This window comes from Pedobacter steynii (assembly GCF_900103665.1).
Taxonomy (GTDB): Bacteria; Bacteroidota; Bacteroidia; order Sphingobacteriales; family Sphingobacteriaceae; genus Pedobacter; species Pedobacter steynii.
This window is the reverse complement of record NZ_FNGY01000001.1, coordinates 1-57,671: the sequence shown is the minus strand read 5'-3', so window position 1 is coordinate 57,671 and position 57,671 is coordinate 1. Positions and strand designations below refer to the sequence as shown.

Annotated in this window: 30 protein-coding genes; 13 read left to right on the top strand and 17 right to left on the bottom strand. The window is 44.7% G+C overall.

What is annotated here, in order from left to right; all coding sequences use genetic code 11:
• Nucleotides 1–57: 57 nt before the first annotated feature.
• Entirely contained in the window at nucleotides 58–645 is a 588-nt protein-coding gene (locus BLQ87_RS00150) for an RNA polymerase sigma factor (RefSeq protein ID WP_074603899.1), read from the bottom strand.
• Nucleotides 646–867: 222 nt separating this feature from the next.
• Here BLQ87_RS00150 and BLQ87_RS00140 point away from each other — a divergent pair, with 222 nt between their 5' ends.
• From BLQ87_RS00140 to BLQ87_RS00120, 5 genes are all read left to right on the top strand, one after another.
• Nucleotides 868–1,458, top strand: coding sequence for a porin family protein (locus tag BLQ87_RS00140; RefSeq protein WP_074603897.1), 591 nt, complete (start codon nucleotides 868–870; stop codon nucleotides 1,456–1,458).
• Between the two features lie 25 nt (nucleotides 1,459–1,483).
• Complete coding sequence (locus BLQ87_RS00135) at nucleotides 1,484–2,560, top strand: sensor histidine kinase (RefSeq protein WP_074603896.1); 1,077 nt, start codon at nucleotides 1,484–1,486, stop codon at nucleotides 2,558–2,560.
• A complete protein-coding gene (locus BLQ87_RS00130; protein WP_074603895.1) occupies nucleotides 2,547–3,290 on the top strand; it encodes a LytR/AlgR family response regulator transcription factor in 744 nt (247 codons plus the stop codon). Before BLQ87_RS00135 ends, BLQ87_RS00130 begins: the two co-directional genes overlap by 14 nt.
• 337 nt (nucleotides 3,291–3,627) lie before the next feature.
• On the top strand, nucleotides 3,628–4,038 hold the full coding sequence (locus BLQ87_RS00125) for a hypothetical protein (RefSeq protein WP_074603894.1): 411 nt from the start codon (nucleotides 3,628–3,630) through the stop codon (nucleotides 4,036–4,038).
• Nucleotides 4,039–4,225: 187 nt separating this feature from the next.
• Nucleotides 4,226–4,525 carry a JAB domain-containing protein gene (locus BLQ87_RS00120; protein WP_083361618.1) on the top strand — a complete coding sequence of 100 codons (300 nt, stop codon included), beginning with the start codon at nucleotides 4,226–4,228 and terminating at the stop codon, nucleotides 4,523–4,525.
• Between the two features lie 62 nt (nucleotides 4,526–4,587).
• Here the strand turns inward: BLQ87_RS00120 and BLQ87_RS00115 are convergent, their stop codons facing one another.
• A complete protein-coding gene (locus BLQ87_RS00115; protein WP_074603892.1) occupies nucleotides 4,588–5,502 on the bottom strand; it encodes a DUF6268 family outer membrane beta-barrel protein in 915 nt (304 codons plus the stop codon).
• A 230-nt stretch (nucleotides 5,503–5,732) separates the two neighbouring features.
• Here BLQ87_RS00115 and BLQ87_RS00110 point away from each other — a divergent pair, with 230 nt between their 5' ends.
• Together BLQ87_RS00110 and BLQ87_RS00105 are read left to right on the top strand one after the other, a co-directional pair.
• Nucleotides 5,733–6,533: a PAS domain S-box protein gene (locus BLQ87_RS00110; RefSeq protein ID WP_074603891.1), complete on the top strand. Its 801-nt coding sequence runs from the start codon at nucleotides 5,733–5,735 to the stop codon at nucleotides 6,531–6,533.
• Between the two features lie 46 nt (nucleotides 6,534–6,579).
• A complete protein-coding gene (locus BLQ87_RS00105; protein ID WP_074603890.1) occupies nucleotides 6,580–7,062 on the top strand; it encodes a GNAT family N-acetyltransferase in 483 nt (160 codons plus the stop codon).
• Here BLQ87_RS00105 and BLQ87_RS00100 read toward each other — a convergent pair.
• Nucleotides 7,041–7,385, bottom strand: a complete 345-nt coding sequence (locus BLQ87_RS00100) for a winged helix-turn-helix transcriptional regulator (protein WP_074603889.1) — start codon at nucleotides 7,383–7,385, stop codon at nucleotides 7,041–7,043. The genes BLQ87_RS00105 and BLQ87_RS00100 overlap by 22 nt on opposite strands.
• A 124-nt stretch (nucleotides 7,386–7,509) precedes the next feature.
• On the opposite strand from BLQ87_RS00100, the gene BLQ87_RS00095 reads away from it, so the two are divergent.
• The 5 genes from BLQ87_RS00095 to BLQ87_RS00080 all read left to right on the top strand — a co-directional run bounded on the left by BLQ87_RS00095 (nucleotide 7,510) and on the right by BLQ87_RS00080 (nucleotide 10,694).
• Nucleotides 7,510–8,505: a zinc-dependent alcohol dehydrogenase family protein gene (locus BLQ87_RS00095; RefSeq protein ID WP_074603888.1), complete on the top strand. Its 996-nt coding sequence runs from the start codon at nucleotides 7,510–7,512 to the stop codon at nucleotides 8,503–8,505.
• A gap of 166 nt (nucleotides 8,506–8,671) precedes the next feature.
• The gene (locus tag BLQ87_RS00090; RefSeq protein WP_083361617.1) at nucleotides 8,672–9,094 is read left to right on the top strand and encodes a MauE/DoxX family redox-associated membrane protein; all 423 of its coding nucleotides are present in this window, start codon (nucleotides 8,672–8,674) and stop codon (nucleotides 9,092–9,094) included.
• A gap of 11 nt (nucleotides 9,095–9,105) precedes the next feature.
• Nucleotides 9,106–9,399 (top strand): hypothetical protein, encoded by a 294-nt coding sequence (locus BLQ87_RS00085; protein WP_074603887.1) that lies wholly within the window; start codon nucleotides 9,106–9,108, stop codon nucleotides 9,397–9,399.
• Nucleotides 9,400–9,716: 317 nt separating this feature from the next.
• Nucleotides 9,717–9,929, top strand: a complete 213-nt coding sequence (locus tag BLQ87_RS33400) for a hypothetical protein (RefSeq protein ID WP_143010286.1) — start codon at nucleotides 9,717–9,719, stop codon at nucleotides 9,927–9,929.
• 81 nt (nucleotides 9,930–10,010) lie between these two features.
• A complete protein-coding gene (locus BLQ87_RS00080) occupies nucleotides 10,011–10,694 on the top strand; it encodes a Crp/Fnr family transcriptional regulator (protein WP_074603886.1) in 684 nt (227 codons plus the stop codon).
• A gap of 5 nt (nucleotides 10,695–10,699) precedes the next feature.
• On the opposite strand, the gene BLQ87_RS00075 is transcribed toward BLQ87_RS00080, so the two are convergent.
• The 3 genes from BLQ87_RS00075 to BLQ87_RS00065 all read right to left on the bottom strand — a co-directional run bounded on the left by BLQ87_RS00075 (nucleotide 10,700) and on the right by BLQ87_RS00065 (nucleotide 12,942).
• A complete protein-coding gene (locus BLQ87_RS00075) occupies nucleotides 10,700–11,347 on the bottom strand; it encodes a TetR/AcrR family transcriptional regulator (RefSeq protein ID WP_074603885.1) in 648 nt (215 codons plus the stop codon).
• A 467-nt stretch (nucleotides 11,348–11,814) separates the two neighbouring features.
• Complete coding sequence (locus tag BLQ87_RS00070; protein WP_074603884.1) at nucleotides 11,815–12,093, bottom strand: helix-turn-helix domain-containing protein; 279 nt, start codon at nucleotides 12,091–12,093, stop codon at nucleotides 11,815–11,817.
• Nucleotides 12,094–12,306: 213 nt separating this feature from the next.
• Complete coding sequence (locus BLQ87_RS00065) at nucleotides 12,307–12,942, bottom strand: rhomboid family intramembrane serine protease (protein WP_074603883.1); 636 nt, start codon at nucleotides 12,940–12,942, stop codon at nucleotides 12,307–12,309.
• A 107-nt stretch (nucleotides 12,943–13,049) separates the two neighbouring features.
• On the opposite strand from BLQ87_RS00065, the gene BLQ87_RS00060 reads away from it, so the two are divergent.
• A complete protein-coding gene (locus BLQ87_RS00060) occupies nucleotides 13,050–14,789 on the top strand; it encodes a peptidase domain-containing ABC transporter (protein WP_074603882.1) in 1,740 nt (579 codons plus the stop codon).
• A gap of 28 nt (nucleotides 14,790–14,817) precedes the next feature.
• Here the strand turns inward: BLQ87_RS00060 and BLQ87_RS00055 are convergent, their stop codons facing one another.
• The 11 genes from BLQ87_RS00055 to tssD form a co-directional block, all read right to left on the bottom strand.
• Nucleotides 14,818–28,860: a hypothetical protein gene (locus BLQ87_RS00055; protein ID WP_074603881.1), complete on the bottom strand. Its 14,043-nt coding sequence runs from the start codon at nucleotides 28,858–28,860 to the stop codon at nucleotides 14,818–14,820.
• Between the two features lie 40 nt (nucleotides 28,861–28,900).
• Nucleotides 28,901–29,806 carry a PorP/SprF family type IX secretion system membrane protein gene (locus tag BLQ87_RS00050; RefSeq protein WP_074603880.1) on the bottom strand — a complete coding sequence of 302 codons (906 nt, stop codon included), beginning with the start codon at nucleotides 29,804–29,806 and terminating at the stop codon, nucleotides 28,901–28,903.
• A 20-nt stretch (nucleotides 29,807–29,826) separates the two neighbouring features.
• Nucleotides 29,827–30,588 carry a T9SS type B sorting domain-containing protein gene (locus BLQ87_RS00045; protein ID WP_074603879.1) on the bottom strand — a complete coding sequence of 254 codons (762 nt, stop codon included), beginning with the start codon at nucleotides 30,586–30,588 and terminating at the stop codon, nucleotides 29,827–29,829.
• A 38-nt stretch (nucleotides 30,589–30,626) separates the two neighbouring features.
• A complete protein-coding gene (locus tag BLQ87_RS00040; RefSeq protein ID WP_143010285.1) occupies nucleotides 30,627–32,060 on the bottom strand; it encodes a redoxin domain-containing protein in 1,434 nt (477 codons plus the stop codon).
• A 62-nt stretch (nucleotides 32,061–32,122) separates the two neighbouring features.
• A complete protein-coding gene (locus BLQ87_RS00035) occupies nucleotides 32,123–40,534 on the bottom strand; it encodes a hypothetical protein (protein ID WP_074603878.1) in 8,412 nt (2,803 codons plus the stop codon).
• A gap of 56 nt (nucleotides 40,535–40,590) precedes the next feature.
• Nucleotides 40,591–44,193, bottom strand: a complete 3,603-nt coding sequence (locus BLQ87_RS00030) for a tail fiber domain-containing protein (RefSeq protein WP_083361616.1) — start codon at nucleotides 44,191–44,193, stop codon at nucleotides 40,591–40,593.
• Between the two features lie 4 nt (nucleotides 44,194–44,197).
• Nucleotides 44,198–49,495 carry a collagen-like protein gene (locus BLQ87_RS00025; RefSeq protein ID WP_074603876.1) on the bottom strand — a complete coding sequence of 1,766 codons (5,298 nt, stop codon included), beginning with the start codon at nucleotides 49,493–49,495 and terminating at the stop codon, nucleotides 44,198–44,200.
• An 889-nt stretch (nucleotides 49,496–50,384) separates the two neighbouring features.
• Complete coding sequence (locus tag BLQ87_RS00020) at nucleotides 50,385–52,031, bottom strand: RagB/SusD family nutrient uptake outer membrane protein (RefSeq protein WP_074604869.1); 1,647 nt, start codon at nucleotides 52,029–52,031, stop codon at nucleotides 50,385–50,387.
• A gap of 35 nt (nucleotides 52,032–52,066) precedes the next feature.
• The gene (locus BLQ87_RS00015) at nucleotides 52,067–55,168 is read right to left on the bottom strand and encodes a SusC/RagA family TonB-linked outer membrane protein (protein WP_083361615.1); all 3,102 of its coding nucleotides are present in this window, start codon (nucleotides 55,166–55,168) and stop codon (nucleotides 52,067–52,069) included.
• Nucleotides 55,169–55,457: 289 nt separating this feature from the next.
• Nucleotides 55,458–57,293: a beta-N-acetylhexosaminidase gene (locus tag BLQ87_RS00010; protein ID WP_074603875.1), complete on the bottom strand. Its 1,836-nt coding sequence runs from the start codon at nucleotides 57,291–57,293 to the stop codon at nucleotides 55,458–55,460.
• 235 nt (nucleotides 57,294–57,528) lie between these two features.
• The coding region (gene tssD / locus BLQ87_RS34125) for a type VI secretion system tube protein TssD (RefSeq protein ID WP_317048264.1) at nucleotides 57,529–57,671 on the bottom strand (143 nt) is incomplete at its 5' end.

The window sequence follows — 57,671 nt, the reverse complement described above, 5'->3', positions numbered from 1 at the left end:
TTTCTAAATAAAAAACACAATACACTGTAAATGAGAAAGAAAAACAATTCATTCGTTTTAAACAAACATCAAGGTCAGGAAGATATTCAGATCTTTAGGGTTAAAATTCTCTTTGTTTAGCGCTTCACGCATGCGTTTGATGCCTTCAAAAAGATTATTATAAACACTGCGGATGGTTAAAGAAGTCCGTTCGGCTATTTCTTCATTACTCAGCCCTTCATAATATTTCAGGAAAATTACAGTCTGGCAACGTCTGGGCAGATTTTCAAAAATCCTGGAGAGTTTATCTTTGAGTTCTTCCAGCGTCTGGCTATTGAGCATGGTCTCTTCTGTGGAAGGTTCTGACCAGGCATCGGTAAAGTCATCCAAAGGCTCCATTTTATACCTCTTTTCTAAGCGATGGGTATCGATCAGCTTTCTCCTGAAAGAAGTCAGGATATAGGATTTCACGTTAGAGATTTTTGTAAAATCCGTCTTTTTCTCTAAAAAGGACAGGAAAGTCTGATTGATTTGATCTTTAACACCAGCCAGGTCCATACCACTTTTAAGCCCCACAAAAACGAGATAGCTGTAATGCTGCTGATATAAGCTATATATATCATCAGGCATTGCCAACCCTGGTATGCTGCCATCTAGCTCAGACATGAATGTGATCCTCCTTAAAATAAAATCGCAATCTACCATTCTAATCCTTGATCAGGAAATATATTTCTTCACCGTCACCATCATTTTACCAGCTGTCAACGGCACCATGCCCTTCGTCAAATACTTTTCCCTTCCTATCCGATTATCTGTCCCTTTGCGGCAACAAATAAAAATTATTTAAACAAATGATGGTTCCCTGGAACCATCAGCAACATTAAAAAAATGAAAAAACAATTTCTTTTACCTCTGATCGCATTTACAATGATGGCAATTTCTGCAAACGCACAAAAAAGCCCCTTCCACATTGGTCTTAAAGGAGGTGCCAATTTCAGTAAACTGTCTATTTCTTCTTCCGGTATTTCTTCCAAATATGCAACAGGGTTTTCGGCAGGTGCTTTCACCAGAATAGACATCTCTAAAGTTTATGTTCAGGGAGAGCTTTTATTCACCAAAAAATCCAGTAAATATGAATCCAATCTTTTTGGCGGCGATAAAAAAGTAAACTGGTCAAGTGTCGACGTACCGGTATTGGTCGGCTACAAACTACTCAACGCGAATTTACTAAACGTAAGGATTTTTGGTGGTGGTGTTTATTCTTATACCATCAGCGACAAAGCTTCGCTATTCAAACAGGTAGATAATTCTTTCAGCAAATTCGACAAATCAAATATCGGCTACCAGGTGGGTGCAGGAATTGATGTAGGAAAGCTTACTTTTGACTTGAGATATGAAGGTGGACTATCCAGCGTTAGTAAACAATTTAAGTCCCGTCCTACTTCCTTTCAGGCAAGTGTAGGATTTATGATTTTCTAAAATTTGAATTTTTATTTCGTCATTAATGAAGAAAACCGCAATTGACAAACATTTTCTTTTTATAACCGGATTCTGGATACTGCTTACTTTCACGTTGATCGCACAAATCAGCAGGGATTATCCTACAGCTTATGTCATTTTCCCATGTCTGCTGATCATTGGATGCGCCATGTTGATTTCTTATGTTTTCAGCAATAAGATTCTTCCCAATGCTTTTACAAAAGGAAAAACGCCCTTATTTGCGATGCAGAGTTTCAGTGCCATTGTTTTGCTCACTTTTGTCATTGCTACAGTGAATTACATGACATTTCTAAAATACGGTGCGAATTACACACCCAGCGATCTGTCTCTAATAAAATCACAAAACTCGTTTTGGTTTTTGTTTTTCACAAGTTCACCCGCTGCCCTATTGATTTTAGGATCAGTTTGTGGTTTCAAATTCTACCAGCGCCACAACCAGATTGAGTTGCAGCATAATTTGTTAAAACAGGCACACGCGGAAGCACATGTACGGATTTTACAAGACCAGATCAATCCGCACCTCATGTTCAATGTCCTGAACCATATTCATATTCTAATGAAGAAAGATGTGGATCTGGCCTCGGTGTTGCTGGTCCGGTTTTCGGATATTCTCCGGTATCAGATCTATGAATGCAATATGGAAACCGTGAGTCTGGAAAAGGATGTAAAATACCTGAAGGACCTGGTTTCTGTAGAAAAGATCCGATGGGGAGAGGAACTGGAAGTCAAATGCGATTGGAATATAGCAAATGGAAAGAGGGATATTGTCCCTCTTTTGCTGGTTCCATTTGTAGAAAATGCCTTTAAACATGTGTCCCGTTTACCCGCTTCAAAGGGCTACGTTCATTTGCAACTGAACCAGGATGGGGAGCACCTTACATTAAAGATTGAAAATTCAAACTCTGTGCAGCCATCCCGAAAGAACAGCAGCAATAGTGGTCTTGGTCTGGAAAACGTACGTCAGCGTTTAAAAATCTTATACCCGGACCATCATGAGCTGGACATTCAAAATACCAGCACCCTTTTTAGCGTGGTATTAAACATTAATTTAGAAAAGAAAGCAAACTATGCAGGTAACTAAAAACAATACAGAACTACCACTGCAATGCCTGGTCATTGATGATGAACCCATAGCAAGAACAGGAATTATTGATTTTATTGATCAGGTAGATTTTCTTCAGGTAGCAGGGTCCAGCGCAACGGCGATGGAAGCATCAGATTTCATTCACAGCAATCCGGTCGACCTCTTATTTCTGGACATTAATATGCCTTATCTGACTGGCCTGGAGTTTCTGGAATCCATGGAAAACCCTCCCCTTACCATTCTTACTACCGCTTATTCGGAATATGCATTGGAAGGATATCGCCTGCACATTGTCGACTATCTCCTAAAACCCATCACCTTTCAGCGCTTCCATCAGGCTGCAACCAAAGCAAGACAATTACATTCTATGAACCGTCTGATCAAACAAACACCCACTGTGGACCCTTTTCTGTTTGTTCGTCAGAAAGATAGCTTTAAGAAAATTCTATGGGCCGACATTCTATATGTAGAAGGAATGCAGAACTATGCGAAACTAAAGTTCAAAGATCAGGAACTGATCATTCATCAGACCCTGGTTTCATTGGAAGAGATATTACCTGCTGATCACTTTTTCAGAATTCATAAATCTTACCTGGTCAATATCGCCCATATCGATGTCGTATCTGGTGGGCGGATATTTATTGATGATCACGAATTGCCTATCTCCAGGCACCGTAGAGAAGAATTATTGAAAGAAGTGGTTTACAGCAAACTCATTAGCCGTTAAAGAACTGTGCAAATAGTAAAGAGGGGTGTCTGAAGAGGCATCTCTCTTTTGTTTTTACCTAGGATAATGGCGATACTTATTTTATGTAAACTCAGGGTAGGACATTTGTCTGTTTTTTGTATAGACATTGATGTTGCTGAGGGGTTGGCAACCCCTAATAGGGAACAATCACTCCCGAAACGCAAACCGATTCGTCTACCAGCCTGAATGGAATTGTAGGTAAGTTGTCTTATCAGTAGAAATTTAGTTTAGCCAGACGACCTAAAAATAAAATACACTATTTCTAATAAAGAAATATTAATATAATATAAGTATATTCGAAGCATTGTAACTTAATATGGAAAAATTAGATAAAAGAGTAACAGCACTGGAAAATACGATTTCCACATTATTGCAACACATGCAGCAGGTTAATCATAACATTGCTACTGGATTCGAAAAAGTTGAAAAACACTTTGAATATGTAGACAAAAACTTCGCCATCGTTAACAGAAACATTGAGCTTATAAAAGGTGATATTGATCTGTTAAAAGAGGACGTTGATCTTATAAAAGGGAATATTGACCTTATCAAAGGAGACATTAACCTTGTAAAAGGGGATATTGATCTTATAAAAGGGAATTCTACTGCTAGCCTGGAAACTATTGAGAACAGCATCCTGAATTTAACAGCTGAAATTTCAAAAATCAATGACACCAGTGGTTATAGGGATTTGCATGCAAATATGAAAAAAGTGAGTAAATTATAATTCTTATTCATCCTATTACTGCGAAGCTCCATTTTGGGGCTTTTTTATAGTTGAAAATTACCGCAACAATTTCTCTTTCCTAAAGTATGTATTAAAGCCCTTTGAAGAACGAGTCAAGATTATTATTTTTTTTTAAGTTATCATCCTAAAGTTAAAGCTGCAGACCGGCCAAAAATAAAGGGAATTGATGATGTGTACCAATTGTTCCTTCAAAATTGGTACAAGGATAGAAGAATTTAAGATGATGGAATTTAGCGGAGTTCTTGCAGATCCGAAAGTGGTTTTTGCCATTGTCTTAAGGGGAGCTGCCAATGGAATCCTCCTTGCTCATAATCATCCCTCCGGATCACTTAAACCGGGTCAGGACGACCTTAGAATAACCGAAAGTTTAAAAAGATCGGCCTGGTTACTGGGTTTAAAAATTGTAGATCATCTGATCATCAGCCCGGAAGGTTATTACAGTTTTTCCGCGCACCAGCTTTTATAAAAAAGCCGATGTCCCCTATTGAGATCAGCAACTCAACAGAGGACATCGGTTTTAATCTCCCCCTATTTCTTTCCGAAATTCCATTTTATCCCCACTGCCCCATAAGGTGCCGGTTTAAAATAAGAGCTCTTCTCGTTGCTTTTATCTTTAAAAAAGTCGGATAACTTTCTGCTGGTAAAGGTCATCGAGCGGTACACAGAGTAACCTCCGGTCAGCTCAATACTCAGGGATTTGCCAATTTTAAATTCTGGCCTTAAACCAGTAACCACCTGCAGGTAAGACAACATAAATTTATCTTCGCGGTCCACATCAGCGGTCATGGAGCTGATCTCCCCAACTGCTTTCAGATTGATGGCCTCATTTACTTTCATGCCTACCTCAACCCGCTGAGGGAAATTCACGAGGACCTGGAATTTCCCCTCTGTCTTCCAGGTAAAATATATCGCAGGTAAGATCATAGGTACACCAAAACTATTCGACACCATTGGCCCGAATCCCAAAGCTGTTCTCGGATTGAACTGTTTAATAAAGATCACCCCTCCCATCGCTAAAACATCAGCGTAGTTGATTTTTTTCATATTCGTATATACCCCTGCTGAAGCCATGAACATAATGTTCCAGGTTTTACTCATTGGCCTCATGTGCATCAGGCCAATACTTGCATTTAACAGCTCATTCGGAAAAAGGCTCTTTTCAAAATCACGATTTTTGATGGAAGCATAAGACCCGTCAAGCGACACCGCCCAGATTTTCGGTCTGCCCAGAGAATCCAGCTTTACCGATAAAGGGATTCCGATTCCACCTTCGATTCTTCTCATATCACTTTTCCCGGTATTGGAATCGCCATTACCGTTTGGATTATAATTGGAGAAAGGAATATATTCGCCTTTCAGCCTTATTCCCGGTTCCATTTGTGCTTTGCTATCTAAGGTGAAAAATGCTGCCAGAACAATAAGGCAGTACGTTGAAATTTTCATAGTTTTTATAAATCAGTGGTTAAATATATTTTTCGGCGAATTACCGGATGTTCCGGCCCCTCCGGAAATATTATTGACCACTGGTCATCCTGTGTTGACAAAAAGCAGATTTACCGCTTGTCAGTAACCCGCTGTCAATAAGATTTATAGAAATTAAGCTGAATTTCATTTTTTTAATACATTTGCAGCTTAGCGGGATATCCCGATTTACTCGATGAAACAGCAAAAACTTGAAGGCAAGAGACTATAGAATTCCTATCATTTATATCGTATTAGGTGTTTTATGGATCACACTTAGCGATAGCTTCTTAAAAACCATGGAGTCTTATTTAACTCCTGAAATAGCAAGATATACCGCTTCCCTAAAAGGCATCTTTTATGTCTTTGCTACAGGCTTCTTATTGTACTTCCTTTTAAAAAGGGAGCAAAAAAAACTGGCAGAGGGCAATAACAAACGAATGACAGAAATCATCGATAAGATGAACAATCTGGTTATTGTTTCAGATATTAAAGGAAACATTACCTGGGTAAACCATGCATTTGTGAAGGTGACCGGTTATACCATGCAGGAGGCCTTGGGAAAAACACATGGTGCCTTATTATATGGCCCTAAAACAGACATGGAAGTCGTAAAAACACTGAGTAAAGCGATCAACAACAAAGAGTTCTTTAGCGGGGAACTGGTCAACTATGCAAAAGGCGGTAAAGAATACTGGTCGCAGTTTAATCTTTCTCCTATGTTTAATGCAAAAGGTGGACTGGAAGGTTACATGTCTATAGAAAACAACATCGACGACAGCAAACATAAAGAAGATCTTATTGTACAGCAACACCAGAAATTAAAGGCTGTTTCCTGGCTAAATTCACATGAAATCCGGAAACCTGTTGCCTCAATTATGGCGCTCACAGAATTGATTTTGGAGGAAACTGATCAGGAAGAACAAAAAGAACTGGTCAAATACTTACACCAAAGCACTATGGATCTGGATCTTATCATTCATCAGATCAATGAAGAGGCAGCAGTAAAATAAATTATGTACCTTTGAGCTCAACATCAAATAAAACAATTTCCTAAAAATGATCCGGCAGTTTACACCATCTGATCTTAACCCGATGAGGGAGATCTATAATCACTATGCGGAAAATACGCTACTAACTTTTGACGAAGCAGCGTTGACAGAGACCGAATTTTCGGATAAACTCAATCCGGTTCTTTCCAGATTCCCTTGCATGGTGTATGAAAAAGAAGGAAAAGTGCTGGGCTTTGCCTATGCCACGGAATGGAAAGAAAACCCTGCCTATCGTTTTACGGTGAGCAGCTCCATCTATCTGCATCCTGAAGCCCTAGATAAAGGAACAGGAACGGCTTTATACCGTAAGCTGATCGAAGAACTGAAGGAAATGAAAATGCATTCCATCGTAGCCGGAATTTTGATGCCAAATGAAAAAAGCACCAGGATGCATGAGCGTCTTGGATTCAGTAAAGTTGCACACCTGAGCCAGATTGGACACAAGTTCAACAAATGGATCGATGTCAGCTACTGGCAGTTGATCTTGTAATTCCCCATCCGCTTATCTCCCCATTCCCGCAAATGATCTATAAAAGGAATGAGTTCCTTTGCAGATTCGGTTAAGGTATATTCCACCTTTGGCGGAACTTCGTTGTATACCTTTCGGATCAACAGGCCGTCTTCTTCCAGCTCACGCAGGGTTTGAGTCAACATCTTTGGAGTAATGCCCACAATGCTCCTCTTAAGCTCTCCATAGCGAAGAACAGTATGGGTGTGGATGTACCAGATGATCCTGCCTTTGTACTTCCCTCCGATCCTTTGAAAGGCATAATCTACGGCACAAACCGGATCTGAATTGAGCTTTTTTGTCATTTTAGTTATTTTTACACCTGATAATCAGCATTAGTATGTTTTTAGTCTGTAGGATACCAAAAGGTGCATACTTGACACAAAGATATTACTATCCTAGCTTTGAAGAAATTAAAGATCAAAAAGGATGAAAACACTGATTGTAAATAAAAAATATGGAATCGATCACCTGAATATAACAGCAGGCCAGGTGCCGGAACCAGCAGCAAATGAAGTGCTGGTTAAAGTCTCCGCCATTTCCCTAAACTACCTGGACCTTATGGTGATCAAGGGAGATTTCGGCCATCAACTCCCTCATATTCCAGGCTCTGATGCCGCCGGTACGGTACTCCGCATCGGTTCCGCAGTAAGCAGTTTTCTTCCGGGAGATACCGTTTCTACCCATTTTACCCCTGGATGGCAATCCGGGAATTTAACGCCTGAAGGCCTCGAAAACCGGTTGGGAATTGGTACAGCAGGTGTATTCGCCACTTATATCTGCCTGCCAGAAGCAGCCCTCGTGAAAAGCCCTGTTCATTTAAGCGTTCAGGAAGCGGCAACGCTCCCTATCGCAGCCTTAACAGCATGGGAAGCCCTTCATCAGGCCGGCGGACTTCAATCAGGTGAAACCATACTCCTTCAGGGAACTGGCGGTGTCTCCGTATTTGCCTTGCAGTTTGCGAAACTGGCTGGCGCCAGGGTGATCATCACTTCCAGCTCGGATGAGAAACTGGAGCGGGCTAAAGCAATGGGTGCCGATCATGTTTTCAATTATAAAACACAGCCCGACTGGCTGGAAAAAGTGAAAGCACTCGGAGGGGTAGATCTTGCCCTGGAAGTGGTCGGAACCGGATTTAAAGAGTCCATACAAGCCTGCAGATTTGGCGGACGCATCATCATCATCGGTTTTTTAAATGGCGCAGAAACCAGCCTGAGCATCTTTGACTTTTTACAGAAAAAACTCTCTGTTAAAGGTGTTTTGGTAGGATCGAAAGACACTTTCAGGGAAATGAACCAGGCGATTGAAAAAGCGGATCTTCGTCCGGTAATCGATCAGGTATTTCCTTTTTCAGAAGCCAGACAAGCCTTTGAATACCTTGCAGCAGGAAAACATTTTGGGAAGATCGTCCTGGACCTGAATTAAGCACATCAAGCCCTAAATAGAGTGGCATGAGACCACTTTATTTAAGGCTTTACCTAGACAATTGTCCGTAAAAGATGTGACAATTGTCTGCAAAATATGTGACAATTGTCCAAATCAACGCCCCCCTTCGGCACGTAACTTAGTATTCATACGAAAATTGAATACGATGATGAACATTATCCCTTTTTTTATTCTTCTCATTACTACGATTCTGATTCTCTTATGGGCATATTCGGCTATTTCTAAATTCCGGGATCTACCCAGGTTCAGACGGGGGTTAAGAAGTCAGGCTTTTCCCAAATGGGTTGGAAAAATAGTATTCTGGACACTGCCTGTTACAGAGTTAGCGCTGATCGTATTTTTGTGGTTACCCGATACCCGGTTATTGGGCATGTATCTTTCGGCCCTGCTGATGCTAACCTTTACGATTTACATTGGCGGAGCAGTATATGGCTTCTACGATCGGTATCCTTGTCCCTGCGGGGGCATCTTCAGAGGAATGAAGTGGAACACCCACTTCAAAGTAAATTTCATCCTGACCTGTATTGCAGTCGCAGGTATACTCTTAATGGAATTTGGGACAAACTAAATCAAACGACTATGCTATCCTGGTACATCTTAAGCCTGGGCAATGACCCTACTACGAAATACAACTATGAAAAAGTTTATGCCCAGCCTACCTGCTGTGGAACAGAAGCCATTTGTGCCATCCGGGCCTTCGACGATGGCCATAACCATCCCCTGATTTCTGAGCAGCTAAAATTTGAAATGATTTCCGCACTATGGAACAACAGGGAAACGCCCAATGTTCGGTTACATTATTCAGGCCGTGAACAGGAATCGGTCAACATCGTATGTCATAACTACCTGTTTAACAAAACCATTACCGTTTAATCTCCGATATACTTTTCCCATTAGTTTTATAACGATTTGGACAATTGTCGGGAAAAATTGTGACAATTGTCCAAAAAAAAAGTGACAATTGTCCGGCAATAGGCTGCATTTCCTAATTAACTTGGTATTTATTAAGGGAGATGCCAGATACCCATAAAAGCAGGCAAAGGGACATACTGAAAACCCTGAAAAGAGTAAGTATAATTTTAATTTAAGAACCATACTCACTATTACAAACATTAAAACTTTGGGAACTGACACAGGAGGGGTCCTCCTGTGTTAACTATAGTGTATCGGCGATTAAAAAAACAGACATTATGCAATGGTATACATTTATAGGAACAGATTCCTTAAATCCAACTCATTATAAAGTCGGACATACTGATCCTGGTTGTTCAGGAAGCAGGACCATTTGTTCCATTTTCACATCGGGAGATCTTTATCCTTACATAGACTACGATGTGATCTGCTACATGGTATTAGCACTGAGCAGTCGACGAAGCAATGAGAAGGTAATCTTAAGAGATTAAAAAAATAATTCTTTATGTCACCACTTTCCACAAAATCGATATTTAAGTTTGAGTATGTAGACTTAAAGAATTGAAATTATTATGAAAGAACAGATACCCTACTTCGGCGACATGTTGTATACAAAGACAACATTTCCACATATTGATTTACAAATCGCAGAACAGTTATTGCATAAAACAAAAACCCCTATGATACATACTGCGCTGAGAAGAAAAATAGGATCGTTATGTCCCGTCACTGACGAAATCTTTCAGACGCTAAACAGAGACTTTAATCCTTTAAGTTTATCGGTGAATCAAATTCTGATTAGTGCAGAGCAGGTTCCTGACCGCATCTTCTTTATTCAGAAAGGCTTGTTAAGGGGATATTATATGGGAGAAAAAGAAACCATTACCACCTGGTTTGCAGGGCCGGATCAGTTTATCATTCCCCACAATTTCTTTTCGCAGGAATCCTGTAACGAATACATCCAGTCCCTGGACGATTGTTCGTTGTTATCCATTAGCCATCATTCCTGCTTAAAAATGTCGCTGGAATCGAATGACATTGCCAAGATCTTCTTCAAATTACTGGAAGAGAAACAACTCCAGTCTGATGCCAGAGAGCGGATGCTTCGAATTCCAAATGCGGAAAAACGATACCAGAGTATGGTCAAGCTCATGCCTGTTGTCCACCAGAATGTAAAGGACGACACACTCGCTTCCTATATGAATGTAACCCGACGGCACCTGGAGCGCATCAAGATTAAAACCTCCAGAAAATAACAAGGTTACCCATTTTTATCAGCGGCGTCAAATGCCCATCCGACAAGTTGCTTTAATGCTTTAACAACTTCCCTCCTGTCGGATTCCTTCCTGACATCCAGATCGCAGAAATTACTATCACTATTCTTTGAATGCAGTACCAGGTAATTGATTCCGGAAATCAACACCGCCTCTATCGCCCTGAAATTCACAGATGAACCCTCAAAATAAGGATCTGTCAACTCAAACAATTCAGATTTAATACTTTCCCGGAACCTGGCGATCTTACTCATCATCTGGCTTTTCCCATTGATCTCCCATAGAATGATGTTCTGTAATTCAGGACTGTCAGAAAAATATTCCAGGTTCTCGGCCAGCATATTTCCGGCAAGGTTTCTTCCAAAATCATGGCGGTTGGCCTCCAAAATTTCAGGAAGCCTTTTATAGGATTTTGTCCAGTAATCTTTCTCCAGGATATAAGACTCAATCAATTCCTGGGGGCCAACAAAATATCTATAAATCAATTTTTTGTGAACATCGGCGTACCTGGCGATGTTATTAGGGCCTAACCCACTGTAGCCCTCGGTTTTCAAAATATCTCCAACTGCATCATAAAGTTTACGTTTAGTCCTGCGACTATCTCTCAACTTTTCGGTTTCCTTATAATTACTCATTGAAACAACGTTTAGGTTTTCATTTAACGGACAATTTAATGGCTAACATTTCTATTTCTTTATTTAAGGATTTATACTTCCCTAACTTTTAAAGGAATAGCTAACTGGCTAAAACCTGAACTGTCATTAAAATCCTTGAAGACGGCGTTTTGTAGGTTATTTTTCATGGCAAGAGTGTTAATGACTGAGGGTTAATAAAATACTCTTCCACATTTCGTAACAACAACCAATCTTTAATACTGGCGTTAAGTTATAACTGGAATTCCCGTAAAATTAAATCGTAATTTATTAATCTATTAAAACTTTTGGTTTTAACTTATAGCCTAAACGTTTAATATAAATTATAAAGAGAAATATATTCAAACAATTAACCGGCCGGATGAGCAATTAAAAATTTTAACCTTTAAGCATAATAACCTGTTACCTTATAGATGAGGCAGGAAGAACAAATAGGCTTTTTCCAGGCATTAACCGAATAAACCGTTAAAGAACGTGCGGCTTTTTGTAACCAATCTCCCAAGGCCTGAAAGATTCACGACACTGCTGGAGCTCACATCAGGAAGTAATTGATAAACAGAAACTTCTAATATCTCTGCGATTTCATAAATCCTCCTTACGCTCAATTCCGTCTCCTCCCTTTCCAATTTAGAATAGGCATTTTGAGAAATATTGAGTCTCGAAGCCATATATTCCTGACTGTAACCTTTTATCACTCTCTGTATCCTTATGGCGTTACCAAACTGCATATTTTTATTTCAATCTTTACGAATATAACAAGAATTACGCTAAACATATCAGATCAAATATAAAAACTCTTGCCCAGTCTTAAATCTTAAATTTAGTTAAACAAAATAATTACAGTTAATTTTATAAAATGCAAAATAAATAATGAAGCAAATATATTCCAACTGGAAAATTATCGCCAAATGATACCCATAAACAGGGATCACCTTCTATCCTTAAAATATCCTGATGATTTTAAGGAGATCCGGATAAAACAAGAGGGTAATGATGATGCCGGAAAGAACTCCGAATAGATGAGCATACTGATCAATATGGTCTTTTTTCCCGAACTTAATCTCATACATTAAACCTAGAATGAAGACGATGATAAAATGAATATTCAGGACCTCTCCAAGGTAAGGAAGCTTAATGTAACTCTCGTTCGCATTTATGATACAGAAGCTCCCAAGAATGGCCAGTGCTCCTGTCGAAGCACCTGCACTACGGAAGAAAAAATCTTTCCGGTGAACCAGAACTGATCCAAGGTTACCGATAAGCGTACCAAAGAAATAGAGGGCTAAGAAGATGGTATGACCAAAGATACTCATACGGCTAAATTCCCGCTCCACCATCGCGCCCAGAATGTAAACAATGGCCAGGTTAAATGTCAAATGAAACCAGCTGGTATGAACCAGCGCAGCAGTAACCAAAGTATAAAATTTCCGGTTTCTGGCGATGCTGTAAGGATGGAGCAGGAAAGAAAAATAGACCCTTTGGTGATAGAAGGCATAGATACTTACTAATGCGGTAAACACGAGGATAAGGATGATTCCGGGTGCTGGACAGAGCGAAGCGCTAAAGTCTGATAACATAGGACAATAATGACAAAAAAATAACTTCTAATTTAAAACCTATAGCTCTAAATTAAAACAATGTGGTTTAGTGTTTTGATCGTGATTGATAGAATTTTGTAGGAATCATGAGCAGAAATCCGCCCTCAATCCCTGCCGGAATAGCTACCGGTTTTTTTTCCTCTCCCAGAAAAAACCTGGTTAAATGGATATGGCTCAGCAAATTAATAAAAGCTGAAATCGGCCTCATCATAGGCAATATGCTTCTTGGTTTAGGCATCACTATACTCGGATTCTCTATCGCCATCTTTTCACAAATATTAATTGACGACCTGCTGCCAACAGGAAACCACAGACAGCTCATTATTGGATTTATACTTTTATTTCTGAGCCTGACACTCCGTTCCGGCCTGGCATATTTCCGTAGAAAACTACTGTTTTCTCAAAACAAAAGAATCAGCAGTAAAGTATTACCCTCATTTCTCAGCCTGGTCTTACATTTGCCAAAATCATTTTTTGATACCCACAGCACCCCGGAATTACACGCTCGTCTCCTTGAACATAAAGGCCTTCAAAAAATCATTTCTTACCTGACAGATCTTCTTTTCATGGACCTGCTCTTCATTTTATCCACGACCATTCTTATCGCATGGTATTCCACCGCAGCTGCATCCATACTTTTCACAGGCCTTTCCTTCCTCTTGTTTATTGGTTTTAGTTTCAAAAAAGGAAAGCGGAAACAATCCGCGCTAAACCGAACCAATGAAGCTCAGCAAGCACAATACCTCAGTATGTTCCAGAGCATTGAAGCGATAAAAAACCACAATTCGGAAGATCATTTCCTGGCCAGAACCGAAGAGATCCAAAGCAACCTTCAGGACAAAAAAGAACGCCTATGGCAATCAAAAAATAAGTCCATGATGTTCACAGATTTATTGTCGGTCGCTTTTACCCTTCTCCTCACAGGACTCTCTTATTTACTCGTAATCAGACATGAACTAAAAACCGGCGGGATGGTTGCCATCATTATCATGAGCATTGCTCTGATCCCTGCGATCTGCCGCTCTTCACAAGTCGGAATCAAGCTCGCTCAACTTAACCTGATCGTAGAAAGCATTTACAATTTCTCCAGTCTGAAACCCGAATACCCACAAGAGGAGAAGGCCGAATTACAAAGCATCAACTTCCGGTCACTTCAGGTCAAAAACCTACATTTTTCCTTTCCAGGCTGCCCCCCGCTCCTACGGGACGTATCGTTCCGCCTGGGTCCTGGAGAAAGTATCGCCTTACTCGGTGAATGTGGCGCAGGAAAAAGCACCATATTCGCGATATTACAAAAGCTTTACACCCCACAATCCGGATTGATTACTTTAAATGAGCAATGTATCCAACACATCTCTACCCCCTCTTTAAGGAACATCATGGCTACGGTACCGCAGGAGGTGAAAATCTTTAACGGAACACTAATAGACAACATCGCACTCGGCAGTCCTCAGCAAAGCCCCTCCTCAATTATGGAATTCTGCACTCATACTGGTTTAGATCGTTTTTTTGCTTCCCTGCCCCAAGGTTACCTGACCCAGATCGGAGAAGGAAAACTGAAGCTTTCTGCCGGTCAGCGACAACTGGTTGGCGTTGCAAGAGCATTGTACCGGAGGCCACAATTGCTGTTACTCGATGAAGCAACTGCTTTTATGGATACCAATACTGAAACATTCACACTGGAACTCCTTACCCGTTTTAAAAGCAAGATGGCCATCATCCTCATCACCCACAAAACCGAAACCACCAGACTTGCAGACCGGATCTATGTGATCAAACAAGGACAGGTAGAAGATCCTTATAGGTTCATCGCTTTTAACTCCTGATTAAATGTCATTTCATTCTCCTTAAAAACTAATTTTTCAAACAACGTAAGGACATCCCATTCGCTTTGTAAGTATTGCCATAAGCTCCAATCAATACAGAACTCGTTGTACTCCCCATGACAAAGGTATTTGCAAAACTCAGGTTCGAAGTGTACTGGTTATTGCTCCAGTAAGCGCCGGATTTCCCACGCTCTGTCAGTAAGCCCGTTCCCTGTGCCAAAAACCCGGCATTGTGTAATTTCAATGCAGACTTATAAGCATCTGCATCTTTTAACCAGTATTGAGGAGCAGCATCTGCTGTAGTCCATTCCGTTGTGGTTGGAATCCGCCATCCGGCACCTAAAAGCAAGGCACATGGATCATTCGCTACTGTCCAATCTGAATTTTCAGTAATGTCTGCTCTCCATACGGTAGCTGGAGTCCGGATTGTACTAAACTCATAACCTTGCTGGCGATTGAACTGAAAGTACCAACCAGCTGCAGCCGGATTGATGTCTGTAACTGAAATGGCCTGCTCTTCCGCACCTAAGTTCTGGGTAATCCAGCAACGCGGAACACCGGAAACACTGCTACTCACTGTTTTATAGATCACCGTTTTATCTACAGGTGCTCCATTCTGCCCTGCCTTATGAACTACCGTAAATGGATTACAAATCTTGAAACTGCTCACCTCCGGACTGTAAACCGTTCCTGCTTTACTGATCGCATACGCGCGTACATAGTAAGTTGGACCTTCGGTTAAGTCAGCAAGAACTCCTGTAAATACGCCTGCTCCCTTGCCGTTGTCAATGATTTTATTAGCCGTTAATGTTGGGATTATTTCTGTGCTGCTCCAAACCAGGCCACGTTCTGTCACCACTGCCGTTCCTTCAAGCGCTACCGTAGCTGTTCCCGCGGCTGTAGCGGTAGTCATTCCGGAAACCGGAACCTCCACATTACTCACAGAAGGCAGCGTTTCGTTAATCTCATCACGGATACAACGAACGGCCAATGCAGTTGCTTTATCGATATCACCCAGCGTTACCGAGCCATTGTTATAAAGTCCACGGCCTACCGTTGCATTTGTAGACAATGTACTGCTCCAGTAATAACCCACGCTACCACGCCCCGTTAAAGGAGATGATGCCGCATTGGTAATATACCCGGCCCCATGTAATTTCAATGCCGAGTTATAGGTTTCGACCTGTGTATTCCAGTTCTGTGGAGGTGCATCTGCAGCTGTCCATTCCAGTCCCGTAGGCAACCTCCATCCCGAGCCCAGTAACAACATACAAGGATCTTTTGCAGGAAGCCAATGCAGGTTCTCACTGATGGTCCCAATCCATGGTGTCCAGGCATTGGATGGCGTACGCGTAGTTCCATCATGCTGATAACCCTGAATCCTGTTGAACTGCCAGTACCAGCCTGCAGCCGCCTCGCTCGCATCTGTGGCACTTGTAGCCTGACGGTCAGCACCCAAATTTTGTGCGATCCAGCAACGTGCAGCCCCCGAAATGTTACTGCTCACTGTTTGATAAGTGACCGTTTTATCTGCAGCTGCCCCATTCAGTCCGGCTTTATGAATCACCGTAAAGGGATTACAGATTTTAAAACTGGTAACCTCTCCGCTATAGCCCGTTCCGCTGGCATTGGTCGCATAGGCACGAACATAATAGGTTGGCCCTTCAACCAAATCAGCCATCGTAATTTTAAAGCTTCCGGTATCCAAGCCATGGGTCAGGACCTGATCATTAAGCGTTGGAATCGAATTACTGGTACTCCATACCAGACCTCTTGCCGTCACTGCCGATCCACCATTGGAGGCAACCGTTGCCAATGCTTCAGCAGTCGTTTCCTTCATCGCCGGAACGGGAACAGTGACATTGCTCAATACCGGTTTAGACAATACCACAGCATCCCGGATACAGCGCAATGGCATTCCATTCGCTTTATAGGTATTGGCATAAGTGCCAACTATTACCGAACTTGTTGCACTGCCCATGACAAAGGCATTTGCAAAACTCACGTTCGAAGCATACTGGTTATTGCTCCAGTAAGCACCTGATTTGCCCCGCTCTGTTAACACGCCGGTTCCCTGTGGCAAAAATCCTGCATTGTGTAATTTCAGTTCAGACTTATAAGCATCTGCATCTTTTAACCAGTATTGAGGAGCAGCATCTGCCGTAGTCCATTCCGTAGTCGTTGGAATCCGCCATCCCCCACCCAAAAGCAGGTTACATGGATCATTGGCCGGCAGCCAGTCTGAATTTTCGGTGATGTCTACTCTCCATGGTGTCCAGGCATTCGCAGCAGGAATCCTTGCATCGGTAAATTCATAGCCCTGTGAACGGTTGAACTGGAAGTACCAACCCGCAGCAGCCGGATTAATGTCTGTAACTGAGGCTGCTTCTTGTGCTGCGCCCAGATTCTGGGTAGTCCAGCAACGGGGGGCACCGGAAATACTGCTGCTTACTGTATTATAGGTAACCGTTTTATCTACAGGCGCTCCGTTCAACCCTGCTTTATGAATCATGGTAAACGGATTACAAATTTTGAAACTACTCACCTCCGCACTATAAACCGTTCCTAATCGGCTGATGGCATAAGCACGGACATAATAAGTCGGCCCTTCGGTTAAACCGGCAAGGACTCCTGTAAATACGCCTGCTCCTTTGCCATTGTCGATGATTTTATTGGCGGTTAATGTTGGAACTGTCTCTGTGCTGCTCCAAACCAAACCTCGTTCTGTTACCGGAGCAGTTCCTTCCGGGGAAACCGTAGCTGTTCCCGCGGCAGTAGTAGCAGCCATCCCGGAAACCGGAACGACTACATTACTCACAGAAGGCAGCGTTTCGGTAATCTCATCACGGATACAACGAACGGCCAATGCAGTTGCTTTATCGATATCACCCAGCGTTACCGAGCCATTGTTATAAAGTCCACGGCCTACCGTTGCATTTGTAGACATTGTGCTGCTCCAGTAATAACCTACGCTACCACGCCCCGTTAAAGGAGATGATGCCGCATTGGTAATATACCCGGCCCCATGTAATTTCAATGCCGAGTTATAGGTTTCTACCTGCGTATTCCAATTCTGTGGAGGTGCATCTGCAGCTGTCCATTCCAGTCCGGTAGGCAACCTCCATCCCGAGCCCAGTAACAACATACAAGGATCTTTTGCAGGAAGCCAATGCAGGTTCTCACTGATGGTACCAAGCCATGGTGTCCAGGCATTGGATGGCGTACGTATGGTTCCATCGTGCTGATAACCCTGAGCCCTGTTGAACTGCCAGTACCAGCCTGCAGCCGCCTCGCACGCATCTGTGGCACTTGTAGCCTGACGGTCAGCACCCAAATTTTGCGCGATCCAGCAGCGTGCAGCCCCCGAAATGTTACTGCTCACCGTTTGATAGGTGACCGTTTTATCTACAGCTGCCCCATTCAGTCCGGCTTTGTGAATCACTGTAAAGGGATTACAGATTTTAAAACTGGTAACCTCTCCGCTATAGCCCGTTCCGCTGGCATTTGTTGCATAAGCACGAACATAATAGGTTGGCCCTTCTGCCAAATCAGTCATTGTAATTTTAAAGCTTCCAGTATCTAAACCATTGGTCAGTACCTGATCGTTAATTGTGGGAATCAAATTACTGGTACTCCATACCAGACCTCTTGCTTTCACTGCCGATCCACCATTGGAGGCAACCGTTGCCAATGCTTCAGCAGTCGTTTCCTTCATCGCCGGAACGGGAACAGTGACATTGCTCAACACCGGTTTAGACAAGACTACTGCATCCCTGATACAGCGCAATGGCATTCCATTCGCTTTATAGGTATTGGCATAAGTACCGATCATTACCGAACTCGTTGCACTGCCCATGACAAAGGCATTTGCAAAACTCACGTTCGAAGCATACTGGTTATTGCTCCAGTAGGCACCTGATTTGCCCCGCTCGGTTAACATGCCAGTTCCCTGTGGCAAAAATCCTGCATTGTGTAATTTCAGTTCAGACTTATAAACATCTGCATCTTTTAACCAGTATTGAGGAGCAGCATCTGCCGTAGTCCATTCCGTAGTCGTTGGAATCCGCCATCCCCCACCCAAAAGCAGGTTACATGGATCATTGGCCGGCAGCCAGTCTGAATTTTCGGTGATGTCTACTCTCCATGGTGTCCAGGCATTCGCAGCAGGAATCCTTGCATCGGTAAATTCATAACCCTGTGAACGGTTGAACTGGAAGTACCAACCTGCCGCGGCCACAGTGGCATCGGCAACAGAACCGGCCTGTTTTTCTGCGCCCAGATTCTGGGTGATCCAGCAACGGGGGGCACCGGAAATACTGCTGCTTACTGTTTTATAAGTAACGGTTTTATCTACAGGTGCGCCATTCAGCCCTGCCTTATGAATCACGGTAAACGGATTACAAATTTTGAAACTGCTCACCTCAGCACTATAAACTGTTCCCAGTCGGCTGCTGGCATAAGCACGGACATAATAAGTTGGGCCTTCTGTCAGGCCCGTAAGGGTTCCCGTAAATTCGCCCATCCCTTTACCATTGTCAATCACTTTCTGATCCGCTAAGGTTGGGACTGTTTCTATGCTGCTCCATACCAAACCACGTTCTGTTACCGGAGCCGTTCCTTCTATCCCGACACTTGCTGTTCCCGCAGCAGTGGCGACAGTCATCCCGGAAACCGGAACGGTTACATTACTCACTGAAGGCATCGTTTCGGTAATCTCATCGCGGATACAACGAACGGCCAATGCAGTTGCCTTATCGATATCACCCAGTGTTACCGAGCCATTGTTATAAAGTCCACGGCCTACCGTTGCATTTGTAGACATTGTGCTGCTCCAGTAATAGCCCACACTACCACGGCCCGTTAAAGGAGATGATGCAGCATTGGTAATATACCCGGCCCCATGTAATTTCAATGCCGAGTTATAGGCTTCCACCTGCGTATTCCAGTTCTGTGGAGGCGCATCTGCGGCCGTCCATTCCAGTCCCGTAGGCAACCTCCATCCCGAACCGAGTAACAACACGCAAGGATCTTTTGCAGGAAGCCAATGCAGGTTCTCACTGATGGCACCAAGCCATGGTGTCCAGGCATTGGATGGCGTACGCGTAGTTCCATCATGCTGATATCCCTGAATCCTGTTGAACTGCCAGTACCAACCTGCAGCCTCCTCGCTCGCATCAGTAGCACTTGTGGCCTGACGGTCAGCACCAAGGTTTTGGGTGATCCAGCAACGTGCAGCCCCTGAAATATTACTGCTCACTGTCTGATAAGTAATCGTTTTATCTGCAGCTGCCCCGTTTAACCCGGCCCGGTGTACCACTGTAAACGGATTACAAATTTTGAAGCTGGCTACCTCTGCACTATAGCTCGTCCCTGCTTTATTCGTCGCATAAGCCCGTACGTAATAGGTTGGTCCTTCGGACAAACTGCCAAGTATACTTTTAAAGCTACCCACTCCTTGTCCTTCAACGGATACCTGATCAGCGATCGTTGGCAATACATTTGTGCTGCTCCATACCAATCCCCTCGCAGTTACCGCGGTTCCTCCATCAGACACAACCGTTGCCGATCCTTCTGCAGAACTCGCTGTCATCTCTGAAACGGGAATGCTTACATTACTCAACAGCGGCCTGGTCAGCACGATGGTATCGCGGATGCAACGCAATGGCATTCCATTTGCCTTATAGGTGTTGCCATAAGTTCCAACCAGCACTGAACTGGCACTTCCTGTCATCGCAAAAGAGGTTCCAAAGCTAAAACCGCTTCCGCTAAACTGATTGCTGCTCCAGTAATTACCCACTTTCCCGCGTTCGATCAACACGCCTGTTCCCTGTGGAAGAAATCCTGCATTATGTAGTTTCAGTACGGAGTTATAGGTATCAATATCTTTGCCCCAATTTTGAGGGGCTGCATCCGCTGAGGTCCATTCTGTAGCCGTTGGGATTCTCCATCCTCCACCTAAAAGCAGGTTACACGGATCATTTGCCGGCCACCAGTCTGCATTTTCAGTAATGTCTGTTTTCCATACTGTCCAGGCATTGGCCGCAGGAATGCGCGTATTGTTATCAAATTCATAGCCCTGCGAGCGGTTAAACTGGAAGTACCATCCTGCTGAAGCGCTGGTTGCATCGGAAACAGCTCCCGCCTGCTGATCTGCGCCCAGGTTCTGGGCAATCCAGCAACGTGCCGCACCTGAAATGTTTGTGGCCACCGTTTTATAGGTAATCGTTTTGTCTACCGGCGCCCCATTTAACCCGGCTTTGTGAATCATCGTAAAGGGGAGACAAATCTTGAAGCTCATCACTTCAGGACTATATCCTGTACCTGCACTATTCGTCGCATAAGCACGGACATAATAGGTTGGACCTTCTGCCAGGTTCTTCATCGAAAGGTTGAAAATTCCCAGGCCGGTTCCAGCATCCTTCAGCTTCTGATCATCGACCGTTGGAATCTTATTTTTGGTGCTCCAGACCAAACCGCGTTCTATAATGTCTGCCTTTCCATCGGAAGTCACTTCCGCCGATCCATCTGCCGCAACATCGCTCATGCTGGAGATCTTAACATTGCTTACCGAAGGAGGAATTGCAGGGGTATTTAAGCTGTCCAGCGCCCCGTAAGCCGTGCCCACACTGTTCGTTGCATAGGCCCTGAAATAATATTTTGTAGCGATCAACAGTCCGGTCATGTTACTTATGTAAACACCTTTACCCTGACCATCGATCGTTTTGGTTGGCAATAAAATGGTTGGGTCTTTCAAAGTACTCCAACAAATTCCGCGTGAGGTTACCGGCGCGCCGCCATCACTGCTGATCTCTCCACCAGTCACTGCAGAAGCCGTTAAAATGGAACTTGCCGGGGTAGTCGTTAACATTGGAAGATCCAATGTAGTCAGGCTATCGAGGTTTCCGTAGCTGGTACCCAGGCTATTTGTTGCATAGGCACGGATGTAATATTTTGTACCGGTAAGCAATCCTTTGATGCTCGTCGTGAATCCGGAAAGCCCTGCACCATCAACAGATTTCGTGGACACTGCGGTTGTCGGATTTGTTTCTGTACTCCAGCAAAGTCCTCTTACTGTCACCGGCATTCCACCATCACTGCCCACAAAACCACCGGAAACGGCAGAATTACTCAGAATGGAAGTCGGTTTATTTGTCGTTACCGTTGGTAAAGTCGGTGTGGTAAAGCTGGCTGGTGCCGGACTAAATCCTGTACCTGCTATATTGACTGCATAAGCCCAGAAATAATACCTCGTGCCTTCTGTTAAATTGTTAATGCTCATGGTAAAAGGAACGGTAGTGCCAACAGAAATCAAGCTATCCGGATGCAAAGGCAAGATCGGTGTTTTAGCCAGTTTACTCCAATAGAACCCACGGTCGGTGACTTCATCTCCTCCGTTTTTCGTTACGCTTGCCGATCCGTCCGTACCTGTCATTGTCGGCCTGCTCAGCGTCACCATGCTTACCGTAGGAAGCGCAGCAAGGGTCACAAAGCTCTGTTCATTCCCATAAATTGTTCCCTTCAGATTGGTCGCATAAGCACGGACATAATATTTCGTTCCCGGCGTTAATCCTGAAAAAGGAATAGAGAAATTCCCAATACCACCTGCAGCATGCTGCAGATACGATCCTGCCAGGATCACCGGATTCGGATTCAGGCTCCAGCAAATTCCACGTGCGGTTACCGGCATGCCGCCATCGTCGGCAATGTCGCCGCCAGCTATAGCAGCAACGCTGCTGATTCCCGTTACCGTATTGGTAAGGATCGTTGGCAACATCACTTCCAGACTACTGAAAGCCACTTCACTACCATAAGTTGTACCTACCGCATTGGTGGCATAAGCCCGTACATAATAAGTTGTTTTATCCGTCAATCCTTTCAGTTGTGCAACAAACTTACCGATACCGGTGCTGGTATTGTCTACGGTTTTGGTGCTCAGCGCAATGGTCGGACTGCCTGTGGTATTCCAGGTTACTCCTCTGCTGAGGATCGGCGTTCTTCCATCGTCGGTAATATCGCCCCCACTGGTTGCAGTGGTTGCTCTGATATCGGTTGCCATTGTCGTCACGGTCAGGGTCGGATAGGCATTCGTTAACAAGCGTTGTTCCAGTCCGTAGGCAACCCCTATTTTGTTCTGTGCGTAAGCCCTTACATAGTATAAAGTATTCGGTAACAAACCCGTCATCGTTCCGCTGAACGGATCCAGTCCGATTCCATTATTTGTCCTGCTGTCGTTAATGGTAGGATTGGTCCGGATACTCCAGCAGAGTCCTTTCAGGGTTACATCGGCACCGCCGTCACTGGTGATGACCCCACCACTTTTTGCCGTGGTTCCTGTCAGCTCAGTCGCTTCATTTGTGCTCAGGATCGGTGCGGTTGGGAATAAGGTGACGGTGACCTGATTTCCGTAAGCCGTTCCAACGCTATTGCTGGCATAAGCACGCACATAGTAAGCCATGCTTAAGTTTAAGCCCGTCACTTCGCTGGTAAAAATTCCTGTTCCTGTACCGTTGCTGGTTCTCTTCTGCGTTTCCGCATCCGGATTAAAATTACGGTCCAGACTCCATACCACACCCCTTGAAGTGATTGCTGCTCCCCCATCTTTACTGATGTTTCCACCAGTGGTGGCAGAAGATTTTGAAGAGGGGGTGATATAAGTTGTGGTCAGCGTAGGCAGGATCGCCGGTGTGGTAAAGGTCAGTTCATTTCCATACGCTGTTCCCTGGTTATTAATCGCATAAGCCCTCACATGGTACAAGGTTACCGGTTCCAGTTTGGTGATGGAACTTCTAAAACTATTTTCTGCACCACTGTCATGACTCGTCTGCTGGGATGTTCCTAATGCAGGGTTCGGACTGGTGCTCCATACCACTCCCTGATTGGTCACCGGGGTCCCTCCGTTACTCAGTATGGTTCCTCCACCTGTTGCCGTAATCCCTGCGGAAGAAACAGCTACTGCAGTGGTGCTTACCGTTGGAATAATAAACGTTGTGAAGGACTGTTCATTCCCATAGGCCAGCCCTACACTGTTCAGGGCATAAGCCCTCACATAATAGGTTGTGCCAGGTTGTAAACCAGTCATATTGCTACTGAAACCTCCATTTCCAATTCCCGGCAGCACGGTTTTATTTCCGACCAGAGTATCCGGTCTGAATCCTGATTGTGTACTCCAGACCAATCCCCTTGTCGTTACCGCCGCACCGCCATTATCGGAAATATCTCCTCCCGACCAGGCCGTAGTTCCTCCGATTCCGGTCACTGCTCTTGTACTTAAAGTAGCGAGTACAGGAGGATCGGTGATAAAGCTGAGCAGGTTCCCGTAATTCGTTCCGGCCACATTGGTTGCATAAGCCTGAACATAATAAGTGGTATTGGCTTTTAAATTTTTAAGCGTACTCGAATATATACCTCCCCTGTTGCCATTGCTTGTTCTGTTGACGGTAACCGTATCCGGGTTAAAGACCGGCAACTCAGACCAGACCACACCTCGTGTATAGACATTTGAACCGCCCTCATCAGAGATATCGCCACCGCTAAGACCGGAAGTACTTCCCGTTGGACGGGCAAATACAGTCGTCAATACCGGAAGCTGAGGGGTAATGAAACTTACTGTATTGCCATAGGCAATCCCGGCACTATTGACCACATAGGCACGTACATAATACGTGGTATGTTGTTTCAGGCCATTTAACTGGGCACTAAAGCTACCCGTAAAATAACCTGTTTCTGCTGTTTTATTTAGCGTGATGGTATCCGGATTAAAATAAGGTTGTATGCTCCAATACACCCCTCTTGTGGTCACCACCGCACCACCATGGGTTAAAATCGTACCCCCGCTTTTGGCGGTTGTGGTAGAGGTCGCTTCCGCTGCCCCGGTAATTACCGTTGCCAGAACCGGAGGAAGTGTGGTAAAGCTTTCGGTTGCCCCGTAAGCAGTTCCCACTGCATTTGTCGCATAGGCGCGGACATAATAAGTTGTACTTCCCAGCAATTCGCTGATTTTATTGGCAAAGTTGCCCATACCAATTGCATTTGAAGTATGGTCATTCGTCAGGACCGGATTTCCGGAGGTATTCCAGCAAAGACCACTCGCCAAAACTTCAGTTCCCCCGTTGTCAGAAATATTTCCGCCGGCAAGCGCTTCTGTACTTGTAACCGTTCCCTCTGGGATGGCGGTAGTGCTCACTAAAGGCAGATTAAAAGTCGTAAAGCTTTCTTCATTCGGCGCATAAGAGATGCCGGCACTATTCGTTGCAAAAGCCCTGACATAATACGTCATCCCAGGTAAAAGCCCCTCCATTGTCATGGCAAAACTCAGGTTGCCAAGTTCTGTGATCCTCCGTGTAGCTGCTGCTTCAGGATCAAAGCCTCTGCTGGTACTCCAGACCAAACCACGGTCCGTAATTGCCGCTCCTCCATTGTGCAGAATGCTCCCACCGCTAATTCCGGTGATTCCTTTCAAACCACTTCTGGCCACAGTTGTATTCAGCTTTGCCAATACCGGCGGCGCGGTTACAAATGATTCTACCTGCCCATAAACGGTCCCTGCACTATTGGTCGCATAGGCGCGGATATAATAGGTTGTACTTCCAAATAAGTCTTTTAAGCCATGAATAAAGTTCCCGATTCCAGGTCCGCTGCTGGTATGCGGATCTTCGATTGTCGGTAAGCCTGCGGTACTCCAGCAAATCCCGCTCGCGGTGACCGGGGTACCACCATCACTGCTGATGTTCCCGCCACTGTTTGCCGTATTTGCCGTAATTGCTGTTGCAGGTAAAGTAGTCAGCGTAGCTGTCGTGGCCGTTGTAAAGATCAGTTCATTTCCGTAAACCACCCCGATTTCATTTACCGCATAAGCACGGACATGGTATTTAGTAAGTGGGCTTAAGCCAGTCATGAAAGCAGAGAAAGTCCCTCTTCCGGAACCACTTTCTTTAGCACCGTCTGTAATCGTTGGATCAGCGCCAGTACTCCAGCAAATCCCTCTTGAGCTTACCGGGCTTCCCCCCTCGTCGGAGAGTGCTCCGTTAGCCATGGCCGTTACGCCACCAATCTGATCTATCGACACAGTGCTTACCGTTGCCAGTCCCGGAGGCGCGGTAACAAACGTTTCTGTATTTCCGTAAACAGTAACCGAATTATTGCCTGCATAAGCACGGACATAATATTTGGTACTTCCAGTTAATCCGGTCATTCTGATCACAAAATTTTCCGCAGCAGATCCGCTGCTGGTTAAGAAATCTGAGGTTGTCGGGTTTGGACTGGTGCTCCAGCACAGACCACGGTGCGTAACGCCGGCGCTTCCCGAAACAAGGATTGCACCACCACTCTCTGCGGTACTGTTGGTCACGAGTGTAACCGGAAGCGTCATCAGACTGATGTTTAATGGCGTGATGAAACTCCTTTCTACGGTATAAGCTGTGCCTTCCCTATTTGTGGCGTATCCTTTTGCATAATATACAGTTCCCGGTGTTAAGCCGCTCAGCTGTGTTCTGAAGTTTCCAATATCATTTGGATTTACTGTAACTGATTCTGCATTCAGGTAATTGATCCGGTCGATACTGTAAGCAATCCCTTTGGAAAGGATTTTTGTCCCTCCATTGTTGAGCATAGTGACATCTCCGGTCGCTTGAGTATCGGTGATGTTGTAAATAGAAAGTGAGGAAGAAGCCAGCACAGGTGGCTGAGGTGCTGAGGTATGGAATTCCAGTAAATCCCCATAGGCAGTTCCAAACCTGTTTGTCGCATAAGCGCGGACATAATAGGCGGTATTTCCCATCAGGTTTTTCATGAAACTCTGGAAAGTTCCTGCGGCAGCGCCATCATTGGTCATTCCAGCGGCAGGATCATCTGCCGGATCTCCGGTGATGCTCCAATGGATTCCTCTGGCGGTAATATCTGCGATGCCGTTGGCGGAAACAATACCACCACCCGTTGCGGTCATATTCGTAATCGCTGTAACCGCTTGCGTGCTTACTAAAGGCAGCTCCGGAATCAGGCTAAAAGTCTTGTCTTCACCATAAGCAGTGCCGACTACATTCGTCGCATAAGCCCTCATGTGATAGACGGTATTGGGTAATAATCCAGTCAGTACGGTACTAAAAATCCCTGTGCCACCACCATTGGTACTCACCGAGCTGTTTCCAATTGCAGGATTGGCTTCCGTACCCCAGCAAATCCCTCGGGAAATTACCTGTGATGCGCCATCCTGAAGCACCTGACCTCCTGCTTTTGCGGTATTGTTAAAGAAAGAACCTGCAGATAAGGTCCGCACTACCGGATAATCCGCGGTGCTGAAAACTTCCTGGTTTCCGTAAGATACGCCCACATCATTTACCGCATACGCACGGACATAATAAGTGGTTCCGGGAACAAGCCCCTCGATTGGAAGACTAAAATAGCCGATTCCATCCCCCGACATAACTTGTTCATTTTTTGTCGGAAGGTCCATTGTTGGAAGCGCTTCCTTACTCCAGCAGATCCCACGCAGGCTAATTGATGAACCTCCGTTATGGATGATCAGTCCGCCACTGAAGGCAGTGACCCCGGTAATCGAGTTCACCTTTTCTGTTGTAATTCTCGCTAAAGAGTTCGTGATAAAACTCGTTTCACTGGTATAAGAAGTTCCGGCACTATTGGTTGCATACCCTTTGGCATAATAGGTTGTTCCCGGTACAAGATTGGTCAGGTTTGCGATAAAGACCCCGATATCTGTTGGATTTGCCGTAGCCGATGTCCCATGAATCCAGCTGATGCGGTCGGTACTCCATGCAAAACCTTTGCTGGTAACGACCGCGCCACCGTTATTCAGGATATTCACGCTTCCTTTTGCCGAGTTATTGGTTACATCCGTCACGCTGACCGTAGCTGAACTCAATAATGGCGGTACTGCAGGAGGCGTTATAAATTGCAATAAATTACCGTAAGCGGTGCCCTGGCTATTCACCGCATAGGCCCTGACATAATAGGTCGTATTTCCCAGCAGTCCAACAATTGAACTCGGGAAGAGGCCTACGCCATAACCATCATTCGTAATCACAGCATCCTTATCCTCCAGCGGATCTCCTTTAACGCTCCAGCGGATTCCACGTGCAGAAACCTGACTTCCCCCATCATTCGTAATGTCTCCGCCACTGAAAGCAGTGATGCTGGAAATCTCAGTTATTGGGAGGGTAATGATCGTCGGAAGATCAAAGACGGTTTTAAAAACCAGGTCTTCCCCATAAACGGTTCCCTGGCTATTTGTCGCATAGGCCCGGACATGGTAAACCGTATTTGGCATCAGGTCTTTCATCGTTCCGGTAAAAACTCCCAGACCGCCGCCTGTTACTCCCGTACTTGTTTTTGTGCTCAGTGCGATATCCGGGTTGGCATTCGTACTCCAGCAAAGACCAACAATGCTGAAATCTGAACCGGCGTTACTGAGCGCATTTCCATTTCCAACAGCCGTAGTCCCCTTAATGTCTGTTACTGCAAGGGTAAGCACTTCTGCCGCACACCTTAAATCCTGCCAGGCGGTTCCATCGTAATAACGGATCAGACGCGATACCGCATTGATATAAAACGAACCTTTATTCACCGTAACTCCTGCCGGATCATTGCCCAGCACCGGAAGTTTGAACGCTTTCAGGTCTTTCCCTGCTGCGAAACCTTTATTTTCTGAAAAATTACGCTGTTGAAGATCCTGAATTTTAGTCCAGCCAGCCCCGTCATAGATCATGGCCGCTCTATTCGTGGAAGAATAATAAATGACCCCTTGTTCCCTGGCCTGTTCAGGATGACTGCTCAGTACAGGCAAATAGGAAATCCCCTCTTTCACCATAAAATAATCCTCGGCAGTCACCGTTCCGATCGTATTCGTACACAAGCTTTCCCAGGCAATCCCGGTATAGATCAATGGTTTTTCCTGAACCGTACTGTAAATGAGCATTCCGGTTTTAGGTTGCTGAATGCTCGTCTGATCCAGAACCGCCAAGGTCGGAATTCCATTTAAAACACTAAAATGACCTTGTCCGGAAGCCGAATTTCCAATAAATAGTAAACATAAAAACGCGAAATAAAGGAAACTTTTCAATACGGTAAGCTTTGGCTATTGTTAATTTATCAGGACATTCTTATTTCTGTTTATTGAACAGATTGATCTTTAAATTGAGCTCAAAATCAGCTCCTGTCCGCTGGCGTTCTCCGGCAAGCTGACTCGTATAAAGGCCCTGGATCAGGAACTTATCATAGCTGAGGCCGATGCCAAAAGTGCTGCTCTTATCGCTATGGTACATGCCCATAAAAGAAAGAATGTTGTTTTCCAGTTTCAGGTTCGTTCCCAGGTCCCAAATGTTATCAATGTCTTTCGCACCTCTGAAGCTGATCTTTGGTTCTATGGACACCACATCCAGTGCCGTTCCTATTTTGTAGGAAACCGCCATAAAGTAAGTAGATCCATCTACGGAATTCTGATCGTCCTTTTGCAGGAATTTCTTTAAGTTGGGCAATGCCGCCTGCAGGGTGAAGCGCTGATCGGTATAAGCAATCCCAAAATCTCCATCTACAAAAGCCTTGCGCTGGTTAAAGCGCTCTGCAGGCATATCATCAGGGGTAGCGATAATGTTCTGCATATCCAGGCGTTCTTTCATCACGCCCAGGGAAATCCCAAAATGCAGGTTCCTGCTGTCGCCATTCAGTGGCAGGTGATAAGCATAAGTTCCCATCACACGCGTCCGCCCGATCAGACCGGCCTTATCGTTATAGACAGACAGCCCTACACCTACTTTATCATACTGGTAATCCGCAGTTGCCACCATCGTTACCGGAGAGCCTGGAATGGACCTCCATTGATTGCGGTATCCGATATTGATGTTCAGTCCCTCGTTGATTCCTGCAAATGCCGGATTGCTGAGGTATTGGTTTTCGTAATACTGGTTTCCCATTGGCCTGATCTGTGCCTTTAAGGAGATGGTCATAGTAAGCAGGCTCATTATTAAAAAGCCGGTAAGCAATTTTTTTTGCTCTGTTATCTTTGTCATTATCAATTCTTTTTAGCTGATTATTTGTCTTTTACGATGGAGATAAATCCCGTTTTTCTGGATTTTCCGGAATCGATGGTCAGGATATAATAGTAAGTATCTTCCTTTAAAGGGTTGCCGTTAAACATCCCATCCCAGGAGTTGTCATAGCCGAACATACTGAAGACCACCCTGCCCTCTCTGTCGAAAATCTTCAATTCATTATTGGGATAGAGTTTTATATTTTTAACCACCCAGGTATCGTTTACCCCATCCCCATTGGGCGTGATCATGTTGTTCGCCACCAGGTCCACATAAGGGCTGATCACTGAAGATTCCAGACTAACCGCGGTCAGGTCGGCAAAAGTAATGGCATTTGGAAACAGCTGACCGATAAACAGCTGCTCAGGATTCACCACGCTTTCTTTGACGAGCATGAAATCTTTTGCCGTGCTGCTCGTCATTTTTGAATAGGCAAGCAACAGGTTCTTCGCTTCATTTCCATTCAGCTCGATGTCCTCATAGCTCATGGCCAGCTCTCCCTGGAATACCGCCGGTCTGCTGAACCGGTACATCCGCTGAATGCTGTTGAACTTAGGAAAGATAACCACCGTCTGCTGTTTGTTTACGCTCAGGTTGTTCAACACCCAGTTGTTCGCAGGAACGAGTGTCAAACCATCGGTGCTGAAAACCGTTCCACCTTGAATAAAAAGGCCTTCTGAATTGATCCTTAACTGCGCTTGCAGCTCCGTGGCGCCAAACAAGAGGAGGCCGAGGGAAAGGGAGGCTATTATTTTCTTCATTTCTGCTGTTTTTTAATATTTTATCTTTTTAAACTGACTTATTTCATGGCTGATTCCAGCTGCTCAACCGTCTCCGGCATGGACATAATCTTATTTGTTTTTGCATCCACCAGCACCATTGTCGGCGTAGAGAGCACAAAGTAAGCCGCCGCTTCCGGGCTCCGGATTCCCTGATCTGCCCTTTTATGTTTAAATGCAGGAAGCTTCAGCTTTGCCTTTTCCCAGGCCGGAATTTCGGTTTCTGTTTCATCCAGGCTAATGGCAAAAACGTCCATCATTTCTACCCTTGAAGCTTCCTGATACCAGGGGTGTAATTTTTCCATCAGCTCTTTACAATGCTGGCAGTCGGCAGACCAGAACAGCACGAGTTTATATTTGGCTTCGGTCTTAAAATCATGAAAAGCAACGGTCTTTCCCGAGCCCAGCTTCCAGTTAAAATCAGGCGCAACAGCACCGGTCACCAAAGTCTCCATTCCTTTCAGTCTTTGTTCAATGGCTTTTCTTTTGCTCGTCATACAAAGCGGATCATTCAGGTAAGGCTCCAGCATTTTTATCCCGGCAGCCATGTTGAAACTCTCAAATCCGTTATAGAAATAATCGACCATCCAGCCATACACTAAAGGATGACCGGTACGTGCTTTTTCAATCGCCCGTTTTCCGGCAAGGGTAAACAGGGAATCCCGAAGGGCTACTGTGGTAGACATTGCGCCATAAATGTTGACGTATTTATTCATCCATTCCTTCATTTCTGTCGTCCTGATGACCATGGGATTTTTAAAGTCCATCCCATCGAAATAATGGGCAATCACACTGTTCATGCGATCGGTCTCTGTTCCTTTCCACAGAATCGGGGCAATGTTCTGAAACACGAAGCTGCTGCCCACAAACGTATTTTTGTACTTTAGAATTTGTGTTTCTATCCATTTATTATAGCTGGTCCGTCTGCTTTCATATTCTTCTGTTCCCAATAAAAAGAACTTTGATTCCGGCTGATCATAGTTCATCATGAAATTCTGCAGCAGGCCCAGTGGTTGTCTCTTTTTTGCATTGTCGGTGGCAAAACCGGCAAACGCTGCATTTTCTATTTCGCCTTTTTGGAAGTAAGTGCTGTCGGGAATGTTCAGGGCTTTCGGACGTGCCCAAAGCTCCAGATTCTGGCTATTTACAAAAATCTGTTTCTCGGAAGGATAAGGGTTGCTGTCCTTCTTCTCCTGGTAATCGAACCGCAATACGAACTCTCCCGGTAACTGGTCTTTTGGAATGCTCAGCACGGCAGTCTCTCCGTTGTTGATGCCCGGATTTTCGACTACGGTTTTGATGGAGGCTCCAGCCAGGGACAGCAGACTGATCTTACTTCTTGCAACTCCGGACAGGTGTATTTTCAAGGTCAGCTCCTGAGCCTGCACCCCAAAAGTCATCAGTCCCAAAATTGCATTGGTAAATACTATATTTTTAAATGGCTTACTGATCATTTCTAAATTCTATTTTTTTATTTCTATCGTTCTATCCTTAATTATTTTCATTGCGGTCCCGCTTAATCTTTTAAGCAACGGATACTATATGCACTGAGTTTAGCTGCATAAGCCACATTGTTCCCGTTAATCAAATACCATCCCCATGAAATGTTCGGATTCTGACTGCTCGTCCAGTAACCATGAGAACTTCCCCTATTGCTTAATACCGCACTGGTATAATGCCCTGCAGCATGCATCTTCAAGACAGAGTTATAAATATCAACCGGGCCAGTCCAGCTCTGCGGTGCAGCGATGGCTTTCCTCCACTCTGTTGCGGTAGGAATTCTCCATCCGGCTCCAAGAAGCTGTGTACATGGATCATTTGCCGGCAGCCAATCTGAACTTTCATAGATATCTGCCTGCCAACCCGTTGTTGGTGTACGTGTTACCCCATCATGCTTATACCCTTGCAGTCGGTTAAACTGCCAGTTCCATCCTGCCGAAGCTTCGGTTGCATCGTTTACGGCCGTTGCCTGTTGGTCGGCACCCAGATTTTGAGTAATCCAGCATTTCATTGCTCCGGAAAAATTGGCAGAAGCAGTCTGATAGGTCACGGTTTTATCTACCGGAGCACCTTTAACACCTGCCTTATGAACCACAGTTACCGGAACACAAACTTTAAAACTGTAAGTAACGGCACTGTAATTCGTTCCCTCAGTATTGCTGGCAAAAGCGCGAATGTAATAAGTCACTCCTTCTGAAAGACCGGTTAAGACACCATTAAAATCACCAAGACCAGATCCAATGTTCAATACCTGATCTGAAAGTGTTGGATTCCCTGTAGTATTCCAGACAAAACCTCTAGCAGTAACCGGAGCACCACCATCAAGGGCAACGAAAGCAGCAGCTTCCGTACTCGTCGCATTGATAGCTGCAGGCGGAACATTGACATTACCTACTGAAGGCGCTCTTTTTACCTGCTCTTTGCTGAGGCAACGGACTGGATAAGCCGTATACTTAGCGGCATACTGAATTGAACTTCCACTGAGTAAATACCATCCCCAACCACTATTTCCCGGATGTGTGGTCGCGGTCCAATACCCGTGACCACTTCCTCTGGCCGTTAATCCTCCACTACCGGTCAGGTTTCCTGCGGCATGAATTTTTAAGTCCGAGGCGTAGACTGCTGTTGGCGAAGTCCAGTTTTGCGGCGCGCCAAAAGCCTTTGCCCACTCCGTTGAAGTTGGTATTCTCCATCCCCCGCCCAGCAGTTGGTTACATGGATCATTTTCTGCCGACCAGCTCTCATTTTCCGTGATAACCGTATTCCAGGTTGTTCCCGGAGTACGAACCGTTCCTTCTACTTTATATCCTTGCAGCCTGTTAAACTGCCAATACCAACCTGCTGAAGCTTCGGTCGCATCGCTAACAGAACTTGCCGGCCGGTCTGCGCCCAGATTCTGGGTAATCCAGCACCTGGCTTCTCCGGAAGCATTTGAGCTGACCACATTATAGGTAACAGTTTTAGTCACCGCAGCACCATTATATCCGGCATAATGGTTAATCGTAAAAGTACTCGGGCAGATTTTAAAACTGGTCACCTCCGAGCTGTAAACTGTTCCAACTCCATTGGTCGCATAGGCCCTGATGTAATAGATCGGACCTTCAGTCAGCCCGGAAATGGTATGGTTAAAAATCCCCATTCCTGTTCCTTCCAGGATCAGCTGCCCATCTCCTATGGTCGGGTTTCCAGTCGTATTCCAGACAAAACCTTTTGCGGTCACCATGGCTCCCCCGTCAGAGGTTACTTCCGCTGTAGACACCGCGCTGCTTGTGGTCATATTCGACAACTTTGCAATGGTCACTACCGGAAGTACTGCACTGGTATTCATTACTTGTTGATTTCCATAAGCCGTACCGACACTATTGGTCGCATAGGCACGGAAATAATATTTTGTAGCGATGGCCAATGGGCTCATCTTACTGGTAAATGGATTCGGTAATTTCCCAGGAATACTGGTTTTGGTGGTCAATGCGATAGTTGGCAACTCTTTGGTATCCCATACTACTCCTTTTACCGTTACGTCTGCCCCACCATCGGCAGTAATTTCTCCACCACTTAAACCCGAAATACTCGTAATTTCCGTAGCGGAATTGGTACTCAACGCAGGAACGTCAAGTGTGGTAAAGCTTTCCTGGTTTCCATAAGCGGTTCCCATTCCATTGGTCGCATAAGCCCTCACATAGTATACTGTTCCTTTTTGCAACGCGGTCATGGAACTAGCAAAAGCAGCAGTCCCTGTGCCGTCGGTTGTGAAATTACCAATGCCAATAGCCGGGTTTTCGGTCATGCTCCAGCAAACCCCTTTTGCCGTTATCGGATTGCCACCATCAGTAGAGATCATCCCTCCGGAACGTGCCGTACTTTGTGCGATTAAGCTGGGTTTAGTGGTAATCACCGTAGCCAGGTCAGGTGTACTGAAAGCAACAGATTTACTGCTGTATCCTGTGCCAACCGGATTGGTTCCATAAGCCCATACATAATATTTCGTGGCTGGTAATAACCCAGTCAATGTTCCGGAAATCGAAGTTCCCGAAGCCCCGACAGATAAACTGTTGTCTGCCGTAGCAGGTGTTGGGATGACATCAGCTGTGTTCCAGATCAGTCCAAGATCTGTCACCGCAGCACCCCCATCGATTAACAGGCTTGCGGTACCATCTGCATTATTTCTATTGATATTGGAGATGACCACATTGCTCAGTCTTGGAACCACTGCCGGAGTAACGAAAGTAATTTCATTACCATAAGCAGTCCCCAGGCTATTCGTTGCATAAGCGCGGACATAATAAGTCGTTCCGGGAATTAAACCAGAGAAATAATCTTCAAACAGTCCTGTTCCACCTTTGCCGTTTACAATTTTTGTAGGTAAAGCAACGGTTGGTACCGGAATGGTATTCCAAACCAGTCCTCTTGCCGTTACCGGCATTCCACCATCATCGCTGATGTTTCCACCACTTTTTGCGGATAAGCCATCTGCATCTGTAATCGCATTTGTACTCAGGGTCGGCAGCATCACGACATTTGTTTTGAGCGTTGTCTCGCTGCCATAATTGGTACCTACACTGTTTACGGCGTAAGCCCTCACGTAATAGGTTTTATTCGGTTCCAGTCCGGTAAGTTCGGCGGTAAATGTGCCGATTCCTGAACTGATATTATCTGTCGTTTTAGTGCTGAGTGCCGTGGTTGGATTGCTGTATAAACTCCATACAATACCGCGGCTCAGTATTGGTGTCCGTCCGTCGTCGGTAATCGTTCCACCGCTCGTTGCTGTTGTTGCCCTGATATTGGTTACCGGAGTAGTAGCCGTTAAAGTCGGTACCGCAAGGGTCAGGAAAGATTCTTCCAGACCATAAGCTACTCCGATTCCGTTGATGGCATAGGCCCTCACATAATAGAGCGTATTGGGTAATAATCCGCTCATCTGACCTACAAAAGTGACATTTCCTAAATCTTCATTACTGGTTTTTCCAGGCAATGCAATGGTCGGATTTTGTTCCGTTCCCCAGCAGATTCCACGTTTGAAGACCACTGCACCTCCGTCACTGGTAATCTCTCCTCCACTGGTAGCTGTGGTACCGGTAATCGCCGTAACCACATTCGTATTCAGCAATGGCGAGGTGGCAAATATAGACACATGGAACTGATCTCCATAGGCGGTCCCTACACTGTTTGTTGCATAGGCACGTACATAATAGCTGATGCTCTTTACCAGGCCGCTCATCTCACTGATGAAACCACCGATTCCCTGTCCGTCTGTAGTCCTGTTCGTGATCACCGTTTCCGGCTTAAAATTCTTGTCTTCACTCCATACAATTCCGCGTGCAGTTACCGCTCCACCACCATCAAAACTGATCGTTCCACCACTGCTGACCGTCGTATTGGAAGTAATTACAGGATCAGTGGTGGTCAGGAGCGGAAGCACAGGCGCAGTGACGAAACTGATTTCATCTCCATAAGCAACGCCAATGCTGTTGATTGCATAGGCCCGCACATAGTAGGTCGTTACCGGCTTTAAATTGTTCATCAAACTCGTAAACACACCTGTTCCGGCATCAATCGTTTTGGTAGTTAAACCTACGGTTGGATTCGGATTCAGGCTCCAGCAAACGCCCTGCGCAATGATCGGTGTCCCTCCATCAAAACTGATTGTTCCCCCACTCATTGCTTTGTTTGCAGCATTTGCAGAAATGCCTATGGTGCTGAGCGAAGGCAGGCGATGCGTGGTAAAACTCAGTTCATCGCCATAGCCGGTGCCTACCCTGTTAGCTGCATAAGCACGAATATAATAAGTGGTTCCCAGGTTTAATCCGGTAATGTTGCTGTTAAAAACGCCTTTTCCGGAACCCGTATGGGTAGTTTTACGACTGCCTGTAGTCAGCGGATCAAAATTAGGTTGCGTGCTCCAGACCACACCACGGGTATCTGCAACAACACCACCTTCATCTTCAATATTTCCACCACTAACGGCTCCTGTTCCGCTGATCGCAATTGCCTTAACCGTAGTTAACACAGGCACTGTTGGCGGGAACGTTGTAAAGCTCACCTGTTCTCCATAGGAGATGCCGGCAATGCTGATGGCATAAGCCCTTACAAAATATTTAGTATCCGGTTTCAGGTCTTGCAGCTTACTGTCAAAACTCCCCAATCCGCCACCATTATAAGTTCGGTCTGCGGATAGGGTATCCGGTATAAAGTTCTCTCTGGTGCTCCAGAATACCCCTCTGGCAGTGACGTTTGAACCCTCTGAATTGAGCACGGTTCCTCCCATTACGACCGAGGTATTGCCGACTAACTTCGGCGGGTTCGTATTGACTTCCGGCATTCTTGGGGTTGTAAAATTGACCACCTCACCATAGGCAATTCCCGCAGCGGTAACCGCATAGGCACGTACATAATAAGTGGTACCGGGGCTCAGTTTTCTGACCTGGCTGGTAAAAACACCTTTCACATAACCGGTCTCTGCGGTTTTATTGTTGACCACTGTATCCGGGTTAAAATCAGGATAAATGCTCCAAAGCACCCCTCTCGTTGTGACCAGACCGCCGCCATTACTCGTGATATTTCCTCCCGCCTCTGCCGATTTCCCGGTAATGCCATTCAATCTCGTAGTGATCACCGTTGCCGGTACAGCTGGTTTGGTGAACAGGACTTCCTGATTTCCATAGGCTACACCGGCGAAATTGGTAGCAAAGGCGCGTACATAATAAGTAGTGGAACCCAACAGGTCTGTCAGCTCTGCTGTAAAACTTCCGGTGCCAGAACCTGCGATGACCTTTTCATCCTCCATTGTTGGATTTTCTCTGGTGCTCCAGCAGATGCCATTGTTTCTGATGTAAGATCCGCCGTTGTTTAGTATGCTTCCTCCACTGGTGGCAGAGGTACTCGTGACGGATGCGGCAATCGGTTTAAGCGTAGTGATGGTAGCGAGGGTTGCTGTTTTAAAAACAACTTCATTACCATACACCAAACCAGCTGGATTTCCTGCATAAGCCCGGGCATAATAAATTGTTCCGGGTGTTAGCCCCGTAATTTCTGTAGTAAAGGATTTTGGATCATTTTGCAAAGTCCTGTTTTTTGTTTCGGTATCGGGCTGGAAGCCGGAAAGGATGTTCCAGACCATTCCGTTTGAGGTAATTAAAGCACCGCCATTGCTGATCAGGCGCCCTCCACTCATGGCACTATTGCCTGAAACCTGAGTAGCTTCTAACGTAGTTATCGTAGGTGAAACCGCCGGACCAGTTTTAAAACTGACTTCATTTCCGTAGGCTGTTCCAGCCGAATTGCTGGCATAGGCACGAACATAATAAGTCGTATTTCCCATCAGCTCGTTCAGGTTATGGATAAAATTCCCGATCCCTGTACCGCTTATCGTTTTTGTCCCCAGATCTGTTGTGGGATTAACCGATGTACTCCAGACAATTCCACTAGTCCTCACCGGATCACCACCATCGTTGAAGATATCACCGCCACCGACGCCATTGGTACTGGTGATATTGCTCACAGGACTCGTAATCAGGGAAGGGATGGTATAAGAATGAAAGGATTCTTCCGCTCCAAAAGACACACCTGCACTATTGATTGCATAGGCCCTAACATAATAAATTTTATTGGGTGCCAGTCCGGTTATGGTGCTGTTAAACTGTCCATCTCCTCCTGCCAGTTCCGTCTTATCTGCACTGTTAAGGTCAGGCGTAAAATTGGGCACCAGACTCCAGAGTAACCCTTTTAAAGTAACTGCTGCACCTCCGTTTTCTTTTACGTCACCACCGCCAATGGTACTTGCCCCGGCAGTCGCACTAATTTTAGTAGTCGTCACTACTGGTTTTACCGGAGGCGCAGTTTCAAACTCCAGTACCTCGCCATAACTGGTCCCAACATTATTGGTCGCATAAGCTCTGATAAAATAAGTTGTGTTCCCCATCAGCCCTTTAATATTGCTGATAAAGTTCCCGCTCCCATTTCCATTGCTCGTAAAATCACCCTCCAAAGAAGGGTTATTATTCGTGCTCCAGCATACCCCTCTGGTATGGACCGGCATTCTTCCATCGGCACTGATATTCCCTCCGGCACTTACCGTAGAGCTACTGATTAAAGTTCCCGGAGTGGTGGTTAGACTTGGTTTTTCAGGGGTAGTAAAATGATATGTATCTCCATAAGAAGTTCCCAAACTATTAATGGCATAAGCCCTCACATAATAAGGGGTACCCGGATTTAAGGAAGTCAGGTAACTATAAAAAAGTCCTGTTCCGCTTCCGATCACCGGGTGTACTGTTTTTGTTGTTAAAGCGGTAGTGGGTTGCTCCGTTGCAGAGGTCGTCCAGCAAATCCCTTTTATGGTTACCGGGGAAACCCCGTTGCTGGTAATGTCACCGCCACTATAGGCAATTGTTCCGTTATATCCTTCAAAATAGCCATTCTCATGACTGGCCGCATCGTAATTGAAAGGCTTAACGGTGCTTAATGTGGGTAAGGAAGTGGTGATAAAACTGGACTCGCTGCTGAAGCTCGTGCCAATGCTATTCTTCGCATAAGCCCTCACATAATACAATGTTCCTGGAATCAACCCGGTCATGTTGCAGACAAACTTACCAATGTCTGTAGGATTAACGGTAGAAGAAGGTCCATAGTTAATATTCACCCGATCTGTACTCCAGCTCATCCCTCGTTCCGTGACCACTTCCCCACCATTGTTGATGATGGTCACTTCACTTATTGCGGAGACTTCTGTAATGTCTGTAATCCGGATATTTGGTGAACTCAATACCGGTGCTGTTGCGCTCGGCGTGGTAAACTCCAGAAGATTACCATAACCTGTTCCCCCCACATTGACCGCATACGCGCGGACATAATATTTGGTATTCCTCAACAGGTCGGTCAGCTTGCTTGGAAAGGAACCCACTCCCGAGCCATCAGAAGAAATCACCGCAGCAGGGTCATTCACCGGATCGCCGGTTGCGCTCCAGATAATTCCACGGGCCGTAATCGGTGCCCCGCCATCATCATTGATGATTCCGCCACTATTGGCGCTGATGGGTGTAAAATGACTGATATCTATGGTAATGATCGAAGGTATAGCGGCAATAGCTGTTTTGAAAGTCAGCTCTTCCCCGTAAACGATCCCGGAACTATTAACAGCATAAGCGCGAACATGATAAACGGTACTCGCCTGAAGTCCTGATAATACACCCGGAAATATCCCGGTATCTTTACCAAAGACCAGGTTTTTAGTTTTTGTAGTCAGGCTGGTATCCGGGTTCCTGCTGGTACTCCAGCAAATCCCCTGAAGGGTAACCGCTGATCCGCCATTCGCCTGAATGTCTACTCCGGATCTTGCAGAAGTATTGTTAATCTGATTCGGAAGAACAGTTGCAATGACTGGCAGACAACTCAGTTCTATCCATTTTATACCATCATAATAACGAATGGCATTGGAAACACTATTGATATAAATTGCACCCGCCGATAAGCCTAAAGGAATCGGATTAGCTGGAAGAACGGGCAATCTGGAAATTTTCAGTTCGCTATGCGTCGAGAAATTATCATTCGTTTTAAAGCTCGCTTTTGCATTCAGCTGCGCCACCGGAGTCCATCTGCTCCCATCATGAACCATGATGGTCTTTTCTGATTTGGAATAAAAGATACCTCCTCCGGGAACATCACCCGCAGGCTCCGTCGCTAAAGCAGACAAATAAGGGATTCCTGTTTTTACCTCCAGGTAATCTTTAACAACATCGGTATTGATGTTACTGCTGCAAAGTGTTTCCCAGGAGCTGCCATTATAAACCAGTGGTTGTTTATCGGAAAGGCTATAAATCATCATTCCCGGTGTGGCTACAGAAATCGTCGATGGATCCACTGCCGGAAGGTGTGGAACCCCGCCGATTACCCTAAAGTAATCCTGTGCGGAAGCAGCACCAATTCCGGTGAACAAAAGAAAAAATATAATTTTAACAAGATGCCCCTGTGCCTTCAAAATAACCTGTACTCCTATTTATTCATTTTTTCAAGAATGCTATTGATCTGCTCCTGCTGACGGTCCATGCGAACTTTCAATGCTTCAATTTCCTTTTGTTGTTCTTTTACTGCCTGAATCAGCATTCCGGTAAGCTGGGTATAGTCGACTTTCAAAAAGCCATCTTTCCCCTGAGTCACCATTTCAGGATATACTTTTTGTAATTCCTGGGCAATGACCCCAATCTTGGCACCACTCACATATTTGTGTTTGTTTTTGTATTCAAAGCTTACTCCTCTGATCTGACCGATCTTTGTTAATACATTGCCCAGTGTTTCGATATGGTCTTTTAACCTTCTGTCTGAAGGCGTAAAGAGGTTTCCGTTGATGGTCAGGTCTTGTCCTAAACTGGCATTTCCGGGAGCATCAAAGCTTAATCCCTTTCCGGTAGCGCCATCATTACTGATGGAATTTACAGAGAGCTTTAGATTTTGCGTGGCGAGGTGATTTCCAAGGTTATCTTTTCCTGCAGCACTGGCTGAGGTTAAACCATCGTCTACATATTTTTTGTTAACTGCATCCTGATCTCCCACAGGGATTCCAAGGTTGGTGATCTTTTTACCCGCCAAAGAAAGGTCTGCAGTAGGTGCAGCAAATCCGGTCAGGGATACCTCCCCTTTAGGTGTTGGCGTAGCGATACCCTGTGCATTTCCCACAAACAGGTTGCCTTCGGCAAGCTTGTTATCTACCGGAACCCATTCGGTTCCATTGTATACATAAAGACGGTTATCAGCAGTATTGTAATAGGTATCTCCCGCAACCGGATTAGCCGGCGCAGTTGGCCCAACCGGAGTCTTTGTTGTTTTTGAATCCACATATTTCTTCGTCGCCGCTTCCTGCGCATTAACCGGATCAACGAGGTTGGTGATCTTAAAGTTCCCCATAGATACATCGCCCTGAGCAGAACCAAAACCACTCAACGGAATTACATTTTTAGGCGTAGATATGGCAATACCATCGGGACTCCCAACGTACAAATGTCCATCGGCAAGTTTATTGTCGACCGGCACCCAGTCTTTATCGTTGTAAACATACTGACGGTTATCCGTGCTATTGTAATAACTATCTCCGGCAACCGGATTAGTCGGCGCAGTTGGGCTTACCAAAGGTTTTGAAGAGGAAGATTTTGAATCTACATATTTTTTAGTCGCCGCATCCTGCGCATCACTTGGATCTGCAAGGTTAGTGATCTTAAATCCGGTTGTCCCGTTACCAAAAGAAACGTCCGCTTTCGGGCTGCCAAAATCACTCAGTGGAATCGCGCTTTTCGCTACCGCATCTGCTTTATTTTCTGCATTTCCAACCAAAACATGATCCGTCGCCAATGCTAATGAACTGGGATTGGCGACCTTTCTGTCTACATAAGCCATGGTGGCTGCATCCTGAGGCAGGATGGGATCTTTTAGAAAATTGATGTTAAACTGAGTGGTCTCATCCCCCATTGCAATGTTTTCCGCTGCTTTGGCAAAACCACTTAAAGGAACATTCTTTTTTGGAGTGGCGATGGCTTTTCCATTTACATCTCCCAGAAACAGGTGTGCTGAAGGAAGGGACAATAGCGTTGCCGGTGTTTTGAAAAGATCATCGACATATTTCTTGGTTGCCGCTTCCTGATCTTCTGTAGGATTAAGCAGTGAGGTAATCTTAAAACCTCCGAGCGCAATATCTGCCTGTGCGGCACCAAAACCACTTAAAGGAATGGCATTTTTTAAAACATCCGCTGCTTTACCATTCAAATCGCCGACAAAGAGGTTTCCTGTTGTTAAACTGATGCTTCCCGAACCGATGACTTTACGATCGAGGTAATTCTTAGTCACCGCATCCTGGGCATCGGTCGGATCTGCAAGGTTTGTTATTTTGAAAGTCCCCATAGAGATCAGCGCTTTTGCTTCTCCAAACTCACTCAGTGGAATGGTGTTCTTTTTCACTGCTACAGCCGTACTTGCATCCCCCCCAACATACACCTCTCCTTTTGGGAGGTTCAGGTTTGCCGGAAGCATCACTTTAGTATCTACATAGTTTCTGGTTGCGGCATCCTGAGCGGCAGTAGGATCTGCGAGGTTGGTAATCTTAAAATTAGAACCTGGAGTACCTGTTCCCATGGAGACATTCGCAAGTGCTTTGTCAAAACCAGAGATCGGGATCAGACTTTTGTGAATTGCTTCGGCTTTGCCAGAGGTATTACCTACAAATAGATTGTTATTAGGTAAGGCCAAAAGCGTTGGATTTTTAAGCTGAGCATCGACGTAATCTTTATTGGCCGCATCTGCTCCAAAAGAAGGCGCTTTCAGATTGGTGATTTTAAAATTATTACCTACCCCATCTCCCATGGCGACGTCGTCTAACGGATTCGCAAATCCACTGATCGGGATATTTAATTTATCTAGTTTTTCGTCGTTTATTGCTGCAGGCTGAATCGTTAACTTCCCTGTCGTAGTGATTTTAGCATCTCCGGATAAGGGTACTGAAGTGGCAACATTTGAATTGTTACCCACATAAATCTGTCCCGTTTTCAGTGAATTATCCAGAGGTGTCCATGTTGTTCCATTAAAAACATACAACTTGTGATCAGAGGTATTGTAGAATAAAGAACCTTCGCGTATCGCTGCTGATCCGGGATCAGGACTTGTCGGCGCAGAAGGCGTAGAACCGTTGGTGGATACTTCTACCCATTTCCCGTTTTTATCATAGACATACAGAATATTGAGGTCTGTATTAAAAAACATATCTCCTGGCTTGGATTGCGTAGGCAATTCCGTTCCCGGGCCTCCCGGAATTGAGGAACTGCTGATGACTTTCCATTTATTATCTGCAGCCATCATGTACAGTTTCATTTCTCCTTTCACAAAGAAGACATCTCCATATTTGGAGGAAACAGGAAGTGAAGATAATGTGGATGGTTCTGCCCAGGAAGTCCCGTCAAAAACGTAATACTTACTATCCCAATAGGACATAAAAATATCGCCTTTCGTTCCCGGGTCTGCAGAGCTTGGGGGATTTGCATAATCCGTCCGGATGCTTCCCATTGAAATACTTTTCCAGCCATCGGCTGTCAGCTGATATAATAATTTGTCTCCTGAATTAAAGATAATGTCACCTACGGTCCCGGAAGAAGTTGGCAATGCATCACCAACAGTATAATTCGGGATTGCCGTATTAATGGCCAGAATTGCCGTATTTGAAGCACTGGTCAATGCCGCTGCAGGTGTGTTAATTGTGGTCAGAGGAAAGCCCCGCTGACTGGGTCTGTAAATCAGACCTAAACCTATTCCGGGAGGAATCGCATCAAAGGCTTTGGATGTGGTATTGATATTTGAACCATCAATACTTACTTCCAGAATTTCAAATGTATTTCCGCTTTTGTCAATGATCTGATCTCCCTTACGCACCTGATCGGCACTGAACATATTGGCTGCATCAGCGAATGATCCATTGATGTAATAGACATTTGGCTCCGTCCCGGTATTGATAAACAGGATCGTAAACTGACCATTAAACTGATTTATCGTTTGCGACTGACCACGGAAGGCCAAAACCATTAAAAATAAAACGAGGACACAAATTTTATATGATTTCATATGTTTAAGGTCTTACTGTAATAAAGAAACCTAGTGAGCCGGTGTGGTTACTGATGTTATTGGTTTGCAGGTTAACAGTACCATTGGCGTATCCCTGTAAAGTGAAACCGAAATTCCCTCCCCCCATCATCGTCACTGCGTTGACTACAGGACTGGCAGAGTTGATATCAATGATCTGAACAACGGGTACGACTAAATCGTCGGGCCCGTTATTCCATAATGCATTTTTATCGATCAGGGCAATGTTCAGGAAGGCCTGGCTTCCCAGTTCGGCATAACTTGTTTTGAATTTGATATAATCCAAAGTCACGCCTACCGGAACAGTGATCGTCACGGTATTGCCAGCCAATGTTGCCGTAACGCCCGGACCACTTGCCCTGATAAAATATTTTTTACTGCTCAGGAAATAAGTAACCAGAGCACTTCCTCCGCCACCTGCAACCGGAGTTACCCAGTTTGCCTTTTTTCCATCCGCACTTACGGTTAATACTTTGTTGGCATCAGTCGCCTCAACGATGTCTGTGATTTTATCCAGCTTTGCTTTATCGATCGCCGGCATTAATCCCGCCGCAGCATTGGTTGCACCTGAAACGGTTGCGGAAGTTCCGGTACTGGAAGTCATCGTTCCGTCCGTTGGTCCAGTGCTAAAGCCCAGGTTGGTCGCTCCGCCACCACCCCCTGCTACAGGGGGTGTCCATACCGCAGCTGTTCCGCCGCTGTTTACGGTAAGTACTTTATTTGCATCTCCCGGAGCTGTAATTACCGGGATTTTATCCAGCTTCAGCTTATCGGCAGGCAACATCAAACTCGCATTTGTAGTAGATCCCGCAGGGATTGTTGCATCTGTACCTGTGCTGCTTCCTATGATGCCATTTGTAGCACTGGCGGTATAGGCCAGGTCTGTTTTGGTCGAAAGAATTCCTGTACCATCTATGGCCAGACCAGCACCTACTTTAACGCCACCCAACGTAGCCGCTGCCGCTGTTGGCAAAGTGTAAGCCGCACCTCCGCTACCATTGGCAGCTTTGGTTACCCTTCCCTGAGCATCTACACTGATATTTGCGGAAGTGAAATCTCCCGGTGTTCCTACAAACGCATTTGGAAGTGAAATCGTTGGATTTCCGGCAACACCGTCCGGGTTTGTTAAAGTTAATCCTGCTCCTGTTGCGATGGCACGCGTTACCGCAGAACCCAATCCAGTTCTCACGACAATTCCTGTGGTACTTAGACCAGCAACAGCCGTCAGGTTATCTGATTTATCTTGTTTAGTGGCATCGGCAGTTACCGGAAGGACAATATCCGCAGATCCGTCGAAAGTAACCCCGTTGATTTTCCGACCCGGACTCAATTTTGAAGCAGAAGTTGCCGTCGTTGCCGTAGTCGCATTTCCCGTTAAATTGGCCGTAATAGTACCCGCTATGAAATTACCTGAAGCATCTCTTTTCACAATTGTGTTTGCCGTATTTGCACTGGTCGCTGCTGTTACCGCAGTAATTCCTGTGCTGATATTTGCCGCGGACGTACCGCCTACAGAAACCACTGTCGGCGCATCTGCAGTACCACCTAATTCATTGGTTAACCTCAGGATTCCTTTTGTTGCTGCTGTAGCCGGAACCACTGTGGATCCAACAACTACCCCATCCACATAATCCTTAATCGCTTTTACAGATGGATACTTATCCACTGATGCCCCATCTGCAGTGACATTTGTACTTTTATTTGATTTATCTTCTTTTCCGCTTAGTGCCGTTGCTGTTGCCGTACTCACCGGCTTATTGGCATCACTGGTATTTTCAACATTGTTCAGACCAAGATCAGCTTTGGCAATGGTTACTGCACCGATCTGTCCGTTAACAGATTGTACCAATGAAGTAGATGGGGTAAGAATTTCTACCCAGTTTGCCAGTACACCAGATGGCAAAGTTCTCAATACATAACTCTTACTCTGATCGGTTCTGATGACCGTACTTCCGACCACCGCAGCAGATAAAGCAAGCATCTTAGCCTGAGTATCTACCACATCTACTGAAGAGAAAGACAAAGCAGGAATCTGACCAACCGGAATTTTACCAGATCCGTCGAGTGTAGCCACTCCATTTACAGCTGCTTTTTCGGTCAGGTTGATTTTGGCATCCAACGCTGTTTTCACTGCATTGCTTACCGGCTTATCTGCATCTTTAGTGTTGTCTACATTTCCAAGACCCAGGTTTTGCTTGGCATCGGCAGGTGTCATTGCTCCGGTACCTCCGTTAGCAATCCCAACTGTTCCCGTCACATTAGCCGCATTACCAGGAATGTTACCCGTTACTTTAGTCCCACTAACCGATAGTATTTTGGGATCTGTTACATTCTCGTCTTTGATCTTCGCAGTGATTACGGCATCAGTTGCAATCCTTGGTAAGGAAGCCACATTAGTTAAATCACCCGCCAGCTGAATTTTACCGAGGATAGTCGTCGTTGCATCGGGAACACCTCCTGCACCAATTACAGCATCGTTTACTTTTGTATCCACATAAGTCTTGATGGCCAATACAGAAGGATATTTATCTCCTGAAGCGCCATCAGCGACAACATTTGTACTTTTATTTGATTTGTCTTCTTTTAATCCCAATGCCAGTTCAGTTGCTTTACTCACCGGTTTATCTAAATCGGGTGTATTCTCAACTTTATCCAGACCCAGGTTTACTTTAGCTCCTGCCGGATCACTTGCCCCTGTACCTCCATTTACGATACCTACAATTCCGGTTACATTCGCTGCATTTCCAGGAATATTGCCGGTAACTTTAGTTCCGCTTACATTGACAATTTTGCCATCAGTTACGCTTCCGTCTTTTATTTTCCCGGCAGTGATCGCATCGTTTGCAACAAGAGGTTTATCGGCAGTTCCGGTTAAATCACCAGCCAGCTGAACTTTACCTTTTTCCAATGTTGTGGCATCTACCACATTTGCTGAGCCGGCAGCAGACAATACGCCGTTTCCATCGATGCTTAAGTTTGCACCAATCTTAACACCACCTAATCCTGCAGCTGAAGCGACAGGCAGTGTATAATTCGTTAATCCATCCAGTTTAGCTTTATCCGCAGGGTCCATCAAACCTGGTTTTCCTCCAACACCGCCAGTTGCAACCGGAACGTTGGCCGATAAAGTTCCACCAGTTAGCGCAATTCCTTCACCGATTGTGATCGATTCAGGGCTCCCCGCTCCTGCAGTACCTCTTCCGATCAAAGATCCCGAAGCGAGATCAGCCATTTTCGCGAACGTAACGGCCTTATTGTTTAAGCCTAAATCGGTTGCATTCCCATCACCGGTTAACGTGGCATCATGCTTAACTGCTGTCATCCCACCACCTGCTGATGCAGTAATTTTGGATTGTAATTCTTCCAAAGCAGCTTGTACGTTGGTTGAACTTAGAACTCCTTTTGGCGTTACCGGAACAGTGACCGCAATTTGATCACCTGTATTGGTATTGCTGGTGTTATTGATTAATGTTAATTGTGCATCCGTTACGTATTTTTTATCCGCTGATTCTTTGATGTCAGCGGTAGTGGCATCTTCCCCTTTTGTGACAAGCCCTTTCGTATCGTAAGTTATCTTGGTATGGGTTCCTCCTGTGATGGCTGCGTTTGCATCTATTTTTCCAAGTAAGGCTGCTTTGGTGGCATCACTCAATGGCTTTTCAGCATCACTGGTATTGTCGACCTTGCCCAGTCCTAAATTAGCTTTAGCTCCTGCAGCGGTAGTTGCTCCGGTTCCTCCATTCACAACTGCAACCACTCCCGTTACGTTTGTTGCGGTCCCGTCGATATTTCCTTTTGCCACTCCTGTAATGATCGGGTCTTTAATCGTTGGCCCGTTATCTAATACAATCGAGCCGCTTCCGGTTGTACTTGCTGCCGTAATTGCTCCGGCTTTTCCTTCCAGAATCCCATTAACAGATGTTCCCAGGGTAATGGAAGGTGTAGAATTTGGATTGGTTACCGAACCGGTGAATCCCTGAGCAGAAACAACTTCTACTGAAGTTACTGTTCCTCCGCCAGGTCCGCCGCCTGTACCATTTGAGGCAGCTATAATTCTACCTTTAGCATCTACAGTAATGTTCGCAGCAGTATAGCTCCCTGGAGTTACGGCAGTATTGGACAGCTTTAAGGGTAAGGTGGTTGTGCCTTCTCCTTCTAAAGTATTGTCGTGAATCACGATGCCATTTCCTCCGGAACCGTTCCCACCGCCCAATATGCCACGAAGATCAACATGACTTTGTCTTGGGCCGGAGATGGAAAGCACCGTTCCGGCAAGACTTAATGATTGATTAAGATCCGCAAGACTTACAGAATTGCTTCCTTTTATAGATAGATTATAACTATTATCGAAACTAAGCATCGGCAATTGTCCACCTCCGGCAATTAGTCTGTCATCCAGATATTTTTTTGTTACCGCATCATTGTTATTTGTAGGCGCGCCAAGGTTGGTCAGCTTAAAACCTCCCATAGGAACGTTCTTTACAGGAGCTCCAAATCCACTTAAAGGGATTTTAACTTTATTCAGATCCACATTCTCAATAGAACCGTCGGCAATCTTTGCTGAAGTAACCGCATTGTCTGCAAGGTCTAATGTCAGGTCTGTTAATACCGCATCTTTTCCATTCCCAATGGTAATTGTCCCTGAAGAGGTAACACTTTTTCCCACTCCTGGTAAAGAATTCCCCGGAGTTCCCGGCTCACCTTTATCTCCTTTGGGCCCCGTATCTCCTTTTAAGCCATTATCTCCTTTTAAACCCTGATCACCCTTTAAACCTGGTTCGCCTCTTAATCCGGCATCTCCTCTTAGCCCCGGATCACCTTTTTCTCCTTTCGGACCGACCAGTAATATTCCATTTGCAGGCCAGCTACCCGAGGTTTTTGGACCATACAGGCTATTATTACCAAGGTTCAGGTAAAAATCACCATTGATTCCGACTGCCGCTGAAGGACTGGAATTCCCACTGAGAATGGTATTTCCATTGGTTCCGTTTCCTCCTGACCCCAGTTCCGCATTGTTTACCAAACGTTGCCATTGCCCGTTGTTGTAGAAATAGAAACCGGGGGAATTGTTTGTTTGATAAATTAATAATCCATTGGCAGGGTTATTGATACCATCACGTTGTATAAGTGACAACCTTGGGATAAGTAAACCTTTGGAAGTGGAAAGAATTTCCAGCTGTGCACTCGCATCCGGAGCGTTGGTACCTATTCCTACCTGAGCTTTTGCACCGAATGCAAATAGCAACCCAATAAGCATGATGTATTGCTTAACTGTTTTATTCATGAGATTACTGTATTGATGATTGGATCTTGATAATATCGTTTTAGCCCAAACAGAAAAAAATCAAACAGACAGATCAACCCAAAAAATAAGAGTTTTCCGTTTATTTCTTTTCCGTTACAGACGGATTTCTATAATTAAATAAGTACTAATTAGTCGTGTTTGAACATATTTAACCACTTTGGTGGTCTAATTAGCTTCGGACTAATACTGTTTTTGTAGCGCTGTCGATGGTTTTTCTTTTCTGGAAACATATTATTGGAACAATCATAAACAATTGAGCATTTGCTTTTTTTAGGCGCATAGGTAAGCCAGTCTGTACAAAAAATTATCAATTTGGGGGCAAAGCTAACATACATAACTGTAATATTATTGTACGAATAGTAAAATAAATACGCATACAGGCAACTTTTTGACATAATCACCTGTAAATCAGAAGATTTAATTTTAAATTATTTAAAGAAAACCAGTAAAGTTATTGAACTAAAAAGAACAAAAACAGCAGGGAAAAATGAAAATATTGACTTTCAATTATTAATCTCCCTTCAGATGGCAGTACGCCAACTACAGACTGAACAGCCTGATATTAAGATGAATAAGAAACACCATTTCCCGGCTTTTGCACCGGAAAATAGTGTTTGTTATTATTCGCATCCATTTTTTAATGCGATTTCCCCTTCGGGCTTAAAAATTAGTGTTAAAAACCATCTCCTGTACTTTTGAGAATGATTCATGGCCATATGAGCTGCCATAAAGAATGCAGTCAGTCCTCTTTTTAAATTCATAATTTTAGGTTAACACTCCATCCAAGAGTCAAAAAGGCCTAAAAAAGAATTAGCGCTCCCAGTACAGGAGCGCCATTCTAACCTACTAACTAACAATTCTATTTTTTTTAATACCCCGTATTATTGGGATTCAGCTTGCTATTCTTATCTACCGCCGCCTGTGGAACCGGTAACTTCATGAGCTTATTGCTCCAGATTCTTTTTTGAACCGAAGAGTTTTTTAGGTCCACCAAATCCTTCATCATTGACGAAGCGATTCCCCAACGTCTGATGTCAAAATAACGGTGCCCTTCTCCAGCCAGCTCAATCCTTCTTTCCTGCTGAATCAGTAAGCGGACTTTTTCCTGATTGTTATAAACAACACGGTCTATAACCGGCATGCCCACCCTTGTTCTGATCTCATCTAAAGCATCATAAACTTCAGTACCTGGCCCACTCAATTCATTTTGCGCTTCTGCCTGAGTCAGCAAGACCTCTGCATAGCGGATCAAAATGGTATTATTAAAAGCTTTATACTCTCTTTGCTCATTGGGATCTACGAGTTTACGGAATCCATAACCTGTTTTGGAAGCACTTTCGTTTACCCCCCAATCATAACTATAGCCATTTACAAGGAGGTTCCATGGATTGCCATCAAATTCAATGGAAGCATAAAATCTGGGATCCCTGTTTTTATACTCGTCCATATACTTCGGATCTTTAGCATTATACAAGGCTGCGCGGGTTGCCACTGCCACCGGCACATGAGGCTGGCCGTTGCTCATCCAATAATCGTCTACCAAAGGCTGTGTTGGACTGATCGATGCCCAGCCTCCAACCTGTGCAGGCAACAATAGGGTATTTAAACCATGTGTATCTTTTTCCGGCGTATACTCACGCTCCAGAATCACTTCCGAATTGCCTTCATTCTCGGTATAAAACAACTTCTCATAACTACGCAAACCCAGTCTGAATTTTTTCTCCGCTGCTGCATCTGCAAAATCCACCCATTTGCTATAGTCATCTTTTAAATCCTGAGCATTAGTTTCTGCTGTTACCTTAAACAAACTATAACCCAATGTTTTCACTGCTTTCGCTGTAGCTACAGCCTCGGCCCATTGCTTATAATATAAATGCGCTCTTGCTTTGAGGGCCAGGGCAGCACCTTTGGTTACCCTCCCCTTTTCCGCTTTTTTGCCACCTGCATAAGAAACAGGTAATACCGCGGCCGCATCCGTCAGTTCCTTAAGCACAAAGCTCAATACTTCTGCCTCTTTTGTTCTTGGCAGCTCCTCTCCAAAAGCCAAAGACTTTGTAACTAAAGGAACATCACCGACCAATAAGATCATGTTCAAATACTGATAAGCCCTTAGAAACCGTACTTCTGCCTTGTAACGCTCCAACAGGATTTTATCCTCCGGGGTTTTATCAATATTTTCCAGCAAATAGTTAAACCTCCTGATTGCTTTGTAGCTGGCTTCCCAACCAAAATCCACAGTCAGGTTTACATCACCAGAACTCACTACCGTAGCAATGCTTTCCCATGGATATTGCGCATAGGCATTATCCGCATAAGCGTCATAATAGGATTGATAAGCATCACCGGGAAGGTTTTGATAACAGCCGTTCACAGCGAGAAACGCATCATTGCTTGTTTTCCAAAAAGTTTCACTGGAAACGCTGTCTTGTGGGATTTTATTCAGCAGGTCTTTTTTACAAGCTGACAATACTGAGGCGAACAACCCAAGGTATAAGATATATTTAAATTTTTTCATCAGAGTATTTTCTAAATTAAATGAAGTGCGAACCATTAAAAACGAACACTTAAACCCACTACATAAGATTTCAATCCCGGATAAGAAGACCTTGCTGAAGGTACTTCCGGATCAAAATCTTTAAGACGTTTGTCTGCTCTTACCGTAAAAGGATTCGTAGCGCTCAGGTAAACTCTTAATCCTCCAAGATGCATTTTTGAAATCATCGGAGCATTGAAAGTATAACCCAGTGACATTGACTTGATTCTTAAATAAGCTGCATTAAATAACCAGAAATCAGAGAAAACGGTATTTTGGGTATTGTTTTCCGATTTCAGTAACCTTGGATATGCCGCATTTGGATCCGGATTCGCCATTGTCCAGCGCTGCTCATGAATAGGTTTCACTCCTGAACCATTAAAAAAGGCCATAGAAGCTTCTTCGCCTAAATAAACTTTAACATTTGTCACTCCTTGTGCCAGCATTGAAAAATCAAAACCTTTATAGGCCATATTCATGTTAAAACCATAGGTGAAAAATGGTTGATCATTTCCTACGATTGTTCGGTCATTTGCATCAATTTTATTGTCGCCATTCAGATCGGCAAATTTAATGTCCCCACCTTTTGAGGCGGAATTGATTTTTGGCGAAGCTGCCGCTTCGGCATCACTGGCAAACAAACCTTGTGATTTATACATATAGAAGGATCCCAATGGCTCACCTACTTTAAAAATGTACTTGTCGTTAATGTTTCCATCGGCACTGGATAGGGAAGTAATTTTGTTCCATACTTTAGCCATATTTGCTCCAATACCGTAAGTAAAGCCACCAATATTGTTCTTATAACCCAGTTGTAATTCCAATCCTTTATTCTGAACTGAACCTGCATTTTGTGCTGGTGCATCCAAACCATATTCCAAAGCACTTTGTAAAGAAAGTAAGATGTCATTGGTATTTCTCAGGTAATAGTCGGCCGTTAGGTTCACCTTTCCATTGAACATAGTTAAGTCCATTCCAAGGTTAGAAACCGTAGTCTTTTCCCAGCTTACCTTTGAATTTGAACCTTTCTCCTGCCATACCCCATTCTGCGTCTGATCTGCAAAAGAATAAGCAAACTTAGACACCAGCAGATCCAGGTAATCGTAGTTCCCCACATTGTCCTGATTCCCGAGTTTACCCCACGAGGCACGTATTTTCAGGTCGTCAATCCATTTGATCTGTTTCATAAATTCTTCCTGACTGATTCTCCATCCGGCAGAAAAACCAGGGAAAACAGCCAACCTGTTGGCAGGTCCAAATCTGGAAGATTTATCAAACCTGATGTTTGCTTCCAATAGATACCTGTCGTTATAGGAATAGTTCATTCTTCCGAAAAAGGACTGAATGGCCCATTCTCCCAGATTTCCTGAATTGGTATTGAAATTTGGGTTATTGGCACCCGCATCGATCACTCCAAGATCATTGTTCGGAAAATCTTTACGTCCTGCCCGGATAAATCTGGACTGAAATGCTTCATAAGAGGCACCCCCTAATATTTTGCCATAATGTTTTCCCATCGTTTTCTCATACTCAGCAGTTCCCTGCAAAAGCATCCTGTTGTTCCGGTCCCAACGTTCGTCCAGTGCGTTTGGCGTAACTGCAGTACTGGCTACCGGCTGTTTGGTTAAAAAATTAATGATCGGCGCCAGCTCATTTGTAAAAGCCGAACCCGTTTTATTGTAGGCATTGTAAGAAGCTGTTCCACGCAAGGTCAATCCTTCTATCAGGGTCAGGTCTGCATTTACAGCGGTATTGATTCTTTGTTCTTTTGAACGGCTCCATCCTCCTTCTTCCAGCGTCCGAACAGTATTTCCAGTCACCAAAGGATCGAACACTCCACCACTCAAGCTCCCCCAGGTTCCATCAGTATGGCGAATGGGAATGGTAGGTACATTTCTGTTTAAAGTAGTGAATGAATAATCACCCCCATCCATTTGATATATCTCCTGGGTGAAGGAACTCGTTGTACTGAGATTCAGTCTTTTATTTACCGCTGCATTGGTATTTAACCGGAAGGAATAACGGTCCATATCTTTTCCTTTTTTCAGGGATTCCTGATTCATGTAACCAAAACCGGAATAGAATTTAATTTTGTCCCCTCCGCTCACACTGATCTGATGATCCTGTAATGGGGCAGTCTTTAATAATGACGCTTTATACCAGTCCGTATTCGGGTACTTGTCCGGATCTTCTCCAGTGTCAAATTTCCGGATCTCTTCCTCTGTAAAACGAACTGGTCTGCCTGCATTTGTTAAAGCCTCATTTAACAGACGTGCGTATTGTGGAGATCCCAGGTATTTAGGGATATTGGTTGGCGCTTGATTTCCATAATAGCCATTGTATTCAATATTCATCTTCCCGTCTTTCCCTTTTTTTGTTGTGACCAGGACGACTCCGTTTGCGGCACGGTTACCGTAGATGGAAGCAGATGCTGCATCTTTAAGTACGGAAATACTTTCCACATCATTAGGATTGATGCGGGCAAAATCTGCCGGACTTGCAGGAATCCCATCCACCACAATCAATGGTTCTTTAGATACCGCGGCCTGACCTGCAAGCGTGATCTGGTTACTTCCCCTCAGGGATAAACTACCGATATCGCCACCAGCACCGCCTTCTCCGGTAGTGGTATTAAAACTACCCACATCACCCGTCCTTGACTTCACAGTTAAACCCGGGGTTATTCCCTGTAGCGCATTTTGCATGGAAGTGACCGGCCTGTTGGTAATCTGTGCAGAGCTGATGCTGGCTACCGATCCGGTCAGGTTTACCTTTTTCTGAGTTCCATAGCCGACAACCACTACTTCATTCAAGCCATTATCGGCCTGAACCAGGTAGATGTCCAATTGTGTTTTGTTGCCAACTTCTACCTGCTGAGTATTGTAGCCTACATAGTTAACGATCAATGTCGCTGAAGCTGAAGATCCGATATCTAGAGTGAAATTTCCTTTATTATCCGATTGCACGCCCTTCTTGCTCCCTTTGAGCATGATGGAAACTCCAGGCAGAGGGGAATTATCTGCTTTATCCAATGTTTTCCCTGAGATGATTTTTACCTGAGCTTGTGCGTAGCCACAGGTTAAAAAAACAAATAATAATAGTAAATGTAAACGAATCATACTTGGTTGGTTTAGTTTAGGTTATTGCTTATAAAATGTTGAGGAGGGATGGTCAACTAAAGTTAAAACCATTGGCTGTACCGAACTCTACATCGATTGTCTAATGGTGACACTATATTGTCATGATTATTGACATTTACAGCTTTTGTAAGCAATCTTGCATAAGAAGCCTGTTCCGGGAGGGGAAATATGGGGGGATGCCCGATGGTGACGGAACAGGCATTTAAAAGAAAAGACCTAAGCCTTTCTGACTTAGGTCTTTTTCAAAACTAACAAGGTCGATTTCCTTTTATTTTTTAGCTTTTTTTATTTTCGGAAAGGATTCCGTTGAGCCTTTTCTCTGGCCATTAAAGAACAAAGCATAGCGAATCACCTGGTCTTTTTGCAAAGTCACAGGTTCCTTATAAAGAGGGGAAGTAGCCGATACCTCTCCACCATCCAGCGTAAACCTGATCGTTCCGTTTTTTGTAGGGTCCGTCAATACAACTGTAGAAGTGATGCCTGAAGTACGTACCAGGGCTAACTTTGGCACCGGAACCCGGAACTGAATTCCTTGTTTATCGTAACGCTGATATTGATCCACCAGCCTGTTGTTAAAATGCTCAAAATTCCTGGATGCTTTAGGCGACCAGTCTATTTCCGATAATGCAGCAATCCTTGGGAAGACCATATATTGAAAATAATCTTCCGTTCCGATGAACTCCGTCCATAAATTTGCCTGAGCACCAAGAATATGTTTCGCTTCTTTTTCATTCAATGCCGGATGTACCGGTTCAAACGCATACACACTATCCAGGGGCACCCAATAACCAATTGCCATAGGCTCAATTTTTGAATCTGCCTGATAACCGTCAAAGTAAAGGTGAGAATACGGAGACATGATAGCATCATGACCGCTCTTTGCAGCTTTCAATCCGCTTTCCACGCCCAACCAGGAATGAACCGTTGCATTTTCTGCTAATCCACCCTGCATGATCTCTTCCCAGCCGATAATTTTCTTTCCTTTTTTATTGATGAATTTCTCCATCCTGCTGATGAACCAGCTTTGCAGTGCCGCCTCATCTGTTAATCCTTCTGTTTTCATTCTGGCCTGACACTTTGGACAGGTCTTCCAGGCATCATGCGGTGCTTCATCTCCACCAATGTGGATGTATTTAGAAGGGAATAAGGGCATAATCTCAGACAGCACATCTTCCAGAAACGTAAAGACCTGCTCATTGCCGGCACAGTACAAATCTTTGGAGACGCCCCAAACTTTTCTTACTTCAAAAGGTTTCCCGTTTTCAAAACTTACCGCACCACAGGCCAGGTAAGGATAAGCCGTAATTGCGGCTACGGAATGCCCGGGCATTTCTATTTCGGGAATCACTTCCACATATCTTGAACTTGCATAAGCTACAATTTCCTTCACTTGCTCCTGAGTATAATAACCACCATACCTGATGGTATCTACGTCTTTTTTACGGTCAGGACCAATCTGCGTTCCGTTTCTATAAGCTGCAACTTCCTGTAATCTTGGATATTTTTTGATCTCTATCCTCCAGCCCTGATCTTCGGTCAGGTGCCAGTGAAACTTATTCAGCTTATGTTTGGCCAGCTGATCAATAAACTTTTTGATGAAGGGCACCGAGAACATATGGCGACAATTATCGAACATCATTCCTCTCCAGCTAAAACGGGGCTCATCTTCGATGGCCACAGCAGGAATGCTTTTTGATCCTTTCAATGGAATCAATTGCTGAAGCGTCTGGATGCCATAAAACAGGCCGTTTTCTGTACTCGCTTTGAGGCTGATTTTTGTTGGGCTTACCTCCAGGTTATAACCCTCTTTGGCGATCACTGTTGGATCAATCTGCAAGCTGATCGTCCTTGCTCCTTTTTGCATCCACTTTCCGGTGCGCAAGCCTGCTTTCAGGCCACTTGTTTCCTGGATCGCAGATTGCAGGTAGCTGGCCAGCTCTTTTAATTCCGGCTTCGGATAATTGATGTATACATTTTTATCCAATAAAAAACTCCCTTTTCTTTCTTCCATTTTTACAGGTAAGGGAATCAGGGAGATCTTGGATTGTGCGGACAATCTGATGCTGCAAATCAGAAGAAATGCAAAAATAAAGAATCTGTTCATGCGGTTTATTTAGGTTAAATTTAGTGTGTTATCACTGGCCTCTAAGATAACCATTTGACCTAAGATTCCAAATCAAGGTTTAGTATTACTAAACAACTTTCCAAGCCCAGCTGCCCATTTATTCTCGACTACTATTCCTGATCAGAAATAAATAGAAAAAAGATAAATAAATAAATACTACAAAAAAACCGCAGGACTTTTAGAATCCTGCGGTTTTATACAAATGGTCTTTTGCTTATGCTTTTGGCCAGTCGTTGATATGTTCTGCATTACCGATCTTCAATTTACGCGCCGATATTACAAAACTCAATGTCATTGGTGTATTGTCGTTAACGGCAATACCTTCATTGTACTGGATGATATAGCTGTCTTCGAAAG

Coding starts and splice junctions, on each gene's coding strand:
- BLQ87_RS00025 (WP_074603876.1), bottom strand. CDS start 49,495: ATGAATAAAACAGTTAAGCAATACATCATGCTTATTGGGTTGCTATTT.
- BLQ87_RS00135 (WP_074603896.1), top strand. CDS start 1,484: ATGAAGAAAACCGCAATTGACAAACATTTTCTTTTTATAACCGGATTC.
- BLQ87_RS00125 (WP_074603894.1), top strand. CDS start 3,628: ATGGAAAAATTAGATAAAAGAGTAACAGCACTGGAAAATACGATTTCC.
- BLQ87_RS00085 (WP_074603887.1), top strand. CDS start 9,106: ATGCTATCCTGGTACATCTTAAGCCTGGGCAATGACCCTACTACGAAA.
- BLQ87_RS00105 (WP_074603890.1), top strand. CDS start 6,580: ATGATCCGGCAGTTTACACCATCTGATCTTAACCCGATGAGGGAGATC.
- BLQ87_RS00065 (WP_074603883.1), bottom strand. CDS start 12,942: ATGTTATCAGACTTTAGCGCTTCGCTCTGTCCAGCACCCGGAATCATC.
- BLQ87_RS00060 (WP_074603882.1), top strand. CDS start 13,050: ATGAGCAGAAATCCGCCCTCAATCCCTGCCGGAATAGCTACCGGTTTT.
- BLQ87_RS00040 (WP_143010285.1), bottom strand. CDS start 32,060: ATGATCAGTAAGCCATTTAAAAATATAGTATTTACCAATGCAATTTTG.
- BLQ87_RS00100 (WP_074603889.1), bottom strand. CDS start 7,385: ATGACAAAAAAGCTCAATTCAGATCCGGTTTGTGCCGTAGATTATGCC.
- BLQ87_RS00015 (WP_083361615.1), bottom strand. CDS start 55,168: ATGATTCGTTTACATTTACTATTATTATTTGTTTTTTTAACCTGTGGC.
- BLQ87_RS00075 (WP_074603885.1), bottom strand. CDS start 11,347: ATGAGTAATTATAAGGAAACCGAAAAGTTGAGAGATAGTCGCAGGACT.
- BLQ87_RS00080 (WP_074603886.1), top strand. CDS start 10,011: ATGAAAGAACAGATACCCTACTTCGGCGACATGTTGTATACAAAGACA.
- BLQ87_RS00045 (WP_074603879.1), bottom strand. CDS start 30,588: ATGAAGAAAATAATAGCCTCCCTTTCCCTCGGCCTCCTCTTGTTTGGC.
- BLQ87_RS00030 (WP_083361616.1), bottom strand. CDS start 44,193: ATGAAATCATATAAAATTTGTGTCCTCGTTTTATTTTTAATGGTTTTG.
- BLQ87_RS00095 (WP_074603888.1), top strand. CDS start 7,510: ATGAAAACACTGATTGTAAATAAAAAATATGGAATCGATCACCTGAAT.
- BLQ87_RS00150 (WP_074603899.1), bottom strand. CDS start 645: ATGTCTGAGCTAGATGGCAGCATACCAGGGTTGGCAATGCCTGATGAT.
- BLQ87_RS00010 (WP_074603875.1), bottom strand. CDS start 57,293: ATGAACAGATTCTTTATTTTTGCATTTCTTCTGATTTGCAGCATCAGA.
- BLQ87_RS00020 (WP_074604869.1), bottom strand. CDS start 52,031: ATGAAAAAATTTAAATATATCTTATACCTTGGGTTGTTCGCCTCAGTA.
- BLQ87_RS00130 (WP_074603895.1), top strand. CDS start 2,547: ATGCAGGTAACTAAAAACAATACAGAACTACCACTGCAATGCCTGGTC.
- BLQ87_RS00140 (WP_074603897.1), top strand. CDS start 868: ATGAAAAAACAATTTCTTTTACCTCTGATCGCATTTACAATGATGGCA.
- BLQ87_RS00070 (WP_074603884.1), bottom strand. CDS start 12,093: ATGCAGTTTGGTAACGCCATAAGGATACAGAGAGTGATAAAAGGTTAC.
- BLQ87_RS00115 (WP_074603892.1), bottom strand. CDS start 5,502: ATGAAAATTTCAACGTACTGCCTTATTGTTCTGGCAGCATTTTTCACC.
- BLQ87_RS33400 (WP_143010286.1), top strand. CDS start 9,717: ATGCAATGGTATACATTTATAGGAACAGATTCCTTAAATCCAACTCAT.
- BLQ87_RS00120 (WP_083361618.1), top strand. CDS start 4,226: ATGATGTGTACCAATTGTTCCTTCAAAATTGGTACAAGGATAGAAGAA.
- BLQ87_RS00050 (WP_074603880.1), bottom strand. CDS start 29,806: ATGACAAAGATAACAGAGCAAAAAAAATTGCTTACCGGCTTTTTAATA.
- BLQ87_RS00090 (WP_083361617.1), top strand. CDS start 8,672: ATGATGAACATTATCCCTTTTTTTATTCTTCTCATTACTACGATTCTG.